General features: G+C 63.9%; 54 protein-coding genes and 1 pseudogene (1 of these 55 running past the window's edge). 16 read left to right on the top strand and 39 right to left on the bottom strand.

Features of this window, described 5'->3' with window-relative positions; all coding sequences use genetic code 11:
- Positions 1–277 carry the 5' end (the start) of a LysR family transcriptional regulator gene (locus OSH05_RS17480; RefSeq protein WP_266352677.1) on the bottom strand. It extends 599 nt beyond the left edge of the window, so 277 of the gene's 876 nt are visible here — the first part of the coding sequence; its start codon is at positions 275–277; the stop codon falls past the left edge of the window.
- A gap of 16 nt (positions 278–293) precedes the next feature.
- Here OSH05_RS17480 and OSH05_RS17485 point away from each other — a divergent pair, with 16 nt between their 5' ends.
- Entirely contained in the window at positions 294–1,043 is a 750-nt protein-coding gene (locus OSH05_RS17485; RefSeq protein ID WP_266352678.1) for an NADPH-dependent F420 reductase, read from the top strand.
- 67 nt (positions 1,044–1,110) lie between these two features.
- Here OSH05_RS17485 and OSH05_RS17490 read toward each other — a convergent pair whose 3' ends face one another.
- Positions 1,111–1,404 carry a hypothetical protein gene (locus tag OSH05_RS17490; protein WP_104221001.1) on the bottom strand — a complete coding sequence of 98 codons (294 nt, stop codon included), beginning with the start codon at positions 1,402–1,404 and terminating at the stop codon, positions 1,111–1,113.
- Positions 1,405–1,537: 133 nt separating this feature from the next.
- On the opposite strand from OSH05_RS17490, the gene OSH05_RS17495 reads away from it, so the two are divergent.
- From OSH05_RS17495 to OSH05_RS17505, 3 genes are read left to right on the top strand one after another with little or no spacing between them, the layout of a single operon-like run.
- The gene (locus tag OSH05_RS17495; RefSeq protein WP_266352679.1) at positions 1,538–1,867 is read left to right on the top strand and encodes a PepSY domain-containing protein; all 330 of its coding nucleotides are present in this window, start codon (positions 1,538–1,540) and stop codon (positions 1,865–1,867) included.
- Positions 1,867–2,532 (top strand): response regulator transcription factor, encoded by a 666-nt coding sequence (locus tag OSH05_RS17500; RefSeq protein ID WP_104220999.1) that lies wholly within the window; start codon positions 1,867–1,869, stop codon positions 2,530–2,532. The genes OSH05_RS17495 and OSH05_RS17500 overlap by 1 nt, the downstream gene beginning before the upstream one ends.
- Positions 2,529–3,872, top strand: coding sequence for a sensor histidine kinase (locus OSH05_RS17505; RefSeq protein WP_104220998.1), 1,344 nt, complete (start codon positions 2,529–2,531; stop codon positions 3,870–3,872). The genes OSH05_RS17500 and OSH05_RS17505 overlap by 4 nt, the downstream gene beginning before the upstream one ends.
- Before the next feature lie 11 nt (positions 3,873–3,883).
- Here OSH05_RS17505 and OSH05_RS17510 read toward each other — a convergent pair whose 3' ends face one another.
- The 29 genes and pseudogenes from OSH05_RS17510 to OSH05_RS17650 all read right to left on the bottom strand — a co-directional run bounded on the left by OSH05_RS17510 (position 3,884) and on the right by OSH05_RS17650 (position 36,030).
- A complete protein-coding gene (locus tag OSH05_RS17510) occupies positions 3,884–5,395 on the bottom strand; it encodes an RnfABCDGE type electron transport complex subunit D (RefSeq protein WP_104220997.1) in 1,512 nt (503 codons plus the stop codon).
- Positions 5,392–6,117, bottom strand: a complete 726-nt coding sequence (locus OSH05_RS17515) for an FAD:protein FMN transferase (protein ID WP_266352682.1) — start codon at positions 6,115–6,117, stop codon at positions 5,392–5,394. Before OSH05_RS17515 ends, OSH05_RS17510 begins: the two co-directional genes overlap by 4 nt.
- Before the next feature lie 21 nt (positions 6,118–6,138).
- Positions 6,139–6,912 carry an FMN-binding protein gene (locus OSH05_RS17520; RefSeq protein WP_104221020.1) on the bottom strand — a complete coding sequence of 258 codons (774 nt, stop codon included), beginning with the start codon at positions 6,910–6,912 and terminating at the stop codon, positions 6,139–6,141.
- A 256-nt stretch (positions 6,913–7,168) separates the two neighbouring features.
- Positions 7,169–8,797, bottom strand: coding sequence for a GMC family oxidoreductase (locus tag OSH05_RS17525; protein ID WP_104220995.1), 1,629 nt, complete (start codon positions 8,795–8,797; stop codon positions 7,169–7,171).
- An 8-nt stretch (positions 8,798–8,805) separates the two neighbouring features.
- On the bottom strand, positions 8,806–10,233 hold the full coding sequence (locus OSH05_RS17530; protein WP_104220994.1) for an aldehyde dehydrogenase family protein: 1,428 nt from the start codon (positions 10,231–10,233) through the stop codon (positions 8,806–8,808).
- A 1-nt stretch (position 10,234) separates the two neighbouring features.
- The gene (locus OSH05_RS17535; RefSeq protein WP_104220993.1) at positions 10,235–11,458 is read right to left on the bottom strand and encodes a mandelate racemase/muconate lactonizing enzyme family protein; all 1,224 of its coding nucleotides are present in this window, start codon (positions 11,456–11,458) and stop codon (positions 10,235–10,237) included.
- A 2-nt stretch (positions 11,459–11,460) separates the two neighbouring features.
- Positions 11,461–12,579: a glycerol dehydrogenase gene (locus OSH05_RS17540; protein WP_165801711.1), complete on the bottom strand. Its 1,119-nt coding sequence runs from the start codon at positions 12,577–12,579 to the stop codon at positions 11,461–11,463.
- Positions 12,580–12,590: 11 nt separating this feature from the next.
- A complete protein-coding gene (locus OSH05_RS17545) occupies positions 12,591–13,301 on the bottom strand; it encodes an ABC transporter ATP-binding protein (protein WP_104220991.1) in 711 nt (236 codons plus the stop codon).
- On the bottom strand, positions 13,264–14,043 hold the full coding sequence (locus tag OSH05_RS17550) for an ABC transporter ATP-binding protein (RefSeq protein WP_104220990.1): 780 nt from the start codon (positions 14,041–14,043) through the stop codon (positions 13,264–13,266). The genes OSH05_RS17545 and OSH05_RS17550 overlap by 38 nt, the downstream gene beginning before the upstream one ends.
- Positions 14,040–14,996: a branched-chain amino acid ABC transporter permease gene (locus OSH05_RS17555; RefSeq protein WP_104220989.1), complete on the bottom strand. Its 957-nt coding sequence runs from the start codon at positions 14,994–14,996 to the stop codon at positions 14,040–14,042. Before OSH05_RS17555 ends, OSH05_RS17550 begins: the two co-directional genes overlap by 4 nt.
- Positions 14,997–15,008: 12 nt before the next feature.
- Positions 15,009–15,866, bottom strand: coding sequence for a branched-chain amino acid ABC transporter permease (locus OSH05_RS17560; protein ID WP_104220988.1), 858 nt, complete (start codon positions 15,864–15,866; stop codon positions 15,009–15,011).
- A 69-nt stretch (positions 15,867–15,935) separates the two neighbouring features.
- Positions 15,936–17,150, bottom strand: a complete 1,215-nt coding sequence (locus tag OSH05_RS17565; protein WP_104220987.1) for an ABC transporter substrate-binding protein — start codon at positions 17,148–17,150, stop codon at positions 15,936–15,938.
- 65 nt (positions 17,151–17,215) lie between these two features.
- Positions 17,216–18,700 (bottom strand): xylulokinase, encoded by a 1,485-nt coding sequence (locus OSH05_RS17570; RefSeq protein ID WP_104220986.1) that lies wholly within the window; start codon positions 18,698–18,700, stop codon positions 17,216–17,218.
- Positions 18,701–18,907: 207 nt separating this feature from the next.
- On the bottom strand, positions 18,908–19,927 hold the full coding sequence (locus OSH05_RS17575; RefSeq protein ID WP_266352755.1) for a LacI family DNA-binding transcriptional regulator: 1,020 nt from the start codon (positions 19,925–19,927) through the stop codon (positions 18,908–18,910).
- Between the two features lie 101 nt (positions 19,928–20,028).
- Positions 20,029–20,343, bottom strand: a pseudogene (locus tag OSH05_RS17580) (integrase core domain-containing protein); the annotation flags it as partial.
- 166 nt (positions 20,344–20,509) lie between these two features.
- Entirely contained in the window at positions 20,510–22,195 is a 1,686-nt protein-coding gene (gene dld / locus OSH05_RS17585; protein ID WP_323181464.1) for a D-lactate dehydrogenase, read from the bottom strand.
- Positions 22,196–22,206: 11 nt separating this feature from the next.
- Positions 22,207–23,100 (bottom strand): amidohydrolase family protein, encoded by an 894-nt coding sequence (locus OSH05_RS17590; protein ID WP_104220983.1) that lies wholly within the window; start codon positions 23,098–23,100, stop codon positions 22,207–22,209.
- Entirely contained in the window at positions 23,097–24,137 is a 1,041-nt protein-coding gene (locus OSH05_RS17595) for a LacI family DNA-binding transcriptional regulator (protein ID WP_104220982.1), read from the bottom strand. The genes OSH05_RS17590 and OSH05_RS17595 overlap by 4 nt, the downstream gene beginning before the upstream one ends.
- Complete coding sequence (locus OSH05_RS17600) at positions 24,134–25,102, bottom strand: ABC transporter permease (RefSeq protein WP_104220981.1); 969 nt, start codon at positions 25,100–25,102, stop codon at positions 24,134–24,136. The genes OSH05_RS17595 and OSH05_RS17600 overlap by 4 nt, the downstream gene beginning before the upstream one ends.
- The gene (locus OSH05_RS17605) at positions 25,089–26,621 is read right to left on the bottom strand and encodes a sugar ABC transporter ATP-binding protein (RefSeq protein WP_104220980.1); all 1,533 of its coding nucleotides are present in this window, start codon (positions 26,619–26,621) and stop codon (positions 25,089–25,091) included. The genes OSH05_RS17600 and OSH05_RS17605 overlap by 14 nt, the downstream gene beginning before the upstream one ends.
- A 5-nt stretch (positions 26,622–26,626) precedes the next feature.
- Entirely contained in the window at positions 26,627–27,691 is a 1,065-nt protein-coding gene (locus tag OSH05_RS17610; RefSeq protein WP_165801709.1) for a sugar ABC transporter substrate-binding protein, read from the bottom strand.
- A 47-nt stretch (positions 27,692–27,738) separates the two neighbouring features.
- Positions 27,739–28,557: an NAD-dependent epimerase/dehydratase family protein gene (locus OSH05_RS17615; protein WP_104220978.1), complete on the bottom strand. Its 819-nt coding sequence runs from the start codon at positions 28,555–28,557 to the stop codon at positions 27,739–27,741.
- Positions 28,558–29,009: 452 nt separating this feature from the next.
- Positions 29,010–30,245, bottom strand: coding sequence for an ROK family transcriptional regulator (locus tag OSH05_RS17620; RefSeq protein WP_104220977.1), 1,236 nt, complete (start codon positions 30,243–30,245; stop codon positions 29,010–29,012).
- 14 nt (positions 30,246–30,259) lie between these two features.
- Positions 30,260–31,027 (bottom strand): SDR family NAD(P)-dependent oxidoreductase, encoded by a 768-nt coding sequence (locus tag OSH05_RS17625; protein WP_104220976.1) that lies wholly within the window; start codon positions 31,025–31,027, stop codon positions 30,260–30,262.
- Positions 31,028–31,037: 10 nt separating this feature from the next.
- Positions 31,038–31,874, bottom strand: a complete 837-nt coding sequence (locus OSH05_RS17630; RefSeq protein WP_104220975.1) for an ATP-binding cassette domain-containing protein — start codon at positions 31,872–31,874, stop codon at positions 31,038–31,040.
- Entirely contained in the window at positions 31,871–32,926 is a 1,056-nt protein-coding gene (locus OSH05_RS17635) for an ABC transporter permease (protein WP_104220974.1), read from the bottom strand. Before OSH05_RS17635 ends, OSH05_RS17630 begins: the two co-directional genes overlap by 4 nt.
- A 3-nt stretch (positions 32,927–32,929) precedes the next feature.
- A complete protein-coding gene (locus tag OSH05_RS17640; protein WP_104220973.1) occupies positions 32,930–33,913 on the bottom strand; it encodes a substrate-binding domain-containing protein in 984 nt (327 codons plus the stop codon).
- Positions 33,914–34,007: 94 nt separating this feature from the next.
- On the bottom strand, positions 34,008–35,645 hold the full coding sequence (locus OSH05_RS17645; protein WP_104220972.1) for an FGGY-family carbohydrate kinase: 1,638 nt from the start codon (positions 35,643–35,645) through the stop codon (positions 34,008–34,010).
- A gap of 175 nt (positions 35,646–35,820) precedes the next feature.
- On the bottom strand, positions 35,821–36,030 hold the full coding sequence (locus OSH05_RS17650) for a hypothetical protein (RefSeq protein ID WP_104220971.1): 210 nt from the start codon (positions 36,028–36,030) through the stop codon (positions 35,821–35,823).
- Between the two features lie 651 nt (positions 36,031–36,681).
- Here OSH05_RS17650 and OSH05_RS17655 point away from each other — a divergent pair.
- Positions 36,682–36,807 (top strand): hypothetical protein, encoded by a 126-nt coding sequence (locus OSH05_RS17655; protein WP_266352689.1) that lies wholly within the window; start codon positions 36,682–36,684, stop codon positions 36,805–36,807.
- Between the two features lie 152 nt (positions 36,808–36,959).
- Positions 36,960–37,712, top strand: a complete 753-nt coding sequence (locus OSH05_RS17660) for a hypothetical protein (protein ID WP_207778818.1) — start codon at positions 36,960–36,962, stop codon at positions 37,710–37,712.
- Positions 37,713–38,014: 302 nt separating this feature from the next.
- Here OSH05_RS17660 and OSH05_RS17665 read toward each other — a convergent pair whose 3' ends face one another.
- From OSH05_RS17665 to OSH05_RS17675, 3 genes are all read right to left on the bottom strand, one after another.
- Positions 38,015–38,194, bottom strand: a complete 180-nt coding sequence (locus tag OSH05_RS17665) for a hypothetical protein (protein WP_266352691.1) — start codon at positions 38,192–38,194, stop codon at positions 38,015–38,017.
- A gap of 153 nt (positions 38,195–38,347) precedes the next feature.
- Positions 38,348–38,560: a hypothetical protein gene (locus OSH05_RS17670; protein WP_266352693.1), complete on the bottom strand. Its 213-nt coding sequence runs from the start codon at positions 38,558–38,560 to the stop codon at positions 38,348–38,350.
- On the bottom strand, positions 38,557–38,982 hold the full coding sequence (locus OSH05_RS17675) for an autotransporter-associated beta strand repeat-containing protein (protein WP_165801708.1): 426 nt from the start codon (positions 38,980–38,982) through the stop codon (positions 38,557–38,559). The genes OSH05_RS17670 and OSH05_RS17675 overlap by 4 nt, the downstream gene beginning before the upstream one ends.
- Positions 38,983–39,350: 368 nt before the next feature.
- Here OSH05_RS17675 and OSH05_RS17680 point away from each other — a divergent pair, with 368 nt between their 5' ends.
- From OSH05_RS17680 to OSH05_RS17720, 9 genes are all read left to right on the top strand, one after another.
- Complete coding sequence (locus OSH05_RS17680; protein WP_266352756.1) at positions 39,351–40,262, top strand: substrate-binding domain-containing protein; 912 nt, start codon at positions 39,351–39,353, stop codon at positions 40,260–40,262.
- 81 nt (positions 40,263–40,343) lie between these two features.
- Positions 40,344–41,855, top strand: a complete 1,512-nt coding sequence (locus tag OSH05_RS17685; protein WP_104220965.1) for a sugar ABC transporter ATP-binding protein — start codon at positions 40,344–40,346, stop codon at positions 41,853–41,855.
- Complete coding sequence (locus tag OSH05_RS17690; protein WP_104220964.1) at positions 41,852–42,823, top strand: ABC transporter permease; 972 nt, start codon at positions 41,852–41,854, stop codon at positions 42,821–42,823. The genes OSH05_RS17685 and OSH05_RS17690 overlap by 4 nt, the downstream gene beginning before the upstream one ends.
- A gap of 6 nt (positions 42,824–42,829) precedes the next feature.
- A complete protein-coding gene (locus OSH05_RS17695) occupies positions 42,830–43,813 on the top strand; it encodes a sugar-binding transcriptional regulator (protein ID WP_104220963.1) in 984 nt (327 codons plus the stop codon).
- Positions 43,797–44,789 carry an aldo/keto reductase gene (locus tag OSH05_RS17700; protein WP_104220962.1) on the top strand — a complete coding sequence of 331 codons (993 nt, stop codon included), beginning with the start codon at positions 43,797–43,799 and terminating at the stop codon, positions 44,787–44,789. The genes OSH05_RS17695 and OSH05_RS17700 overlap by 17 nt, the downstream gene beginning before the upstream one ends.
- Positions 44,790–44,792: 3 nt before the next feature.
- Entirely contained in the window at positions 44,793–46,478 is a 1,686-nt protein-coding gene (locus OSH05_RS17705) for a glycerol-3-phosphate dehydrogenase/oxidase (RefSeq protein ID WP_104220961.1), read from the top strand.
- 12 nt (positions 46,479–46,490) lie between these two features.
- A complete protein-coding gene (locus OSH05_RS17710; protein WP_266352699.1) occupies positions 46,491–47,339 on the top strand; it encodes a class I fructose-bisphosphate aldolase in 849 nt (282 codons plus the stop codon).
- On the top strand, positions 47,336–48,838 hold the full coding sequence (locus tag OSH05_RS17715) for an FGGY-family carbohydrate kinase (protein ID WP_104221655.1): 1,503 nt from the start codon (positions 47,336–47,338) through the stop codon (positions 48,836–48,838). Before OSH05_RS17710 ends, OSH05_RS17715 begins: the two co-directional genes overlap by 4 nt.
- A complete protein-coding gene (locus OSH05_RS17720) occupies positions 48,831–50,435 on the top strand; it encodes a GMC family oxidoreductase (protein ID WP_104221654.1) in 1,605 nt (534 codons plus the stop codon). Before OSH05_RS17715 ends, OSH05_RS17720 begins: the two co-directional genes overlap by 8 nt.
- 478 nt (positions 50,436–50,913) lie before the next feature.
- Here the strand turns inward: OSH05_RS17720 and dacB are convergent, their stop codons facing one another.
- Complete coding sequence (gene dacB / locus OSH05_RS17725; protein WP_266352700.1) at positions 50,914–52,800, bottom strand: D-alanyl-D-alanine carboxypeptidase/D-alanyl-D-alanine endopeptidase; 1,887 nt, start codon at positions 52,798–52,800, stop codon at positions 50,914–50,916.
- Between dacB and OSH05_RS17730 the strand changes: the two genes are divergently transcribed.
- On the top strand, positions 52,799–53,569 hold the full coding sequence (locus OSH05_RS17730) for an alpha/beta fold hydrolase (RefSeq protein WP_266352701.1): 771 nt from the start codon (positions 52,799–52,801) through the stop codon (positions 53,567–53,569). The two genes, dacB and OSH05_RS17730, sit on opposite strands and share 2 nt — an antisense overlap.
- Positions 53,570–53,964: 395 nt before the next feature.
- On the opposite strand, the gene OSH05_RS17735 is transcribed toward OSH05_RS17730, so the two are convergent.
- The 4 genes from OSH05_RS17735 to OSH05_RS17750 all read right to left on the bottom strand — a co-directional run bounded on the left by OSH05_RS17735 (position 53,965) and on the right by OSH05_RS17750 (position 56,864).
- A complete protein-coding gene (locus OSH05_RS17735) occupies positions 53,965–54,297 on the bottom strand; it encodes a hypothetical protein (RefSeq protein WP_133163181.1) in 333 nt (110 codons plus the stop codon).
- A gap of 241 nt (positions 54,298–54,538) precedes the next feature.
- Positions 54,539–55,051 carry an RHS repeat domain-containing protein gene (locus tag OSH05_RS17740; RefSeq protein WP_266352702.1) on the bottom strand — a complete coding sequence of 171 codons (513 nt, stop codon included), beginning with the start codon at positions 55,049–55,051 and terminating at the stop codon, positions 54,539–54,541.
- Between the two features lie 32 nt (positions 55,052–55,083).
- Positions 55,084–55,578, bottom strand: coding sequence for a hypothetical protein (locus OSH05_RS17745; protein WP_104222023.1), 495 nt, complete (start codon positions 55,576–55,578; stop codon positions 55,084–55,086).
- Positions 55,575–56,864, bottom strand: coding sequence for an RHS repeat-associated core domain-containing protein (locus tag OSH05_RS17750; RefSeq protein WP_266352703.1), 1,290 nt, complete (start codon positions 56,862–56,864; stop codon positions 55,575–55,577). The genes OSH05_RS17745 and OSH05_RS17750 overlap by 4 nt, the downstream gene beginning before the upstream one ends.
- Positions 56,865–57,274 lie beyond the last annotated feature (410 nt).

Genomic DNA, 57,274 nt, shown 5'->3' on the forward strand with positions numbered 1-57,274 from the left:
GCGCGTTGACGCGGATAACGCCCTTCGGCCGGGTGCGCATCTCCTGCGCCAGTTGTTCCGCGGCCTCAGCATCCATGAGGATCGACTTGCAGCGATCATAATAGGCGCGGCCAACATCGGTCAGGCTCTGGCGGCGCGTCGTGCGGTTGAGCAGGGCCGTGCCGAGGCGGTCCTCGAGAAACACGACATGCTTGGCGACCATCTGCGGCGAGATCCGCAACGCTTCCGCGGCGGCGGCGAAAGAACCGAGATCGGCCGCCTTCACGAAGACGCCCATGCTGGCGAGCCGGTCGATGATTACCTCCTTTTGGTTGGGAGTATGCGGTCTCCATGAGAATTTATCGCCAAATCATGACGAATTAAACCCTCCCTCGACGACAATAATCTGGAGACGAGACATGAAAATCGGAATCATCGGTGCGGGCTTCGTCGGGCGCGCCATCGCCAAACTGGCAACGGAGGCCGGCCATACGGTCATGCTCAGCAATTCGCGCGGGCCGCAGACTTTGTTCACCCAGCGCTACGGCATCGGTACCGAGGTCGGGACGGTGGAAGAGGCGGCGGCGTTCGGCGACATCGTGGTGATCGCCATTCCGCTTGCCGCCTATCGTACGGTTCCGGCGACGCCGCTCGCCGGCAAGGTGGTGCTCGATGCCAACAATTACTATCCGGACCGCGATGGCCGCATCGCCGAGCTGGACAGCAACGAGGCCACGACCAGCGAATTGCTCGCCCGCCACCTGCCGGCCTCGCGCATCGTGAAGGCGTTCAATGCCATCACCATGGGCGATCTGGAAAAGGATGGCCGCCCTGCCGGTTCGCCCGGCCGGCGCGCGCTGCCGCTAGCCGGCGACGACGCCGAGGGCAAGGCGATTGCCGCAGCCCTCTACGATGCCTTCGGCTTCGACACGGTCGATGCCGGCGGTCTATCCGAGGGCTGGCGCTTCGAGCGTGGCACACCGGCCTATTGCGTCGCCTTCGACAAGGCGGAACTCGCGCGGGAACTCGCCCGCGCGCCGCGCATCGACCAGCTCGCGACATAGGCTTCGCTATCCCGCACGCGCTCACGGCCTTCAGGGCGAGGTCGTGAGCTGCCTGCCGAATGCGCCGCTAGTCGTCCTGATCGGCACTGTCGTGCGATCCGGCCTCGTCATCGGCCTCGATCTCGCCATGCTTCCGATGCTCCGCCGACCGGGCGCCGGCGTGCCCATCATCATCGTCATCGCCGGCAACGCCCTGCACGGCAAGCGGACCGGCAACCGGCTGTACCGGGATCGCGTCGAGATCGATCGCCAAGGGATCGGCCGGCGCGGTGGTGCCGATGGAGGCTGCGATCGCCGGCAGAGCGAGCCCGCCGAAGACCAGCGGAACGATGGCGGCCAGCCAGAGCAGTGATTTGCGCATGGTTCTGATATCCTTGGAAAGGCACCCGGAGTTGGGGTGCGACGATCCACGCTAGGCGAAGGCGGCTTGCGGCCGGCTGACCGGGATTGTCAGCCAGTTGACAGCTTGCGCGTGGCAGGAACGAGCGATGGGAATGAGCCTGAGACGCGCGGTCGTGATGGGGCTGGGTGTTCTGGCGCTCGCCATGCCGCTTGCCGTCCAGGCCGGAAGCCAGGACAGCGACGGAGATGATGACCACGACGTGGCGCGCGATCTGCACGAGGGCGGCGAAATCCGGGCGCTCTCACAGATCCTCAGCGATTTGAGGCAGCAAGTTCCCGGCGACATCGTTGCCGTCGATCTCGTCCGCGCCCATGACAAATGGGTGTATCGAATCCAGATCGTCGCAGCTGACGGAAAGCGCAGCCTCGTCGAGGTCGATGCGGGTGCGGGCACGATCTTCCACGACCAGGGGCGAGATTGATGAGGATACTGGTCGTCGAGGACGAACGCCGCATCGCGGACGACATCGCCGCCGCGCTCAAGGCTTCCGGCATGGCGGTCGATATCGCGACCGATGGCGAGGATGCCTGGTTCCAGGGCGACGTCGAAACCTATGACGCGGTGGTCCTTGATCTCGGCCTCCCGAAGCTCGACGGACTGACCGTCCTGCGGCGCTGGCGCGCCAGCGGCCGGCGCTTTCCGGTGCTGGTGCTCACGGCGCGCGGCGTCTGGACCGAGCGGGTCGAGGGCATCAATGCCGGCGCCGATGACTATCTGCCGAAGCCGTTCGAGATGGAGGAATTGATCGCGCGCCTCCGCGCGTTGCTGCGGCGGGCCGCGGGCCAGCCGGCGCCGGTGCTGCGCGCCGGCGAGCTTTCCCTCGATACGCGGCAGATGCGCTTTTCGCTGCGCGGCGTCCCGATGGCGCTTTCGCCGCTTGAATATCGCCTGCTCGCCTATTTGATGCATCAGGCCGGCCGCGTCGTTCCACCGACGGAGCTGGCCGAACATCTGTATGATTCCGGCCATGACCGCGATCCCAATGCGATCGAGGTCATCGTCGCCAGACTTCGCCGCAAGCTCGGCAGCGACGTGATCGAGACCCGCCGCGGCTTCGGCTATCTCATACCGGAGCCGGCGGCATGAAGAGCGGCTCGATCCGCTTCCGCCTCTGGTCGGCGGCCGCCATCTCGGTGCTCATCGCGCTCGCCATTGCCGGAATCGGCCTGAGGATGCTGTTCGAGCGGCATGTCGAGAGACGGGTGGTAAGCGAACTCACCGTCGATTTAAACCAGCTGATCGGCGCGACGCAGTTCGGGCCCGATACCCGCATCGTCGTGGCCCCAGTCCTGACGGATCCGCGCTTCCAGTCGCCGCTCTCCGGCTACTACTGGCAGGTCCGCGACGGCACAAACGGCATGCTGGTCCGCTCGCGCTCGCTCTGGGATCAGGCGCTCGACTTGCCACCGGCCGAGCCAGGCGATGGCGCGCTGCATGTCCATGAAGCCGCCGGCCCGGAGGGCGCACAACTGATCGCCGTGGAGCGCACCATCACCGATGCGGGCGGACGCAGTTTTCACGCCGTGGTGGCCGAGGACCATGGCGCTGTCACGCTGGCGGTCTCCGAATATGTGCGCGAGCTGACGCCGGAACTCGCTTTGCTCGGCGGCGTGCTGATCGCGGCGATCTTCGTTCAGATCTCGGTCGGCCTCGCGCCGCTCCAGGCGCTGCGCGGCGCCGTGCACGATGTCGTCGCCCGGCGGAAAACGCGCCTCGACGTCGCCGTGCCCAGCGAGGTGACGCCACTTGCCGACGAGATCAACCGCCTGCTGGAGGCGCAGGATAAGGCGCTTGCCAGAGCCCGCACGCGCGCCACCGACCTTGCCCATGGCCTCAAGACGCCGCTTCAGGTGCTCGCCGCCGATATCCGCGCGCTGCGCGCCAAGGGCGAGAGCGAGTTGGCCGACGAGATCGGCAAGAGCACCGCCGCGATCCGCCGCCATGTCGAGCGCGAGCTGGCCCGCGCCCGCATCGCACCGGGCGATTCCGGCCCCGCTCAGTGCCGCTTCGCCGATGTCGCCGGCCGCGTCGTCGCCGTGGTGGAGCGCATGCCTGGCGGCGAGCGGCTGACCTTCGATATCGATGCTGCGGGCGATCTGATGGCGCCGATCGACGAGGGCGATCTCTCCGAGATTCTCGGCAATCTGATCGAGAACGCGGCCCGCTTCGCCGCCACCTCGATCCGCATCGTGGCGACTCTTACGACCGAGGGCGTCCGGATTGAGATCGCTGATGATGGGCCGGGCATCGCCGACAAGGACAAGGAAGACGTGCTGCTGCGCGGGGTCCGCCTCGACGAGAGCAGCGGGACGGGACTGGGCCTTGCCATCGTTTCCGACATCGTCGGTGCCTATGGCGGGAGGCTGACGATGGGCGATGCCACGCCGGGGCTGAAGGTGAGCATCGTCCTGCCCCGCCACAGCTGAGACCTGTTCCCTCACGCCAAACCGGGGAAGAAGTCCGTCTTGATCCGCATCCGGTGGATGCCCATGCCGATCAGCGCCTTGCGCACCGATTGCACCATCGCCTGCGATCCCGAGATGTAGAAGATCCGCTCTCGATAGTCCGGAATCGCCTCGCGGATCAGTTGCTCGTCGATCCGCCCCGGATATTGGCCGGGCTCGGCGCCGCGCGCCACGGCGTAGACGGTCGAAATCCCGAGCCTTGCCTGGGCCTCGTCGAGCACATCGCGATAGGCGATATGGTCCGGCTGGCCGACGCCATAGAGCACCGTGATCGAGCGCGCCTCGTCCCGGTCGATCAGCTCGCGCAGCATGGAACGGAACGGCGTTATGCCGATGCCACCGGCGATGAAGGCAAGCTTCGCGCGTGGATCGGCCGGCAGGGTGAAATTGCCGGCGACCTGGGCAGCGTGGATGGTATCGCCCGGGGACATCAAGGCCAATGCCCGCTTGAACGCGCTCGACTGGCGATAGAACTTGACCCCCAGCCGGACGGAACTTTCGCCGGGCGCCGAGGCCACCGTGAAATAGCGGCGATTGCCACGGTTGTCGGGATGGTCGAGACCGAGCGTCCATTCGAGATATTGCCCGGCCTGGAAGGCGAGCCTCCTCGGCGAGCGGAAGATGAAATCATAGCTGTCGGCGGCCGAGCGTTCGATGCGCTCCAGCGTCAGCACGAAACGGCCGCGCGGACCTGCCGCATAGGCGAAGAGATTGCCGACCAGCAGCGCCAGTTCGGGCGTGAAATAGAACGAGCCGATATGGACGTTCGGCGCGAACAGGAAGCCGACCAGCGCGGCAAAGACAAGACGCGGCAACGGCCGGGTCGGCGCCGTCAGCGGCTCCGTCAGCATGACGAAGGCGAAGAACAGTATCGGCGAAGACTTCAGCGCCTCGCTCAGCACCATACCATAGTCGGCGGGCGCCGCCGTCGCCAGCGAGGTCGCCACCGCCGTGAGCATGAAAACCGCCACGAGATCGAACCGGCGCAGTTTGCGCACAACCAGCAGCCCGCCGATTAGCACAACGGGGAGCAGCGGCAGGTTGCCGCCGACCCACCAGCTAGCCGGATGATCGAGCAGCAGCGCCGTGAGCGCGACGGCGACCGCCGCCGGATTGAACAGATGCTGGCCACGAACGGCGAAGATATATTTCGACGCCATCGCCCAGACCGAGGCTGCGATCAGCACGCCGACGCCCTTGGCGTCCGCGGCCGTCACAGGATTGAGAATCAGCATCAGGATCAAAGCCGTGATGTAGATCGACTCGCTATTGGCCGGTACCTTGAAGACCCGGGCGAAGATCTCGTTCGAGATCCAGCAGACGGCGGTGATGAGAACGGCCGAAAAAGCGATCGCGGTCGGATCATGCGGCACGATCTTGAAGAAGCCGAGCATGAAGGCCGCCGCCAGCATGGCGACCAGATAATAGAGCACCAGCCGGTACATGGTGATGGGGTCGAGGAAACGATCGATCCAGCGGGTCATGATGCGCAATAGTCTCCAAAGCCGGTCGTGAGTATCGCCCTGCCGGAGCGATCGACGAGATAACCCTCCAGGCCGGAGCGTGCTTCGATGAAATAGATGCCGTCCCTGCCCATGGCGAAGGCAGCCGTCGCGAAGCGATCGGCCTCCAGCACGTCGGGCCCGATCACGGTCAGGCTGACGATCTCGGCCAGCGGATCGGCCGGATCGTGCGGGTTGCGGATATGATGGCCGCGGACATAGGAGCCCGAGGTCGCGATACCCTGCCCGCGCGGTTGCACGACCTTGATGATCTCGTCGGCGCTGAACGGATTGCGGATACCGACGCTCCACGCGTCTCCCGACGCATTCCGCCCGCAGGACTGGATGTCGCCGCCGGCATCGACAAAGAAATCAGCCGCGCCTGTGGCCGCGATCCGGCGCGCCGCGTTGCGGATCGCCCAGCCCTTGACGATGCCGGAGGGATCGAGCGCCCCGTTCGGCGTGCGGATGTCGAAAAAGCCGTCGCTCTCGATCCGTGTCCGTTCGCCGAGCTCCAGCACCTCGCGCATCTCGGCGCTGTAATCGCTTGGTGGGAGATAGCCGCGATTGATCGCCTCGATTTCGCTGTCGGCTTTGTAGGTGCTGAAGCGCCGGTCGACTTCATCGAAATAGGCGAAGGCATCGTCGAGGACGCCGCGATCCGCCGCGCCGACCACCTCGATCGTGATCGGCATCCCCATCATGATCCTTGTCTCGCGCATGGCTCAGGCCATGGCTCGCTGCAGCGCGCCCTTGAGCGATCGGGCGAAGGCCTCGCTGGTCAGCGTGGCGCCCGAGACGATGTCGACATTGGCGCTCTGGGCGGCGATCGCCTCGTCGCGCAGCATCGGCAGCGCCTGGCGGTTGATCGCTACCGAGGTGCGGCGGTCGGAGGGATATTGCAGCACCTTGATGGAGGCCAGACGGCCGCCCCGCACGATGGCCTGGATCTGCACCATGCCGTAATAGGCGTCGACCGTCGGCCCGGTGAAAGTGCCGTCCGTATAGCCGCCGCTGGCGGCAACCGTCATTGACGCCTTCATCACCAGTGGCTGCACCTCGCGCAGCAGGCGTGGCCTCGGACGTGGCCGGGGCGCAGCCGGGGCGATGACGGATGCCAAATCGGCGACCGGAGCCGATGGAGCCGGAACCGCCTCCACCGACATCGGCGCGGGTTGAGATTCTGGCAAGGGCGCAGGCGTGGAAGCCGCCGGCGCCGACGGTACGGCGATCGATGCCGTCACCAGCGGAGGGTTGGCCGGCTCGCGGCTCGGCGCATAGGGGCCTGATGGCTGGATGACGGCCGGCGACGGCTGGCTCGCCGCTGCGGCCGGTCCGTCCGCTTCCGCCGGCAATGCCGGATCGGCGGCAAGGGACTCCGTGTCCGCCTTGGCTGGCGAAAGGCCGATAAGCGCCTCGCTGGGATCGGCTCCCCCCTGATTCCAGACATAGGCACCGGATGCCGCAAGGACGGCGAGCGAGAGGGCGATCTTCTTCATGGCGTCACGGATCCTGAACTTGAACGAATGGCGACAGCCCAAATCGGCCATCGTCGATCGCAGGATCGCAAACGGAAGCTGACAACGCGCTGACAGCGCAGAGCAGCGTCAATGCCGCAGTCGTCTCAACGCGCTCGGCATCGACGCGCGCCCCTGGGACTTTCCGTGCCGGTGGCAGAACCCCTGCTTGGCGATGCCTGACGCGATTGGCCAGGGATTAGGTCCCAACGCGGATCGAAGCCTTGCGACGACGTCGCTATGCGTTCCTTCTGATCGCGTCCGCCAGGATCAGATCAGCGCCCTTTTCGGCGATCATGATCGTGGGGGCGTTCGTGTTGCCGGATATCATGTCGGGCATCACGGACGCGTCGACAACCCGCAGACCGGCTAAGCCATGAACGCGAAGCCTGGCATCGACGACCGATGTGCGGGGATCTGTGCCCATGGTGCAGGTGCTGATCGGATGGAAGGTCGTATTGGCGCGGTCGCGGCAATCTCTCAGCACGTCCTCCCGCGACGTGACGCGCCGACCCGGCGTCACTTCCTCGACGATGGCCGTGGCGAGCGATGGGGCTTTGGCAAGGCTGCGGAGGAAGGCGACGCCCTCCAGCATCTCGTCCACATCCGCTTCGGTCGAGAGATAGTTCGGCATGATGCTCGGCGGCGCGAAGGGATCGGCGCTGCGTATTTCCAGCTTCCCTCGGCTGGTCGGCCGGCATGGACTCGCCGACATGATGAAGCCCGGGAAGTCGTGGAAATTGAGCAGTTCGGCATCGGCGCTGCTGTCGGCGCCGAAGCTCATCGGGACGAAATAGAGCTGCATGTTGGGCCGGTCGAGGCCGGGCCTCGTGCGCACGAAGGCGCCACCCTGATTGATGCTGATCGAAAGCGGGCCACGACGCGTCGTCAGATACCGAAGCCCCGCCATCGCCTTGAACGCGTTGGAGCGGAAACTGTCGTTCAGCGTCTTCTGGTTCGCCCGCCAGATATAGGAAACATAGAGATGGTCCATCAGGTTCTGCCCCACCGCCGGCAGATCGGCTTGAACGGCAATTCCGTGACGGCCGAGCAGGCCGGCGGGGCCGATGCCTGACAGCTGCAATAATTGCGGCGAGTTGATCGAGCCGGCGGCGAGGATCACTTCCCGGCGGGCGCGCGCCTCGTGAAGCTCGCCCTTTTTGTACGCGACGCCTACCGCTCGGCCGTCTTGGAGCAGGATACGGGTCATATGTGCACCGGTGATGAGGCGCAGGTTCGGCCGTCGTAGCGCCGGCCGCAGGAAGGCATTCGCGGTATTGCTGCGGATGCCCTTGCGGATATTAAGCTGGTAGAGGCCGATACCCTCCTGCGACGGGCCGTTGAAATCGTCGTTCCTCGGTACGCCCGCCTCGACGCCGGCCTTCACGAAGGCGCGGGTCAGGGGATGGACTTCTGCCCCGATGTCGCTGACCGCCAGAGGTCCGCCCCTGCCGTGATACGCGTCGGCGCCGCGAATATTGTCCTCCGACTTCTTGAAATAGGGCAGGACGTCGTCGAAGCCCCAGCCGGTTAGACCCTTCGCGGCCCAGCCATCATAGTCCTCTCGCTGCCCGCGGATATAGACCATGGCATTGATCGAACTCGACCCGCCAAGCACCTTGCCCCGCGGCCAATAGACGGTCTTGCCATTGAGGCCGGGATCGGCCTCGGTCGTATACTTCCAGTTCACGGCAGCATCGAAGAACGTCTTGCTGTAGCCGATCGGGATCTGGACCCAGGGTCTGCGATCCGTGCCGCCCGCCTCCAGCAGCAGGATCGAATAGCGGCCGTTCTCGGTCAGCCGATTGGCCAGCACGCAGCCGGCGGAGCCCGCGCCAACGATGATGTAGTCATATTCTTCAGACATGGCCGGCTCTACGACTTGATGTAGACGGAGTGTTCGGTCGTGTAGAAATGGATCGAGGAACGCCCGATGGACGCCGCGCCCACGCCCGAATTCTTGACGCCGACAAAGGGCATGTTGGGATCGACGCCGGTCTGGTGGTTGACGTGCAGCATCCCCGCCTCGGCCTCGGCGATGAAGCGTTGCACGACATCGAGGCGGTTCGAGAACAGCGCGGCGGCGAGGCCGAATTCGACGCCGTTGAGGATCGCCAGCGCCTCGTCAACCGTATCGTAGGAGATCAGCGACAGCACGGGACCGAAGACCTCCTGCTGCGCGAGGAACATCTCCGGACGCACGTCGGCGAAGAGCGTCGGGCGCAGGAAGAACCCCCCGCCCTGGTGCTGTCCTTCGCCGGTCGCCCGCCTCGCGCCCTCGCCTGCCCCGCGCGCCATCATTGAATGGACCCGCTCGAAATGAGCGGCCGATGCCATCGGCCCCATGCCGACCGCCGGATCGCGGCCATCGCCGACGACGATCGCGTCCATCCGCTCCGTGATCGCCCGCTCCAGATCGGCCGCGATCTCGCGCCGAACGATGAGACGGCTGATCGAAGTACAGCGCTGCCCGCCATTCTCCAGCGTGCCGGCAACGATCTCGTCCGCGCAGGCCTCGAGATCCTCGGTATCATGCACGACGATGCCGTTCTTGCCGCCAAGCTCAAGCTGAACCTCGGCGAGATTGGCCGCTGCCGCCACATAGATGCGTCGTCCGGTTTCCACCGAGCCCGTGAAGGTGACCGCATCGGCTTCAGCATGGGAGACCAGCGCCGCGCCGACGGCCGCGCCGCCGAGCACGATCTGGAACAGGCCGCGCGGCAGATAGGCGTCGGCGATTTCCGCCATCAGGCAAGCCGAGGCCGGCGCCGTCTCGGATGGCTTCAGGATTACGGCATTGCCATGCGCGAAGGCCGGCGCCAGCTTGCGGAGCGGCGTCAGCACCGGATAGTTCCACGGCGTGGCCGCGACGACGACGCCGCGCGGACGGCGCAGCGTCATGTTCCGCAGGCCCGGGCGTGCGGAGGGCATTACCTCGCCGATAGCGCGGCTGGCCTCGCCAATGGTGAAGCGGGCCTCCTTCAACGCATAGAGAATCTCGCCGCGTGCGTCGGCCAGCGTCTTGCCCATCTCCAAGGTGATGGCGAGGGCGATGTCTTCGCACCGCGCCTCGACGGCGTTCAGCCAGTCCTCCAGGATCGCCTGGCGGCGGATGCCGGGAACATCGCGCCATTCTGCCTGGGCGCGACGAGCGCTGGCGAAAACGGCATCGAGAGCGACGGCGTCGGTGGCGTCATAAACGCCGACGATCTCTCCCGGACTTGCGGGATTGACGGTGACGAAGTCGCTTCCGCCACGGCGCTGCCAGCTTCCCGCCACGTAGGTCCCGAAATGATAGGTCATGTCAGCTCTTCTTCTGTTCGCGCGTGCCGATCACGCCCATCAGCGCCTCGGGCATCCAGTGGCTCTCGCGCCGCCTGGCACGGAAGAAGCAGACACCGAACTGCGCCAGCGCTTTGGGGTCGATTTCAAAACCGAGGCCGGGCGCCGTCGGCATGTGGAAGGAGCCGCGGTCGTGCCGCCAGGGTTCCTGAAGCAAGGCGTCGCGCGCCTCGATCGTCCAGCCCGGCGGGCAATAGGGGAATTCAAACGGCATCTCGCCGGCAAAGCCGCTCGCCGCCATGATATGGGCGTTGACGATGAAGCCGATACCGTTGCCCCAGCTATGCGGGCTGAATTTCAATCCGTGCTGGCGGCAGAGTTTTGCGACCTGCATGCACTGCCTGACGCCGCCGGCCCACATCGCGTCGGGCTGGAACACGGCGTAGCACCGCTTCTCCACCATGTATTTCAGCTCGGGATAGCCGGCCGTATGCAGTTCCGCGCCAGCGATCGGAACTCGGGAATAGGCCGTAAGCTCAGCCATCTCCTCGTACCATTCCATGAATAGCGGCTCTTCGACCCAAACGAGCCCCGCATCGGCGGCCGCGTCGGCAAAGCGCTTGGCGCGAGGAAGATCCCAGAGCGGGGCATCGCCATGCTGCGTCAGGCGGAACGCCTGATTGCAGTCGACCGCAATGCTCATGCGGCCCTGCATATACTGCGCAATGTCCTGGATCTGTTCGATGTCGACCCGTTCGTCCCAATCATGAACGCGGACCTTCATGGTATCGAAGCCTTCTTCGAGCCGGGCTTCGGCCTCTTCGCGGCGCCCCGACAAGCTTCGAACCTCGCCGGAGGAGAGGTAGAGGCGAATGGTATCGTCCGTCCCGCCAAGCAGCCGGTAGAGCGGCAGGCCGGCGATCTTGGCCTTGATGTCCCAGAATGCCGGCTCGATCCACCAATTGCGGATGCCGCCGACCGCCATGATCTTGATGCGCTCCTGCACCATGTCGATGTCGGTCGGATCCTGCCCCAGGAACAGACCGGCCAGGTTGTCGCCAATACCGGCCCGCTCCCGGCCGGAAGCGGAGAAGGCGCTCCAGCCTTCGACACCGTCCTCGGTGACAAGGTGAATGAGATAGAAGCTTGTCTTGGTCCGCGCGCCGCCAGGAACCCAGGCCGGCTCGAAGGGAGCCGGCAACGGCGCGGTGACGTGGAAGAGTTCGATCTGGTCGAGGACCGGCATGATTATCTCTCGGATGGGACGGAATCGGCCAGCCTCTCGAGACGGCGCATCGCGTCCGCGAGGTCTGCCGCCGTGATCGGCGTTGGAAAGTTGCGCAGGAACGGGGATGTCAGAGTGCCGGCTGCGATCGTTTCGATGGCCTGCTCCAGCTGAGCACCGGAGAGGGCAAAGTCGGCGAGCGCGACCGGCAGGCCGATCGCACGGTTGAAGGCGATCGAACGGTGGAGGAGGTCCTCGTCCCCTTCCACCAGCAACTGGACGAGCACGCTATAGGCGACCTGCTCGCCATGGAGATAGGCGGAGAGCTCGGGAACGCGCGTCAATCCGCGGACCATGGCATGAGCAATCGAGAGCCCGCCACTCTCGAAGGTGAGGCCGCTCAGGAGGATCAGCGCCTCGATCAGCTCCTCGAAATCGGCATGACGCTCCCCGCGTGCCAGCGCGTCGAGGCAGGGCGCGCCGGAACGCAGGATCGTCTCGAAGCAGATCTCGCCGAGACGCACCGCGACGAAGGGAGGCCTCGCAGAGAAGCTGTTGCCGCCCTTGCCCGCGGCGACCGATCGCGCCTCGAACATCTTGGTCAGCGCGTCGCCGATCCCCGCGCGAAGGAAGCGTGGCGGCGCGGCGGCGATGATGTCCGTGTCGGCGAGGACGACATCGGGGTTGAAGGGAAGGAACCGTGTTCCGGAGACCGCATGCGCCTCGTCATAAAGCACGATCAGCCGGCTGGTCGGCGCATCATTCGACGCGATGGTCGGCACCGAGAAGACGGCCTTGCCGGAACGAAGCCCCGCATATTTGCCGGCGTCGATGCACTTGCCCCCGCCGATGCCGGCCACGACATCGCAAGCCTTAGCGGCCGCGGCAAGACGCTCGCCCTCTGCTTCTGTGCACTCGCCGCCGAACACCTCCCATTGGACGGTTCGGCCTGCCTCGGCAAAACCGCGCTCCAAACTGTCGCGGATGGAGCCGACGACAAAGGGATCAACGACCGCCAGCAGGCGGCCCGATCCGTAGCGACCGGAAAGATGCGGCAATTCGTGGATCGCGCCAGGCCCCTGAATATATTCGCGCGGCGCGCCGAGCACGCGCAGGGCTGGATTAGAAACGGTTCCGTACAAGATGGTATTCCCTAGAGCCCGAGATAGGTTTTCTGGACGTTTTCGTCGTTGAGAAGATCGCTCGCGGCGCCCTGCATCGCGATCCGGCCGTTGTCCAGGACATAGCCATAGTCAGCGATCCGTAGCGCTTGCTTCACGTTCTGCTCGACAAGATAGATGCTCATGCCCTGTCTATTCAGAACAACGATCTTCTCCAGGATCTCGCTGATCACCTTGGGCGCCAGGCCGAGCGACAATTCGTCGATCATCAACAATTTCGGGCTGCTCATAAGGCCGCGCCCGAGGGTAATCATCTGTTGCTGGCCGCCGCTGAACGTCTTGGCCTTGCGGCCGCGATGTTCCTTCAGGACCGGAAAGAGCTCATAGACGCGGTCGAGATTGGCCCTGACCTTGGCCTTGTCGTTCCGGCAGAGATAGGCGCCCATCTCAAGATTCTCGGCGACCGTCATCTCCGAGAACAGTCGCCGCCCTTCCGGAACCAGCGAGATGCCGCGCGCCGCGATCTCATAGGCGGGGCGGTTGCTGATCTCCTCGCCATTGAAGAGAATGCTGCCGCCGCTCGCCGGATTGAGCCCCACGATGGTTCGCAGCAATGTCGATTTTCCGGATCCGTTCGCCCCGACAATGACGGTGATCCGGCCTTCCTCGACCTCCAGGCTGACCCCCTTCAAAACCGGGAGGCGCTTAACCCGGGCGTCTAAATTGTTGATGCTCATCAACATTGTAGTCTTCTCCGAGATACGCCTTCAGCACGGCGGGGGACGTCGAGACCTGCTCGGGCGTTCCGGTTTCGATGATGCGTCCGCTTTCCAGCACGATGACCTGATCGCTCATGCTCATGATCACGTGCAGGACATGCTCCACGATGATCAGCGTGATGCCGTCCCGCTGGTTCAGCCGGCCGAGAATGTCGATCAGTTCCGAGATCTCGCCGAGCGAGCAGCCAGCAAAGAGCTCGTCGAGCAGCAGCAGCTTCGGCCCTGTCGCAAGCGCCGTGGCGAGTTCCGCCTTCTTGCGTTCAAAGGCATTGAGTTCCGAGTTGCGGCGATCAGCGCGGGCCGCGAGGCCCAGTTCTCGCAAGATTCCATCGGCCAGGACCTTCGCCTCGCTTCGCCGCGAAGTCCGGCTGTAGGCGGCGACCATCGCGGATTCGCGGACGTCCATCTCCGTGAAACTCTCGGAGATCTGAAATGTGCAGCAAAGGCCGCTACGGCATCGGCTCTGCTGGCTCGCCTTCGTGATGTCCTGGCCGCCCAGCAGGATCCGGCCGGTATCCGGCCGGTGAATACCGAGGATCGTCTTGAACAGGGTGGACTTGCCAGCGCCGTTCGGCCCGATGAGACCGGAAACACTGCCCTGGGCCACGCTGAACGATATGTCGGTATTGGCCGCGAGGCCGCCGAATGTCTTGCCGAGCCCGACGACTTCGAGCATGGGCTGGGCTTTCGCCATCTTGACCGTCACGACGATGCCTCCCTGCTAGCGGGACGCAGCCGCTCCATGATCCCCTTCGGCAGGAACAAGACGCACACCACGAGAATGGTGCCGTAGGCGATGAGCGAAATGCCGCCGAACGAACTTCCGAGCCAGGCGCGGACCAGTTCGTCGAACACGATCAGAACCGCGCCGGCCAGCGGTCCGAAGACCGTGCCCATGCCGCCGATCATCGTGACGATGAGCATCTTGATCGATATCGAGAAGGAGAAGACCATCGTCGGCGCGACGATGCCCTGGTACATCGCGAAGAACCCGCCTCCGATCGACACCATCGCAGCGCTGATCAGCAGAATGACAATCTTCCACAGGCCCGTATTCACGCCGATGGCGCGCGAAAAGCCTTCATTTTCCTTGATCGCGACGCAGAGCGTTCCGAGCTTCGAATAGCGGACGAACGCCATCAGGACGAAGGCTGCGATGCAGAGGCCGAAGAAGACCCAATAGGCCGTCGTGAAGCTGATCGTGAACTGCTTCCGCAGATAGGTGCCGGCGTCGCCCTTGGTCAGCCAGGTCAGTTGGGACGCAAGGTTCAGCAGGATTTCATTCAGCCCCAGCGTCACCATCGCGAAGAACATGCCCGACAGGCGCGTGCTGATCAGCCCGGTCAAAATGGCAAGGATCGCGCTGAGAAAGAGGCCGATCGCAAAGCAGGCAACCGGGTTCAAACCGTATTTGGCGACGCCGATCGCATAGGCGTAGGCGCCGATGCCGAAATAGGCGCTGTGACCGAGGCTGAAGAGCCCGGCGAGGCCGCCGGCGAGGTTCCAGGCCTGCGCCAGATAGACGAACAGCATGACCTGCAGGATCAGGCCCATGAGGTACGTGGTCGACGGCGACGGGAACAGCGGCAGCGTCAGCAGTCCGCCGATCAGGCCGACAATGAGCACAATTCCGATGGGCCTCGCCAGGTTGCGATGCATGGCTTGCGTTCCTCAGATATGTCGCATGCCGGCCGTCCTGCCCGAACGCAGGATCAGGACGACGACGAAGAGGCTGAAAATCACGACCGTGACGTAGGAGGCGGCGAAGTAGAGCAGGAAAGCGTTCAGGACGCCGATGGCGAGGCCGGCATAGAAGGCGCCGCGCATGTTCCCGAGCCCGGCGATCGTCGCGATGAGAAAGCTCATCAGCTGATAGGTCGAGCCGGCCGAGGTCGTGACCGGGAAGAGATGGATCAGCATGATCCCCGAGATAGCGATGAGCACGAAGCTGATGCCGAAGGCGATGCCAATGATGCGCTCGGAATTGATACCCATCAGCATCGCCGTCTCCTTCTCGAGCACGACGGCGCGAATGACCTTTCCAAGGTGCGATCGCTGCAGGAAGAGCTGGAAGAGGATGAGCAGCACGGCGGCAAGAATGAAGACGGTGAGGCGGATGGCGCCGATCCGGATGCCCGGCGCGATCTCGATCAGCGGTTCGATGATGCCGAGCGTGCGAAGTGCAGGCGAATAGAACAGGATGATCAGACCGTCGACGATCATGGCGATGCCGATCGTGCACAGGATCTGGACGTTCAGCGACCCGCCGGCCAGCAGCCTGTTGCGGATGACATAGCCGACCGCGAAGTAGAGGATCGGCAGAATGAGCACGACAAACACAAGAGGGATGTTCCAGATCTTGAGCGCGAAGAATGTCGTGTACATCGCCAGGATCAGCCAGCTGCCATAGCCGAAATTGGCGATAGACAGCGAGCCCAGCTGGAAGGTCAGGCCGCTCGCGAACAGGCCGTAAATGGCGCCGGTGAACAGGCCGTTCAGCAGCAGCGTTAGGATGATCTGTGGCGTCATGATCTCTGCCGCACGTCCTGGCACACTGGGGCGACGGAGGCGCGGATGCGCCTCCGTCGGATTGGCGGCTCAGTGCTTCTTGAAGTAGGGGATGATGGGGTCGGCGACGGCCAGCTCGGCCGGATAGACGACCTTGTAGACGGGCTTGCCATCGGCACCGGGAATCCACTGGCCGATGATCAGCGGGTTGGCCAGCGTGTTGTTGTGCTTCTCGTCGAACTTGACGCCCCAGTAGTTCGGCAGCTGGCCGCGGGGGATCTCGATGGTCTCCATGGTCTGGCGGACCTTGTCGATGTCGAAGGATCCGGCCTTTTCGACCATTTCGAAGAAGGCCATGGCCGTCGCGAAGGTCTGCAGGCCATGCGTGACCGGCAGCTCGCCGTATTTCGCCTTGTAGCGCTCCTTGAACTCCTTGAGACCCGGCGCGGACGCCTCCTTCATCTCCGGAACCGTATAGGAGAGCGACATGGAACCGAGCGCGGCGTCGCCCATATTGGCGAATTCGGGCTGGTCATATCCAACGCCCGCGGCCAGCAGGATCGGCGGGGTTTCCTGGAGGCCGGCGGCCTGGCGGCGATACAGCTCCGCATCGGCACCGAGCTGGTAGGGAATGACGATGTCGATCCCGGCTTCCTTCATCTTGGTGATGAGGGGCGTGAAATCGGCAATGTCGTTGCCATAGGTCTCGTGGATGGCCGCAGGAATACCCTTCTCTTCCAGGATCCGGGCTGCTTCGTCGCCGACATAGCTCATGATCGGATTGCCGATCAGGGCGATCTTCAGATCCTTCGGATCCTTGCCGAGATTATCCTTGCCGAATTTCAACGAGTAATCGACGAGCGTCTTGGAGAAGTCCTTCCAGGACGGCATGAACATGAAGTAGTTCGGATAGCCGCCTTCCTCGGTGAGGTCGGGGAACCAGCTCGTTCCGTCCGCCATCAGGCCGCCATTGTCGACGACATAGCGCGCGAGCGGCACGGGAACGAGATTGTAGCCTTGAATGTAGTATTTGATGCCCTGGGCCATCAGCCGCTGGGCTTCCGCGACCTGGTTGTTCGGGTTCTGCGCGTCGACGATGACCGGCTCGATCTTCTTGCCGAGAACGGTGCCCTTCATCTCGGCCGCGATCTCGAACGAACGCTTGGTCGACGTGCCGGGATAGCCCCAGTCGCCCGTCAAATAGGTCACCATGCCCACCTTGAAGGTGTCGTCATCGGCCAGGGCTGGCCCGGCCAGCGCCGCCAGCGCTGTCGCGAGCGCGACGGATCGTATCCAGTTCTTCATGTTCTCTCCTCCCAAGTTTCATCGCTCTGCCGTCGCGGATACCAAGCGCCCAGCGACCGGCAAATTCAGGCGTCGGCACTGATCTCGTGGTTGAGCGCGGTCAGCAGTTGCTTGGATCTCTGATACCGGCCGAAGAGCCGGTCGTAGGCGGCGGCCACGTCCTCGCGGGGCCGGATCGCCGGACCGAAGACAACGGCGCGGCGGACGGCGTCAGTCTCATCGGCGAACGCCCCTGCTCCGACGGCCGCCAGCAGGGCGGCGGCATAGGACGCATCGCCATGCACCGGGCGTCGCACCTCAATAGCGAAGACGTCGGCAATGATCTGCGCCCAGACCTCGCTGACCGCGCCGCCGCCGACGAGGCTCGCGCTGCCGATCGCCAGGCCCGCTGCGCGGAAGCGGCTCGCCGCGTCGCGCAGCGCAAAGGCGACGCCCTCATAGAAGGCGCGCACGAGATGGCCGCGCTCGTGCGACATCGTCAAACCTAGGAAATCCGCGCGGAGCGCGGGGTCCCAGTAGGGCGCCCGTTCGCCCTGCAAATAGGGATGAAACAGAAGCCCGTCGGCCCCCGGGGCGGTTGCGCCCGCCTCGAGATCGAGCTCATCGAAGGAAGCCGAAGCGGCGCCGCGACCGGCGATGATGCCCCGCAGCCATTTATGGGCGGATGCGCAGGAATTGATGGCGGCCAGCACATAGCCGCTCTGCGGGACGACGAAGCTCTTATAAGCGATGTCCGTCTGCAGATAGGGCCGATCGACCATGACGCTGACGACGCCGGCGGTCGCCAGCTTGATGACCGCGCTGCCAACATCGACGGCACCGGCAGCCCACACTTCAGCGGCCGTGTCGCAGGTGCCGACATAGACCGCGGTGCCGGCTCGAAGGCCGAAACGCCCGGCAGCAGCCGAATTGACCACACCCGCCTTGTCGGTGGGGTTGCGGATCTCGGGCAAGGTGGCGCGGTTCCAGCCGATGGCATCGCAGAGCTCGTCGGACCAGGTGAAATCCGCGCCATCGAGCATCAGCGTACCCTGCGCATCGATGCGGTCGGTGAGGAAATCGCCCGTGAGCTGGTGACGCAGATAGTCCTTCACGAACAGGACCTGCGCCGTCCGCCGCACCGCGTTGGGGTCGTTCTTGACCAGCCAGTGCAGCGGCGCGATCGACCAGGTCGGCGCCGCCTTGTTGTAGGCAATCGCGATTAGCCGCTCCTGCATGCGCTCGTTGAGCGCCGCCGCTTCCGTACCGGCCCGCTGATCGCTCCAGAGAATGGTGGGGCGAACAGGCTCGCCATGGGCGTCGAGCAGGACGCAGCTATGCGTTCCACCGGTAAAGGCGATGCCGTCAAGCTCGTGCAGGTCTGTCCACTCACCCAGGGTGAACAGGGCGGCCGACATGGCGCGCAGCCAATCCGACGGCCGCTGCTCGGCCCAGCCCGGCCGAGGCCGCAGCGTCTCGACCGGAGCCGACGCCTCCGCCAGCAGCGCGCCGTCGCGGTTGATGATCGTTGCCTTGAGGCTGCCGGCGCCGAGATCGATTCCAAGGAACATGCCTAGCGCACCCTGGCCATGGAACGGGGGGTGCCGAGGCGACGCGCACGCATCACCCCATGGCGCACCGTCGGCACGTGCGGCATCCCAAGATCAATCATCGCAATCCCCTCCCCCCGCAAGACCCATCGAAATCGCAGAAAATCGATTAGTCCAACGTTTTACTAACTTCCAAATAGAGGGTTGTCAGAATCGAGTCAAGCCGTCTCACAAGCGGATTGGGGCGGTGCTCTCGCGCTCGACGACCCGCCCCTCGGCGAAGGTCGTCGTGATGGCGGTACGGCGCTTTTCGAGAATATCGATCATACCTTTGGCAGCCGCCTCCCCCATGTCGACGAGCGGATAGGCGATCGTCGTCAGCGTCGGCGAAATGGCGCGTGCCAGCAGACCGTCATGAAATGCCATGACCGACACGTCGCCTGGGACGGCTACACCGCGCTTGCGAAGGACGCTGATCGCGCCTGCCGCCGCCAGCAGCGTGACGACGAAGACCGCGGTAAATCTCCCCTGGCAGCGGTCGAGCAGGCGCTCCATGGCTGCGGCACCCTGCTCGAAGGAATAGCCGGCGGGCTCGACAAGGTCGGGATCATAGACGATCCCAGACTTCTCCAGCGCATCGCGATAGCCCTGAAAACGCTCGCCGGCGTTGAAGCGTCCGATCTCACCGCTGAGATGCGCGATGCGTCGATGACCGATATCGATCAGGTAGCTTGTCGCAAGTTCGCCGCCGGCCCGCTCCGCCACCACGACGAAGTTGCCGAAACCCTCCGAACGCCGGTTCACCATGACCACCGGCACGCCAAGCGCGGTCAGTTCCGGCAGCTCGACCGCTTCGTTCTGCAAGGTCAGCACAAGAAGCCCTTCGACGCGGTGCTTCTCGACCAGCTGGCGATAGAGTTCGCGCTGCGGGCGACCTGGCTCCGCATTCACGACCAGCAGGGAATAGCCGGCAGCAAGGCAGGCGCTCTGGGCGCCCTCGACGATCTGGGCGTGTATCTGGTTTTGCAGGGAGGGAACGACGGCGCCCAGCGCATAGCTGCGCGATGCCTTGAGGCTTCGTCCGGCCGGATCCGGTCGATAGCCGAGCTCCTCGGCGGTCCGCTTGATAAGGGCGAGGTTCTCCGCCCGGATCGAGAGCGTCGGATCGTTCCGCAAGGCGCGCGAGATCGTCGATTTGTCGAAGCCGGTCCGCTCCGCAAGAACCCCCAGCGTCACCTTCGGCCCCACCAAGCTCAGACTCCCTCGACAATCGATTTACTCGCTGGGTGTAACATCAAGCTCGCGTCTTTTGACCCTTCGTCTACGAGAATTTATGCCCTGTCTGCCGGCTAGTTGTTCAGCCCCGGCATTTGATGGATTGGATCGAGCGTGAATCGTTCAGGCACTGAAGTCCAGCGCTTGCAGATGAACTCGTAGGGAGCGAGGCCCCTCAGGGGCTTCTGTCTCCGGCCAAAGTTGTAAGCGCTGACGACGTCTTCGAAGTGGCATTTGAGCCCATCATGGCTGTCGTAGTGATAGCGCTTGACGGCGGCATCCTTGATTGTCCGGTTCATCCGTTCGACCTGCCTGTTGGTCCATGGATGGTTGATCTTGGTAAAGCGGTGCTTGATGCCGTTCTCGCGGCAGCACATCGCGAACATGTGGATGATGTAGCGAGCCGTCGGACCGCTGGCGTAGCGCGGCGGGAAGTGGAAATGGATGCCGATGCGGTTCACCGGGGAGCGCCACGACGACGGCGACGGTCCGGCCCATAGCGGATCCTTCCAACCCTGCGAAAAGACTGCACCATCCAAAGCCGGGATCCAACACTTAGGCCCAGTCCTTGTGACGTGAGGTGAGTCCTATGCCCGGATTCATCGTATTCGTTGGGTCCAGCGACTGATAAAAGCCGGCCAGGTTCGGTCCCGCCTTGTAGAGATGACCGACATTGTGTTCCGAAGGGAACTCGATGTGGCGGCTGGCCGCGTGGGCGATGATCCGGTGCTCGATGTCCAGCCAGTCGACACCCTTCCTTACGGCATAGTCGTAGTGGAAGACTTGGCAGAAGAAGTGCCCGCAGGGGATCTTCTGCACGATCGCCGATTTCACACCGTCCGGCAGATTCTCGCGCCAGTCGAGCGTGTTGCGTGGCAGCGCCAGGTCCAGGGCGACGATATTCTCCACCGTGTCGCGATGCACCGCGCGATAGCGTACCGAGCCGCCGCCCACGGCGTAACGGTGGCGGAAGGCATCGGCGGCCTCCCGCTCGTCGCACTCAAAGTAGTCGCCGGTCCCCGAAGGAAATACGCCCGCAAGATAGGCTTGCGTCTCTTCAATGCCCCCGCCATCGACCCGGAGCAGGAGATGGTGTTCGAACCGGCCGGCGAAATCGTTCATTCGCGCAGGAAGATGCTCGGGCAGCGATCGGGTCAGGACCTGCAACAAGCGATCGGAGAGATTATCGCCCAGGCCCAGCCGGCTGGTCAGGGTGTCGAAGCGGCTCTTGAGGGAGAAGGCGAGCGGAATCCGGCTGGTCCCGGCGTATTTGATAAGCAGGAAGAGGTCCTTGCCATATTCGGCAGCCAGCTCATAGGCATCACGGTGCAAGTACTCTCCAGCGACAGGAAGATGATCGAATCCGCCGAGAATATCGCGTCGAATCTGGGTCAACTCGGCGTAGTCATTTGAGCCGATGTAGAACACTCTTGACGGACCGGAACTCGGAAAAGTGTCCAATCGGACCGCGAAGACGCAGAGCTTTCCGGCACAGCCGGATGCTTCGAACAATAGTCGTGGATCATTATTGTATCGCGCCGGAGATGGGGCATCGATATCGCGGATCAGGTGGCCATAGTCGGGGTCGGAAGCCAGAGCCGTGCCGTCCCGCAGGATATCGGCCTCCTCATAAGCGCCGCGATCCAGGCGCGTGAGGATCTCTTCCGCCCCGACGCCGAGCGCGATGCCGAGATGATTGACGAGGTGGGGCCGCCCGTCCTCGTCGACCCCTGCGAACAGGGCCAACTGCGTGAAGGCAGGACCACGCCGGATGAGCGCGCCGCCTGAATTGTTGCAGACCCCGCCGACGACCGAGGCACCGATGGTCGTCGAGCCGATCACGGAATGCGGCTCTCGACCGAGCGGGCGAATCTTGCGCTCAAGCTGATGCAGCGTCGCGCCGGCAAGACAGAGAACCTGTTCCCCGCCGCCGAGGAGATCGATGCGGTCGATGCGCATCGTGTTGATGATGACCACCCTGCGATCATATTGGCCCGATGGTGTCGAGCCGCCATTGAGCCCAGTGTTGGCAGCCTGGACGATGACGATGCAGTCCGCTTCGACGCAGGCGACGAAGACCCGCCATTGTTCGAGCAGGCTGCCCGGCCGAACGACGGCGAACGCCGGTCCCTCACCGTAGCGGTACCCTTTCCGGTAACGTCCGGTCCTTCGATCGCCGGTCAGAACGTTTGACTTGCCGACGATGGCACGCAGGCGGCCGACCAGAGGATCATCCATCATGCAACTCCCGGTCAGATCCGATAAAAGCGTTCTGCATTGCCAACGAACAGACGATTTCTCTCGTCTTCTGACAGATCCTCCGTCAATGCATCGAACGCATCCCAAATTAAATCATAGCTGGAAAACAACCGATCGACGGGGAAATTGCTTGCAAACATCGAACGATCGGATCCGAATATAGTTAGGGCATCCAGTACGAAAGGACGAATGCTCTCGATCGTCCAGCGATGGTCGAGCATGCCGAGCCCACTGATCTTGCAAACGACATTGTCGCAGGCGGCCAGCTGGCGCATCCCCTTACGCCAGGCCTCTATCCCCTCCACGGTGCGGTCATGCGGCATTCCCGTGTGGTTCAGGATGATCTGCGTCGAGGGGTAGCGGTTCGCCAGCCTCGCCGCATCCGCCATCTGAGGTTCATAAAGCTGCAGGTCGAAGGAGAGGTCGAATCGCTGCAGCAGGGCGAAATTGTCCAGCCAGGCCGAATCCCTGAGGAAGTCGCGGTCGGTGAATGTCAGGACCGGATCGGGATGGTGGTTGAGGATGTGCCGGATTCCTCGCAGATTGGGATATTGGGCATGGCCTTCGAGGATTGCCTGCGCGTCCGGATCTGCGAGGTTGCAATAAGCGACGATACCGTTCGGCATCCCGCCGGATGCCGGGTCGTCGGCGACCGATTGCAGCCATGCCGTTTCCCCCACCGGGTTGCCAGGTTCGAAGTCGGTCTGGATATGCACCGACTTTATCAACTCGTACCGGCTGCTTTCCGCGCGCAAGTCGGCGATCCGGTAGTTCCGGCGGATCGCCTCATAGGGTCCGAACACCGCCTGAACCGGCTCGTCGACCAGCCACGGATAGTAGTGGAGCCCGAGGTCCCAAAGATGATGGTGCGGGTCGACGATGATCAATCAGTCCTCCGGATGTGTCGCAGCGGCGCGGTGCTGTTTCGCACTACGAGCCCGCACTCGAAAATCTCGGTCGCGGGCTCCGTGCCAGCCGGAAGCCGGCCCTCGATGCGCGCGATCAGCCGATCGACGGCCGCCGAGGCGAGGCCCTCGATGTCAAAGCGCACGGTCGTGAGGGAGATCGCGGCGAGCGAAGAAAAGGACGTGTCGTCGAAGCCGACCACCGACAGATCCGCCGGCGCGCTCAATCCTCGACTGGAAAGCTCGTCCAGCGCGCCATAGGCCATAAGGTCCGAGGCGCAGAACAGTGCGGTCATATCGGGATGCCTGTCGAGCAAGACCGCACAGGCCTCGCCGCCGCCGGCACGGCTGAATTGCCCCGCCTCCACCAAGGTTGGATCAAAGGCAAGACCAGCGCCGGTCAGGGCGTCACGATAGCCCCGCAGCCGCTCCTCTCCGACGAAAGATGCGAGGCCTCGCAAATGGCCGATCTTGCGATGCCCATGCGCGATCAGCCAGGCGACCGCGTCACGCGCGCCGAGCACGTTGTTTGCCCCGAAATATTCTCCCGTCCATACGGGGTCGCGGTTCAGTATCTGGATGCAGGGCACACCGACGGCGAGGGCCCGCCGGCCGGAACCGCCGGTCGGATCGATCGACGAAAGCAGGATGCCCGCCACGCGATGATCGAGCGCCGTTTCGACTAGTTGCGCCTCGACGCGGGGATCGCGCCCCGAATTGGCCAGGACGATGGAATAGCCCTGACGCATCGCGGCCCGGCTGACGACATCCGCCACTTCGGCGTAGATCGGGTTCGTCACCGACGGAAAGATCAGCGCAATCAGCGTGGATTGGCTGGTCTTGAGCGATCGGGCCAGCATGTTGACGCGGTAGTTCAGTGCGACCGCACCCTTCAGCACGCGCTCCCGCATCTCGGGGCGCACATTCGGGCGGTCGTTTAGAACATTGGAAACGGTCTGCTCTGACACGCCGACGAGACGCGCGACATCGCGCAAGGTCGGCTTACGACTCTCCGTCACGGACGCGACCTTCTGCTGGAATAGCGGTCAATGGCGACCGCGAGCAGGATAATCGCCCCGATCACGACTTGGTGCCAGAAGGTGTTGACCTGCAGCAGCGTGAGCCCATTGCGAACCACGCCCATGACCAGCGCACCGATGACCGTCCCGACAAGGATCGCCCTCCCCCCCGAAAGCCGTGTACCACCGATCACGACGGCCGCAATGACATCCAGCTCATTACCCATGGCGGCTTCGGGCATCGCGGCCTCGAGGCGCGAGGTGAGCAGGATACCCGCGATCGCCGAGAACAGTCCGCAGAGCGCATAGACCGTAATGCGGGTACGGCCGAGCGGTACGCCGACCAGTGCCGCGGCGCGGGCATTTGAGCCAATCGCAATGATTCGTCTGCCGAATTCGGTCCTGTAGAGCAGGATGGCGCAGACGCCGAATAGGGCGATACCGATCAACACCGGCACCGGCAACGGGCCTATATAGCCTTGCGCCAGATACTGGAAGGCAGGCACGCGCAGGCCGAAGATCGGCACACCCTGCGAATAGACCATAATGAGCCCGCGGAGCACGCTCATCGTACCGAGCGTCACGATGAAGTCCGCCATTCCGAGTCCGGCGATCAGCAGGCCGTTGGTCAGGCCGATCAGCAAGCCGAACCCGAGGGCGGCCGGCACGGCAATCCCGGTGGGGACCCCGCCATCCAGCAGCGCCGCCACCAGCATGCCGGCGGCCGCCATGGTGGAGCCGACGGAGAGGTCAATTCCCCCCATGGCGATCACGAAGGTCATCGCCAGCGCGACGATCATGATGAAGACGGACTGGCGGGCGACGAGGACGAGGTTATCGAACGTCAGAAAATAGGGCGTCGCGAAAGAGAGGACCGCGCAGAGCAAGATGAAGGCAATGAAGATCCCGCCACCACGCGAGAAATCGAAACGGGCTTGCGGCTTGGCGGATTCAGAGAGCGACATGGGCAAGTCCTTCGGAATAACTGTACCGCGCAATGGCGGCTTCGCTGATTTCAGTGCCATCCAGCTCGGCTGCGACACGGCCGCGATAAAGCACGAGGACGCGATCGGCGATCCCTACGAGCTCGGCATTGTCCGACGAGACCAAGATCGCCGCGCCGCCGCTGGAGACGAATTTCCCGATCAGGCGGTAGACTTCCGCTCGGGCTCGCACGTCGATGCCTCGCGTCGGCTCCTCGAACAGGAGGATCTCCGGCGCGCGGCCAAACCAGCGCGCCAGCATGACCTTCTGCTGATTGCCGCCCGACAGTTCGCCGGCTTCCTGATCGGGACCGTTGTAGCGCAGGTCGAGACGCCCCAGTTCGGCGACCACGCTTCCGCGCTCCGCGCCTGGGCTTATGAGCCCTCCCCGCCGAAAGCGACCAAGCGCGGCGATCGAGGCGTTGAAGGCGATCGACTGATCGAGAAACAGCCCCTCGCTCTTGCGATCCGCCGGCAGGAATCCGAGTCCCGCCGTCATCGCCTCCCGCGGCTGGCGGGGAAGATTGGCCCTGCGGCCCCCGATCTCGATACGATCCGCCACAGCCGGAACCAGGCCAAAGAGCGCCCGCGCCACCTCGGCACGACCGGACCCCTCGAGGCCGGCCAGACCGAGAATTTCGCCGCGCGCGAGTCGCAGATCGAATGGCGGCCGCTGACCGACGCGCAGTCCGTCGATGACCAGGGCAGGATCCGTGCGCCGGGCCCCCGCGACCTTCGGATAATGTTCCTTGAGCTTGCCGCCAATCATAGCCTGGATGATGGCCTCCGGCCGCATGGCGTCCCGCGGCAGATCGTCGACGAGAACCCCGTCGCGCAGCACGATCGTGCGGTGCGCGACCGCGGCGATCTCGTCGAGATGATGCGAGCAGAAGATGATGGTCACGCCGGAGGCCGCCAGCTCGCGCATGACCTGGAAAAGCGTCTCGCGCTCGCGCCGCTCGAGCGCTGCGGTAGGCTCGTCGAGGATGACAAGGCGGGCCTCGTCGACCAGCGAGCGCGCGATCTCGACGATCTGCGCGTCCGCCAGTGACAATTCGCCGACGGGCCGGCGCACATCTATTGTTACGCCGAGCCGATCGATGACACGGCGCGCGGCCTGCGCCATCGCCTCGACATCGAGGAGGCCTGAAGGCCGCCGCAACGGCCGACCGAGGAAGAGGTTTTCCGCGACGCTCATGTCATGCAGAAGCGCGTGCTCCTGATAGACGATCGAGATGCCCGCCCGGCGCGCCGCTTCAGGCGATCCGAAGTGCCGCTCGTCGCCCTCGAAAGCAAGCAGGCCCGCGGTCGGCATTTCCGCGCCCGCAATGATCTTCATCAGGGTGCTCTTGCCGGCACCGTTCTCACCGATAAGGGCTAGAATCTGGCCTTTCGGGATGTCGAGGTCCACCGCATGGAGGACCTCGACCCGACCATAGCTCTTGGAAATGCCCCGGAGCGACAGGCACGGCCTCTCCGCTGCGGCGACGGTCCGGGACATGACACTCACTTCTTCACGAAGGTGTAGTTGGACGTATTGAACTTGCCGATCGTCGACTGGTCCCAGATGACAATCTCGGAGTTGATCACCTTCGGGACCATCTTGCCTTTGCCCAGATAGTCGTAGACGGCCATGACGAGGTTGTAGCCCATCTCCTTGGATGCCGTGTCGACGGTAGCCGCCATTTCGCCGCGCTTGATCGCTTCATAGGCATCGGGCGTGTTGTCGTAGCCGAGCACGGCGATCTTGTCCTGCAGCCCGCGTCCACGGATCGCAGCGAGCGCACCGAGCGCCATCTCGTCATACATGCCCCAGACGACGTCGATGCCGCCTGGATGGGCGGTCAGGAGGTTTTCCATGACCGACTGCGCACGGTCGCGGACCCAATCGCCCGGCTGGCTGGCAACGATCTTGATGTTCTGGTTGCCGCCGAGCCCATCCATGAAGCCAGCGAGGCGCTGCTGATTGTGGACGCCCGGCAGCCCCTCGATGATAACGAGATTGGTCGGCTTGCCGCCGAACTTCTCGGCAACATAGAGGCCCATGAGGCGGCCGGCCTCATACTGGTCATAGCCCACATTGGCGACATAGTACGGGTTCTCCGAGAGCGCGACCGGCATGTTGAACATGAAGATCGGGATGCCGGCCTGTGCGGCCTTCTCGTAGATGGGCACCATTGCCTTGTCGTTGGCCGTCGCGAGTGCGATCGCGTCGTAATGCTGGTTCACCCAGGTCTCGACGATGTTCATCTGCTCCGCGATGCCCGACTGGCCGGACGGGGCCTGGACGACGAGTTCGATCTTGTCCTCGCCGATGTCCTGGATGGCCTGCTTCGCCCCGGCAATCACGATATCGTATTGCGTGTTCATCGCCGTCGGGCTGAAGCCCAGCCGGATCTTGTGATCGAGCGTCTTCGGCGGCGGCTCCTGGCCGGTGCGGGGGAGCTCGGCGGCCTTCCCTCTCGAAGCCAGCATGCCATTGTCCGTCCGGTATTCCTGCGCCGCGAGCGGTGCCGCGGCCATCGCCAGCGCCGTCGCAAGGACGACTAATTTGGAACGATAAAAATTCACAGCGTTTCTCCCTCCATCCCGAACGCGGAGAACCCGCGCACGGCAATTCACCAATTGTCGCTGAACAGACGGCGCAGGCGCGCCCCTCCCTGGTCCCGCAGGCGGGCCAGCCCCTGCGTGAGCGTCACGCCGAGCGGCGAACGGATCCGATATTCGTCCTGCGGAACATAACCGAGCACGCGTTCCGTTTCGGAGATGTCCCAGCGCGAGCCGATCGTCCGGGACGTCACGTTCAGCGTCGCATAGCGCACGCCCGGAACCGTGATCGCCTTCTCCATGGCCTGACAGAAATCCCTGTCGCTTAGCCAGAGCATCTGGCCCCAGGTGCCGAGCTCCATTTCCGGGGACGGCCGGTTGCCACGCAGCCATTGATTATAGCCGATGCGCAGATTGATCACCGAAATCCCGGCGAGATCGGCCAGTTTCTTGCCATATCGCTCGCCGAACAGCTTGGCTGCGCCATAGGGATTGACCGGCAGCGGGGCAGTCTCGGACGTCAACCTGACGCCGTCGTCGAAGCGATATCCGCCGAGCACCCAATTCGAAGAGGCGAATACGATTCGCCCGACGCGATGATGGCGCGCGGCTTCATAGACGTTCAGCAGCAGGTCGACATTGAGGGGCAGGATCTTCGACCAGCCGGAATTCGGCAAGCGCTCCGCCGCGAGATGCACCACCACGTCGGCGCCCGCGAAGGTCTCGACCCATGCCTCGTCCCAGACACTCAGATCATAGGATCTTGCCGAATAGGGAGGCGCAGCCACCACATCCAGGCCCGTGACATCGAAGCGATCCACCTGCCGGGACAGATGGTCAAAGAGCTTGCGGCCGGTATTTCCGCCAGCGCCAGTGATTACGACACGCATGGTTCCTCCACGTTTTTAACGATAAAATGGCGAGCGCCCATCTGTCAATATCGATTGGGGTGGCCGCTATGTCGGATCTGCCGGGATGGCGCGGCCGATATCCATCTCGGCCATGGCCTGAGCCAACTATGCGGGCCACAATGCTTCATGCGGCCCGGCAAGGCGCCTTCCCGTTCGTGTCCCATAGCGTGGTGCAGCTTGGGGTGGCCATCGGCGATTGCCGGTCAGGGTTTGGGATGCGAACACAATCCTGACCGGAGATTCCCGATGCCCGACGAGGGCGACTGGCCCTGTCTCCGGATTGACCCGATCTATGCGAAGGTCCGCACGGCCGGACGGATCGTCTCCGTCGCGGTGATCGTCACAGCCCGCGGCAAGGGCGATGGCCGGAGCAATGTGGTGGGCATGGACATCCGCCGCTCGCAGCCACGCTCAATTCGCTGCGTTGCCGATCAGCGTTCCATGACCTCGGCCGTTCGGGCGTGTCGCATAATCGTTGCCTCGATCCGATCCGGGTGGAGACATGCATCGGTCACGAGTTGTGCCGCACCGAGCAAGCCACCGTCGTCGCCGGACCGGGCACGAACGATCGTGAGGGCCCGCGTCGCCAGCGGCAGGGAGCGCTCGAAGACCAGTTGCCTGACGCCGCCGAGCAGATGTTCATCGGCTCCGGACAGCGTGCCGCCGACCACGATGACGCTGGGATTGAGCACGCTGACCACATCCGCTGTCACTTCGCCGAGCACGCGGCCGGCGTCGCGGACGCGGCGTATCGCTTCGGGTTCGTTCTGATTGACGAGTCGGATGATATCGCGCGCATCTTCCGCCTCATATCCCAGCGCCCGGAGGTCTCGCGCCAAGGCCCAGCCGGCCGCGCGCGCCTCGACGCAGCCAAGCTTGCCGCATCGGCAAAGGGGCGGGTCGGCGGAATTGAGCTGGATATGGCCGATATCGCCGGCAGCGCCCTGGGCGCCGCGATAGATGTGGCCGTCGGTGATGATGCCGCTGCCGATGCCGGTACCCGCCTTGATGAAAAGCAGTTGCTGGACATCCGGCCAATAGCGCCGTGACTCCGCCAGCGTCATGAGATTGACGTCGTTCTCGACAAAGACCGGGGCGCCGATCTCCGCACCGAGCCAGGAACGAATGTCGAAATCGTCCCAGCCTATGAGGATCGATGGACCGAAGACCCGGCCGGCATGAAAATCAACCGGTGCGGGCAAACAAAGCCCGGCGCCGAGAACATCTCGCTTCGCTCGTCCTATCTTTTGAAGCAGTTCGGTAAACTGCGCTGCGATGAGTCGCAAAGCCGGAAGAGGCCCTTGGCGAAGGTCGATCGGCGTTGTCGTCTCGGCCAGGATGGTCGGATCCAGCGTCGTGACGGCGGTTCGAACCATTCTCTCGCCAACATCAGCGACGAGAACGAGAGCGAAGTCTGTCCTGAGCGTGAGCACGCGCGTCGGCCTGCCTCCACTCGGCATCGTATCTGACGTTTCATCGACGAATTGCGCCGCGATCAGCGATGCGAGACGTTGCGACACCGTCGTGCGCGACAGGCCGGACCGTTCGATGAGCGCCGTGCGCGACTGCGCCCGGCCGGCGGCGATCAGATGGAGCAGCGATCCGGCGCCGGCGGCGCCAACGCCATATTCCTTCCGACCAGTCCCGACCGTGTCCACGCGTTCCATCGTCACAAATTAGCCTACCAGAGGGTGTAGCCTCCATCGACGACGAAGACTGATCCCGTGACAAAGGAAGACGCGTCGCTCGCAAGAAGCAAGGCGATGGGCGCAATTTCTTCCGGCGTTGCATAGCGCTGCATCGGTACTTCGTCACGCCAATAATGACGATAGTCCTCGTACTCCGAACTCGCGATCTCCGTCTTCACATAGCCTGGCGCGATGGCGTTGACCCGGACACCCGAAGTTGCCCATTCCGCGGCGAGGGACCGGGTCAGGTGATGCACGGCCGCCTTGGAGATGCCGTAGGGCGAGTGCCATTGCGGGCGATTGATGATCAAGCCTGAGATCGACCCGATATTGATGATCGAGCCGATGCCTCGCTTCACCATCTGGTTGCCGACGACCTGACTGGCCTTCCAGACGCCGTCGAGATTGACGGCGAACAGGCGCTGCCAGTCTTCATCGCTCAGGGTCAGCGCGTCGGCGTGAAACCCAATGCCGGCATTGTTGACCAGAACATCGATCGGCCCAAGCTCGCGCGCCACCGTCTCGACCATGGCTTCGAGATCATCCCGGTTGGCGACATCGGCGTGAACTGCGATCGCCGGAACGCCGATGCGCTTCAACTCGGCGAGCGTCTCCTCGCTCTTAGCTTCGTCGCGCGCTGCAATCACCACCGACGACCCCGCCTCGGCAAGACCGATCGCGATGGCCCGGCCGATGCCGCGATTTCCGCCCGTCACGACCGAGATTTTGCCTCGCATCGAGAATCTGTCCAAGATCGTCATTGCTGTCTCCCTAGGCGTTCTGCTGCGGCGCCGCGTGGCGCCGTTCCGGCAAGATAAGTGCCGACTCGACGGCATCCGGTTCGAGGGCTCCGGTCATCACGGCCACCACATTGCTGCGCGATGTGGTTTTGGGACTGACGACGGCGGCGCGCCGGCCCAGCCGGTGAATGTGGATCCGATCGGCGATTTGGAACACGTCGGGCATGCTGTGGCTGATCAGGACGACGGACAGCCCCTGGTCGCGCACCCGCGTAATCAGATCCAGCACCTGGCCGGTCTCGCGCACGCCCAGCGCCGCCGTCGGCTCGTCGAGGATGACAACCTTCCGGCCCCAGGCGGCGGAGCGGGCGACGGCAACCGCCTGGCGCTGGCCGCCGGAAAGCGTCTCGACCTTCTGGTTGATGGACTGGACGTGGATCCCAAGGCTCTTCATCTGGTCGGTCGCCTGCTGGCGCATGCGGGGCTTGTCCAACTGGCGAAATAGAAGACCGCGGATACCCGGTCGGCGAAGCTCGCGGCCGAGAAACAGGTTCTGCGCAATGTTGAGCTGGGTGGCGACCGCGAGTTCCTGATAGACGGTCTCGATGCCAGCCAGGCGCGCGCTGAGCGGGTTGGTGAAGTGGACCTGCTCCCCGTCGAGATAAACCGCGCCGCTATCGGGCACGATCGCGCCAGTAAGCGCCTTGATCAGGCTCGATTTACCGGCGCCATTGTCGCCGACGACGGCGAGGATTTCGCCTTGTGCGAGCTCGAAATCGGCGTCGTCCAGCGCGATGACATGGCCATAGTGCTTGGTCAGGCCCTCCGCCCGCATCACGAGGTTCGCGGCTGCCAGATCGGTCGTCATGTCCGCTGCCCCCGGCGCAGATATTGATCGGCGCCCACCGCGAGGATCACGAGAAAGCCGGTTGCGATCTGCTGGTAGAGAGAATCGATGCCCGCCTGTGTCAGGCCGTTCTTGAGCACCACGACGATCAGCGCGCCGATGAAGGTGCCGAACACGCCGCCCCGGCCGCCAAAGAGGCTGGTGCCGCCAATCACCACCGCCGTTATCGAATCGAGATTGGCGATCTGGTAGCCGCTGGGATCGGCGATCGGCGTGCGACCCAGCGCCTGCCAGGCAGCGAAGGCGTAGAACACGCCCGCAACTGCGTAGACGCTGAAGACGATGCCGTTGACATTCACGCCATTGAGCCGCGCGGCCGATGGCGAATTGCCGATGGCGTAGAGACGCACGCCCCACGCCGTCTGATGCAGCGCATAGGCAAGAAGCAGCGTCAGCACCACCCAGAGAAGGCTGCCATAGGTGATGTCCAGATTGCCGATGGATGGACCCGAGCCGAGGATCGTCACCAGATCTGAATTGATCGGGAAGCTGCGCGACTGACTGTAGAGCCGCGCGCCAGCCGTGAGGATCGTGAACATGCCGAGCGTCGCGATGAAAGGCGGCAGGCGGAAGCGGGTGACGATCAGCCCGTTCACGGAGGCCGCGGCAACGCAGACAACCAAGCCCAGCAGCATCGCAACCAGGGGGTCGCCGCCGCCTGCCAGATAGCTGCCGGCGACGACGGTGCCGAGGACCATGATCGCCCCATTGGCGAGATCGATGCCCGACACGAGAATGATGAGGGTCTGGCCGAGCGCCAGCGTTCCCACGACGACGGATTGCTGAACGATCAGCGATAGATTGCCGGGGTTGAGAAAGGTCGAGGTGGTCACCGAGAAGACGATGAGGATCACGACCAGCGCCAGCAGCGGACCTGCGATCGGGAAGGCGGCAAGGGCGGCGATCCAGCGTCCGGAACTCGGCTTTGGTTTGTCGGCGGGGGATATCCCCGCCGACGCGCCGGCCAAACCCGCCTGGCCGGGGTCGCTGCGCGTCCGGTCAGACGTGGTCATGTCCTACTCTCCCCAGCAGTTGGCCAGGCCCCACTTCGAGTCCTTCGACTCGATCCCATCGACCGGCTTGTCGGTGATGAGCACGGTGCCCGAATTATTGACGCCGCTTGGCTTCGCCCCGCCATTGACGGCAGTGACGATCGCATCGACCGCCAGTTGGCCCATATTGGACGGGAATTGCATCACCGTCGCGCCGATCGTGCCGTCGGCGACGCTACGCACGCCCGAACAGCTGCCATCGATCGAAGTCAGAATGATGGGGGTCTTCGATTTTTTGGTAGCCAGGAAGGCGCCCTGGGCCGCCGGTTCGTTGATCGTGTAGACGGCATTGATATCCGGATGGGCGGAAAGCAGGTTCTCCATCGAGGACTGGCCCGTCTCGACATTGGCCTGAGTAAGCGCCGAGCCGGCGATCTCGGGCGAGCTTTCGGTCAGGCCGAAGCCTTTCAGGAAGCCGTCATGCCGGGCCTTGGCGGTCTTGTCTGAGAGGTCGTAGTCCAGCAGCGCGACACGCGCGGGCGTTGCACCGAGACTGGCCTTGGCCCATTTGCCGATCAATTCGCCGGCGGCGAGATTGTCGGTTTCGAACGAGGCGTCGGCGGCATCGGCCGGCTCGAGCGAGGTGTTCGTCGTGACGACGATGATGCCAGCATCCCGCGCCTTCTTCACGACCTTCAGCAGCGCCGACGCATTGGCCGGGTCGAGCACGATGCCCTTGACGCCGCGGTTGATCATGTTCTCGATCGCGGCGACCTGGGTCGCCGAGTCGCCGGCAACGCTGGACTCAGCCGTCATCGTTTCGAGGCCGTGCTTCTTGGCCGCGTCGACGCCGGCTTGCTGCAGCTTGCCGAAGAATGGATTGGAGAGCTGCTGCTCCACAATGCCGATGAGGAATTTCGTGTCTTCGGCATGCACCATGGTGGCGGATGCCATCAGGACTGCGCCAATGGCGAGGGACCGTGCGGTCCCATTCTTGAATTTAGACATTCTGTCTCCTCCTGGACGGTCGTCCTTCGAACGACCTGCTGGTTGGCTTCACGGCACTCGGCACGCGCCTTGGCGTTGCCTGTTGCTCCCTTGCTCAGTTGCGACCGATGGCGGTCCGTGCGGTCTCGGCCCTCCCGGCCGCCGCAGTTCCTGAAATGGTTGTGGGTTCGACGACCCCGGCGCCAAGCTGGCTCAGCGTCTGGCGAACGGTCCGGCTGGCAGCGAGATCACGATATTGCCGGTACAAGACCTCATAGATTGCCGCGCGCCGGGCATCGGGTTCGAAGCGGTCATAGGCTCGCGCGCCGAAGCGCGCCGATCCCTCTGGGAAATCGGCGACGACGCCGGCCGCAACTGCGCCATGGATGGCGGCACCGACTGCGGTCGGATTCAGAATATCGGGCACGAGGATTTCAGTGGCCTGCACGTCGGCCATGATCTGCAGGAGCAGAGGGTTACGCCGTGTCAGTCCGCTCGTCAGCACGACCCGGTCCACGGCGAGGTTACCAGCTCGAAAATGATCGACGATCGAGCGGGCTCCAAAGCACAGTGCTTCCAGAAGCGCCCGGTAGATGTGTGTCGACGTCGTATGAAGACCGAAGCCCGCAATGAGTCCTGAAAGTGCCGAATCTGCGTAGGGAACGCGGTTTCCACTCCACCAGTCGAGAGCCAGCAGCCGGCTGTCGCCGGGTTGCAGCATGGCAGCGGCGGCGTCATAGAGGCGGAAACTTTCGCTGCGCTCCTCCGCGCGCGGAAAGGCACTGACGAACCAGGCCAGCACGTCGCCAAAGCCGGCCTGCCCCGCCTCATAGCACCACAGATCCGGCAGGGCCGCGCCATGGGCGACGCCCTCGATGCCAAATGGCAGCGGGCGATCCGTATCCGCGAGGAGCAGATAGGCCGCGGATGTGCCCAGAGCCCCGACCAGGGTTCCCGGGCTGACGCCGCCGACCGCCGGCAGCACGACGTGGGAATCAATCACCGCGACGGCGACGGCGGGTTCGCCCAGTATTCCTGTGCGGGCCTGCCAGGCTGCGTTCAGCCGGCCCGCAGAGGATCCCACCGGCAGCGGCGCCGACAGACGTTCCAAAAGGCCGGGGACGGTGTCGGACGGATACCCGCTACCTGCCGAGAACTGGGCCTTGTAGGCCGCGAAATCGAGGCTACGCGCCTCGACGCCCGTCAATTGCCAAACGAGCCAATCACCCGCCTCGATGAATCGATCGGCTTCACGCCAGATAATCGGTGCCTCGGCCTGGATCTGCGCTGCCTTGGCGAGCAGCCACTCGCCGGACACCTTGCCGCCGAAATTGTCCAGGAACGCGCCACCGCCGCGATTGATGGATGCGGCATAAGGCTGGGCCGCCGCGTGCTTCCAGAGTTTGACATAGGAATGCGGATCGCTCGGATAGAGGGCCGAAAGCGCCGTCCCATCGGCACGTGCCGGCAACGGCGAACTGGCCGTAAAGCCAAGACCGATCCCGGCGATTCTCCGGCCGGAACCAAGGGCCGCAAGGATGACCTCCGCAGCCTCGACATAGTCAGCAGCGTCCTGGAGCGCGAACCCTCTGGGTAGGCCTGTGCCATCTGGAAGCGCGGCGGTCATGACGCCGTGGCGATAGGGGAATGCGTGACTGGCGATCTGACTGCCATCGGCGACATCGAGCAGCACGCCGCGCGCTGACTCCGTGCCGAAATCCAGCCCTATCAGAAAGCTCTCCGCCCCAACCATGCCGCTTCCATGCCCTTCGGTGCGACGCCTTTAAGGCTCTTTGAGCCCGGCGCGCATTGTTGCTGGCATTAGTAACCTCACATATGAGCATAAGTAAACTTAGTTATGCGTGATTTCTGACTTAATTCGTCTTGCCGAGGAAACAGCGTCGCCAAGGCCCGTGACACCCTCGCTTTCACGCCAGATTGCCGGAGCGATTTCGAGCGAAGGGAACGACGGATCGCGCGAGGGAAGCGCTGCAGCGGGCATCGAGCGTCTTGTGCTCGACCGGCCGCTCCAGTTCCTGGCGTCGCCGTCCGAGGCTTGCGATCGGGAAGCCCGATGTCGCTTCCGCCACCGATCCGGACTGCTGCAGCCCCTGCGCGGTGGCGATCCGCCCAGTCACGTCGCCTTCGACGCTGATCGCGCAGGACGCGGCAACGACGCTATCGGAACGAGCCGCTCAGACGAGCTCGCTTTCCGCCGTAGATCCTCCGCTCCTGCGGGACGGGACGCAGTGTCCGGAAGACGTTCGCTTTGCGGACGCCGGTTCAACGTGGCAGCAATTGGACCTTCTCGTTCGGCAACCCGTCGTCGTCGATGTCGAAATCTGGATCCAGGATGGTCCTGCCCTGTTCGCCGACGAAGGCCGGCTGCGCCTGATCGATTCGCTCGGCTTTTGCTGCTTGGCATAGGCCAGCAGTGGGCGCTCGAGGTCGGCGAGAATGTCGGGATGCTCTGCCGCGCCGTTAGCCGTCTCTCCGGGATCCTTGGCGAGATCGTACAACTCGGTCTTGCCTGGCAGGAGCGCGACCTGGTCAGCTTCCAGTCGCCCTTTCGGATCGCCCCCCCGGAAAGGCCTCGACATTGAACGCGCCCCTGCCGAAAGCGTCCGCGCCGGCGAGCCCTCCGGGGTGATTCCAACATCGGCCTGCCGCTCGGCCACGCGACTGACCGGGCGATGGCCGCTATGTCGGCGGCGGCCTACAGATGCAGACCGACATCGCCATCAGCCCGGCAAGCGATGTCTGAGCGATTGACAACTGGCGAGACATTCATGGCTGCTTCGGCGATCCCGATGTGGCTCTATCGACGCGCTGCGGCGGCCAGGGGGGCGGTATTCTTCGGTATGGCCAAGTCGGTCCAAGCGCCGCAGATTGGTCCGGCGCAGTCCTACCAGTGATTCTGGTCTGTTTCTGCCGCGCCGCCTTGGGAGCTATGCTCCGAGGCCGGATTCCGGGAGGGAGTCAAATGATCGCACGGTCCTTTTACTTGCCGCGTCGCCTCGCAGGCGCTTGCATCGCTCTGGCAGTCCTGAGTTTCGCGAGCGCTCCGGTGCAGGCAGCCGATGATACGGAAGCGCTTGCCAAGGCGGCACAGAATCCTGTCGCCGACATGATCAGCCTGCCGTTCCAGTTCAACACCAATTTCGGCACGGGGCCCTATGACGGCACGCAGGAGATCCTCAACGTCCAGCCCGTGATCCCGTTCAACCTGTCGCCGGACTGGAACCTCATCACGCGCATTATCGCCCCGCTCGTCGAGCAACCAAAGCTCTATCCGGGTGACAACGTCACCTATGGCCTTGGCGACATTACGCCGACGCTCTTCCTTTCCCCGGCCACCAGCGGCAAATTCATCTGGGGCGCGGGGCCCGTCTTCATGTTGCCGACAGCGACGTCACCAGAACTCGGTTCCGGCAAATGGGGCATAGGACCGTCTGCGGTTGGCCTCGTCATGGACGGGCATTGGGTCTATGGCGCACTGGTCAACAATATCTGGTCCTTCGCCGGCGATTCGAGCCGGGAGAACGTGAACCAGATGACGTTGCAGCCCTTCGTGAACTACAATTTCAGCGAAGGCTGGTATCTGACCTCCTCCCCGCTCGTGACCGCGAACTGGGAGGCGGACAACGACAATCGCTGGACGCTACCGATCGGCGGCGGCTTCGGCAGGGTCTTCCAGATCGGCAAGCAGCCGATCAATGCCCAGCTCAGCGCCTACTACAACGCTATAGCACCCGATAGCTTCGGATCGGAATGGCAGCTCCGATTCAACGTCCAGTTCCTGTTTCCGGACAAGAAATAGGTCCTTGGGCCAGGCGACGGCCGGGAGCCTGGCCGGAGCGCCTCGTGCTTGGCCGGCCGGATCGAGCCCAACGCCTTCCGCGCCGTTGCGACCCGCGGGCCGACATGTCGCCGCGCTCGGCCGAGCCATCATGCTCGAACATTGATGTCAACGCCTCGAACAGGAGGTCGAGATCGGCCTGCCCGAAGCTGTCGACTGGGCTGCGATCGCCGACCCATCCGGTGACGACCATCTTCTGCATGGTCGGTCGGACGGCCTCAGAAATCATGGCGAAACCAATGGGTCTTGGCATCCCGACCGAATTACATGTGGCCGTCGCGGCGTCGATCGGCGGCCTGATCGAAGGTCAAAATGGCGCCGGACAGGATCGCCGCATCGCCGGCGAAGCGCTCCGCAGCCGTCATGAGCCCTCCGGCTGCGATCGTCCAGCCGAGCGCGGAGGTGCCGCCCAGCGTCAGATCGTCGGTGCCGCACTTGACCATCACGCCGTTCGTGCCGCCAAGGCCAGCGATATCGCCCGCGAAGCTCGCATCGGCCGCCTGGTCGAACTCGACCGTCCCCGGATTGGCGATGTTGCCAAGGACAAGATCGGTGTTTCCGATCAGCGTTCCGGTCTCGACCTGCGTGCCGCCGGATTAGCTGTCGGTACCCGTCAGGATCAGCGTGCCGAGGCCGTTCTTCACGAGGGTCGACGCCCCGGTGAGTTCAAACGCGATGGTCGCAGTCATGCTGGCGCCCGCCGCCGAGCCGGCACCGACGCGGATTATAGTCGTCCCGCCGGCATCCTGCAGCGCAACGGAATCGCCTTCGACACGGTAGCCGTCGGCGGCAAACTGCATCCCGGTCACGCCGATCGCGCCGGCGCCGTGCCGCCGATGTAGCCGTCGACCCCGGACAAGGTGAGCGTGCCGGCGCCCTGCTTCGCCAGCTCGCCGCCGCTGACGACGCCGGTCAGGCCGAGCGTGGTGCTGAAGGCGACATCGAAGACGCGCATGGCCGTCAAGGTGACGCCGCGCACCGAGGCGATGTCGCCGGTCGTGGACAGCGCTCCGCCATTGAAGATCAAGCCGCCCGCCACCGCGCCGAGATTGGCGTCGGACGACACCTGAAGCGTGCCGCCGTCGATCCGCGCGCCGCCGGAATAGGTGTTGGTGCCGGACAGCACCAGAGGGCCGCTTCCGGTCTTGGCAAGCCGCGCCGACGCGCTACCGTCGGCGATCACCGAGCTGATGCTGGCGCTGACACCGCTGTCCGTCGAAACGACGGCCACAGTGCCCTCGCCGCTCCTCTTTGGAATCTCGGCCCGCCACCGAGTTATCTCCGTCGCCACGATATGGGATGGCGTGAGCGACGTTCTCCGAGAACTGCCTCGCCCCCATTCCTCCAAGAAGCATCTTGACTCGGACCGCGAACGGCTGTTTCTAGAACGGAAGATATTTCATGTGTTGAAAGATCTTCCATAACGATTGCAGCTGGGAGGATCCACTGCGCAATCCAAGGGGAGGAAATCCAATGACCAGAATAGCCGCAAAGCTTCTGGGCAGTGTCGCGGGCCTCGGTCTCGCGGTATTTGGCTCGGTAGTGCCCCATGCCCAGGCGGCGGAGCCGTTCCGCTGCGACCCTGGAGAGCTCTATGCAATGAACGTCATGGTGTCCGGGGTCGAATACTGGTTCCCGGTCTATGAGATGTTCAAACAGGCGGCCCATCAGATGGGTTGCGACACGATCTATACCGGCACTCCCGACTATGACGTTACCAAGCAGATCGCGAGCTTCGAGCAGGTTCTAGCGCGCCAGCCGAAGGGGATCCTGGTTCATCCGATGAACGCCGATCCCTTCATCGAGCCGATCAACCGCGCGATCGAACAGGGTACGGCGATCGTCACCTTCGCGGCGGATTCGCCGAACTCGAACCGCACGGCGTTCATCACGTCGAACAACGATCTGGAGGGGACCGGCGCGGCTGATGCTGTGGCCAAGGCCATGGATGGCAAGGGCGAATATGCGGTCCTCGAGAATCCGGGCCAAGACAATCACGACCGCCGGATCGCAGCCTTCATCGCCCGGATGGAAGCGAAGTGGCCCAACATGAAGCTCGTGGCCCGCGCCGCATCGAACCAGGACGCCAACAAGGCCTATCAGGCGGTGCTGTCCATGGCGCAGGCCAATCCGAACCTCGGCGCGATCTTCATGCCCGAGGCGAACTCGGCCCTTGGTGCGGCGCAGGCGAGCGTCGAGCTTGGTGGCAAGATCAAGATCATGACGGCTGACGTGAACGCCAAGATCCTCGACATGATCAAGGCCGGCGAGGTCTTCGGCTCGATCAATCCGAACCAGGGCATGCAGGGCTATCTCGGGTTTCTCACGCTCTACCTGGCGGCTCATCCAGACATGATCGACCCAATGAACGATGCCAAGCGGAACGGCAAGAATGCCATGACGATCCCCTATATCGACAATGGCTACGCCGTCGTCACGGCCCAGAACGCCGACGACTTCTATTGGGACGCCTATCTGAAGCGTCGCGGCACGAAGGGCATCGAGGAATAAGACCTCCCGCCATCGCCGGCCGGAACTCTCCGGCCGGCCCCATCCCCGCTTGAACGGCGCGCTCGCGCCGCAGGGTCGTCCATGTCCGCATCGCTCCTTTCCGTCAAAGACATCTCCAAGAGCTTCGGTCCCGTGCGGGCGCTTGCCGGCATGCACTTCGAGCTGGAGGCTGGCGAGGTCCATGCGCTGATGGGAGAAAACGGTGCCGGCAAGTCGACGCTGATGAACATCCTCGGCGGAGTGCTGAAGGCGGATGCCGGCGAGATCGTGATGAAGGGCAAGGTGCTGCAGATCGCGAGCCCCGCCGCGGCCCAGGCGCTCGGCATCGGCCTCGTTCATCAGGAGATCGCGCTCTGTCCGGACGTCAGCGTCGCCGAGAACATCTTCATGGCCGAGACGAATGGACGGCGCAGGCTGTGGATGGACGCGACGAGCCTGAGACGCCGGGCCGAGGCGGTGCTTGCCGACCTCCATCCGGTGCCGGTGACCGCGCTCGCCGGCGAACTGCCGATAGCCAGCCAGCAGATCGTCGAGATCGCCAAGGCGCTGACGCTCAACTGCGAGGTGCTGATTTTCGACGAGCCGACCGCCGCCCTTACCGAGACCGAAGCGTCGGCCCTGTTTGCCATTATCGGCGACTTGAAGGCCCGCGGCATCGGCATCGTCTATATCAGCCACCGCATGGCGGAGATCTTTGCCATCGCCGACCGCATCACGGTCGTTCGCGACGGGGCCTATGTCGCGACTTTCGACACCGGCGCGACGACGCCTGAAGAGATCGCCTCGACCATGGTCGGCCGGCCCATCCTCGATCTGTATCCGCCTCAGCGGGCCGCATCGCACGCACCGCCGATGCTGCGCATCGAGGGTTTGAGCGATGGCGGCATCGTGCGCGATGTCAGCTTCGAGGTCCGTCCTGGCGAGATCGTCGGCCTTGGCGGACTGATCGGCTCCGGCCGCACTGAAATCGCGCAGGCCCTATGCGGGCTCGCGCCGCGGACCGCCGGCAGGATCTTCCTTGACGGCGCCGAATTGGCGCAGACGGATTACCGCGCCTCCATCCGGGCCGGGATCGTCTATCTGAGCGAGGACCGGAAGGGCGACGGCATCTTTCTCGACCTCTCCATCGCGCAGAACATCTCCGCCCTCGATCTGAAGCGCGTATCCGGCGCCGTGATGGTCCGCCGGAGCGCCGAGGTCGCGCTGGCCGAACAATTGCGGCAGCGGCTCGACATACGGTGCGCCTCGGTCCACCAGCCGGTCGGCACGCTGAGCGGCGGCAACCAGCAGAAGGTTGCACTGGCCAAGCTGCTCGCGGTGGGCCCACGCGTGCTGTTCGTCGACGAGCCGACCCGCGGCGTCGATATCGGCGCGAAGGCGCAGATCTACGCCATCCTGCGCGAGCTTGCCGATCTCGGCGCCGGCATCGTGGCGATCTCCTCGGAACTGCCGGAACTGATCGGCATCAGCGACCGCATCCTCGTGCTGCATGAGGGACGATTGGCGGGGGAAGTCACGGGAGACGAGATGACGGAGGATCGCATCATCCAGCTGGCATCTGGGCTTGGCGGGCCAATGGGGACGTTGCAATGAGCACCAGCGAAACCTCCACCCTCGTTCGCATCGTGCGGGTGCGCGAATTCGGCCTCCTCGCCATCATCGCCGTCCTTTTCGTCGTGATGAGCCTGGCATCGCCCTATTTCCTGACCTGGACGAACATGCGGGCGATCCTGCTGTCGTTCTCGATCGAGGGCATCGTCGTCATCGGCATGACGATCCTGCTGATCGTCGGCGGCATTGACCTATCCGTGGGCTCCGTGGTGTGTCTGGCCATGGTAATCGGCGGGACGCTGTTCCTCGCCGGGCTCGACCCCTGGACGGCCAGCCTCATCGCCGTCGCTGTCTGCGGCTTCATCGGCTTTCTGATGGGGCTATGCGTCACCCGGATCGGGCTGCACTTCTTCATCGTCTCGCTGGCCTTCATGGTCATCACGCGCGGCCTCAGCCTGCTGTTGACCCAGGGGACGCCGCAGTCGCTCTTCTCCTTGCCGCCCGCCTTCAAGTTCGTGGGTCAGGGCAACCTCAGCGGCGTCCCGTTCGTGATCGTGATCTTCCTCGTCCTGATCGCGCTGTTCGACATATTGCTGCGCCGGTCGATCCTGTTCCGCCGGGTTTACTACACCGGCTCCAACGAGAAGGCCGCCCGCTTTTCCGGTATCGATACCAAGCGCGCCAAGGTCCTCTGCGCCACCATCTGCAGCCTCCTGGCTGGGGTTGCCGGCGTCGTCTATATGGCGCGCTTCGGCGCCGCGACGCCCCAGTTCGGCATTGGCATGGAACTGAGCGTGATCGCGGCCGCCGTGATCGGCGGGGCGAGCCTCAACGGCGGGTCCGGAACGATCGCCGGCGCCGTGCTGGGCGCCGCATTGCTCTCGCTGGTGACGTCGTCACTCATCCTGCTGAACGTGCCGGTCTACTGGCAGGATATAATCCGGGGGACGATTCTCCTGGTGGCCGTGACGATCGACCACTTCCTCAATGCCAGCAAGACCCGAGGCTGAAGTACCATGCCGGCTGCCCTGTTCAGCGAGACCGAAAGGCTGCGACGCATCCACCGGGTGCTCGTCATGCTCTACCAGGAGCACAAGTCCCAGGCCGAAATTGCGGCGGATATGGGCCTGTCGCCGGCGACGATCAACCGGATGATTCGCGAGGGGCATGAGCGCGGTCTGATCGAGATTCGCGTCCGCTCGCCCTTTGGCGGGACGGAGGGGCTGGCTTCGGCGCTGAAGCGGGTCGGGAAGCTGGATGGTGCCGTCACCGTGTCGTCGCCGTCGAGCGATCCGGCCATCGTGCTGAATGCCGTCGCCGATGCGGCCGCCGCCTCGCTGCTCGAGGGTCTCGCCGACGGCATGACCATCGCCGTCTCGGGCGGCGTGGCGCTGTGCGCGGTGATCGAGGCGCTGTCGCCGGGCCGGAAATACGACGTTCGCGTGGTACCCGCCACGGGAGGGGTGCAGGGCAAGTTCCGCACCGACGTCAACCATGTCGCCGTGGCGCTGGCCGAGAAGCTCGGGGGAACGGCCTACCAGCTTCACGCCCCGGTCTTCGCGGCGAACGAGGCCGAGCGGGCGGCGCTGATGTCGGTCTCGACGATCCACGGCGTTCTGGAGATGGCTCGGACCGCCGATGTGGCGCTATTCGGCATCGGCTCGGTGCGCGAAGCCGATAGCACCTACCTGACCTTCACCGCGACCGTGGACCGCGCTGCGATCGAGCGAGCCGGCGCGGAGGGCGAACTGCTGGCCCATCTCGTCGACGCCGACGGCAGGCCCAGCGCCTACCCCTCCAACCAGCGCCTCGTCGCGCTGACGCTTGACGAGCTTGCGCGCATCCCGCGGCGCATCGCGGTCGCCTCGGGCGAGCGGAAGGTCGAGCCGATCGCGGCGGTGCTGCGCGGGGGAACGGTCGGTCATCTGATCACTGACGACGCGACGGCCCGGGACGTGATCCGGAAAATGGAGGGAGCGACAAATGCAGATCCAGCGTGAGATCGGATCGAGCGGCGTCTCGGCCAGTGCCGTCGGGCTGGGCACATGGGCGATGGGCGGCTGGATGTGGGGCGGCGGCGACGACGCGGCATCCATCGCAGCGATCCGGGCAGCGCTTGATTGCGGCATCACGCTGATCGATACGGCACCGGCCTATGGGCTCGGCCGCGCCGAGGAGATTGTCGGCCGGGCAATCGAAGGCCGGCGCGATGAGGTCGTGCTGATCACCAAATGCGGCCTCGTCTGGGACACGGACGAGGGTCGGCCCTTTGTCGGGCAGGACGGCAAGATGATCCATCGCTTCCTCGGTCCGGACTCCGTGCGCCTTGAGCTGGAGGCCAGCCTTCGCCGCCTTCGCACCGATCATGTCGACGTGCTGATCACGCACTGGCAGGACCCGACGACCCCGATTGCCGAAACCATGGGCGCGCTGGAGGCGCTGAAGACCGAGGGCAAGATCCGCGCGATCGGCATCAGCAATGCGAGCGTCGAGGATCTGGAGGCCTATCGGCTTGCGGGCTCCGTCGATTGTGTGCAGGAGGCCTACAACATGCTCGATCGCGGGCTGGAGCAAACGCTTCTTCCGGTCTGCCGCGCTGCCGGCATCTCGGTCATCGGCTATTCGAGCCTGGCGCTCGGCCTGCTGACCGGACGCATCGGTCCGGACCGGATTTTCGAGGGCGATGACCTCAGGCGGACTCATCCGCGCTTCTCGGTGCAGAACCGCGCGCGGGTTGCTGAATTCGCAACGGCGATCGCCGGCATAGCGAGACGCCATGGCGCGGAGATCGGTGACATCGTCATCGCCTGGACGCTGGCGCAGCCCGGTATCACCTTCTCTCTCTGCGGGGCCAGGAATGCCGGTCAGTCGATCCAGAATGCCCGCGCCGGCGAACTGACCCTGACGGCGGACGACCTCGCGACGATCGACGCCGCCATCGCCGCGCATCTGGGCCCGGTCGCCGCGGCAGCCTGATCCATGTCGCATCCCGCCCCGCCAGTTCCCGAATCCGTCGACGTGCTGGTCATTGGCGGCGGCATCAATGGCATCAGCACGTTTCGCGAACTCGCTCTCCAGGGCGTCGACGTAGCCCTGATGGAGCGCGACGATTTCTGCTCCGGCGCCAGCGCGGCGCTGTCGCGCATGGTGCATGGCGGCCTGCGCTATATGGAGAACGGCGAGTTCCGGCTGGTGCACCAGTCGCTGCTCGAACGTGACCGGCTGTTGCGCAATGCCCCGCATTGCGTCTCGCCTCTGCCGACGCTGATCCCGATCAATGTCTGGTTCAAGGGCATGTCGGCGACCCTCGCCGCCTTTTTCGGCCGCGGCGGCGGACCGCGGCGGCGGCCTGGCGTCATGGTTCGCCTCGGACTGACGCTCTACGATCTGCTCTCCTGGCGCAGCCGGACCATGCCGCGCCATCGCGGTCTCGGCCGACGCGAAGCCCGGCGGATGGCTCCCGGACTTACCGGGGACGCGATCGGCGCCGTGCTCTACTACGACGCCCGCGTCACCATGCCGGAACGGCTGGGTGTCGAAATGGTGCTCGACACGGAGGCGCAGACCGAGGCTCGCACCTTCTCCTATACCGAGATCGTCGGCGGGAACCGCGACGGCCTCGTGTGGCGCGACCGGCTGACCGGCGCCAGCGGGCGCATCGCGGCAAAGGTCGTCGTCAACGCGACGGGAGCGTGGGTCGACCATGTCGACGGCGCGATCCGACAGGCTGAAAATCGCAGGCGCGTCCAGGGCACCAAGGGTTCGCATCTGATGATCCGCAACGAGGCGCTTCGGGCCGCGCTCGGCGATCACATGATCTACTACGAGAATTCCGACGGCCGCATCTGCATTGCGTTCAACCATGCCGGCGCGTCGATGGTCGGCTCCACCGACATTCGCGTCGACGATCCGGACGATGCCGTCTGCCTGGCCGAGGAGCGCGACTATATGCTCGGCGCGCTCGCCGGCGTTTTTCCGAAACTCGAAATCGTCGATGACGAGATCGTCCACGTCTTCACCGGCGTCCGGCCGCTGCCCGTCAGCGGCGACGGTCCGACAGGACGGATCAGCCGCGACCATTCGGTCGAGGTGGAACCCTCCGGCCCCCTGCCCTATGCGCTCTTGACGCTGATCGGCGGCAAGTGGACCACCTTTCGCGCTTTCGGCGAGGAAGTGGCGGATCTCGCGCTGAAGCAGCTTGGCCGGCACCGCACGCTGAGCACGCAGGATATGCCGATCGGTGGCGGTCGCGACCTGCCGCTAAAGCCACAGGCGCGGGATCGCTGGGTCCGCGAGCAGGCGGAGGTAGCGGGCCTCTCCGAAACGGAATTCGGCCGGCTCGCGCGGCGTTATGGCAGCCGGGCCACCCAGGTGGCGCGGTTCATCGGCGAGGGGCCGGACGCGCCGCTCCACCATGCCGGCGATCATTCGAGGCGAGAGCTGCTGTTCCTGATCTTGCACGAACGGGTGCGCGAGATCGGAGACCTGCTGCTCCGGCGCACCGCGCTCGGCATCGAGGGCCGGATCAGCCCGTCGCTGGTCGAGGAAGTCGCCGGCATCATGGCCGATCCGCTCGGCTGGTCGGAGGCCGAAAGAGCCGGTGCCGTCGGCCGCTTCGAGACCATCATGTCCCGCCGCCACCGCGTGCAGGGCGACGATCGCTGAAGGGAGGAAATGATGTACCTGACGAAGAAGGTTCGCCTGAACCGGCTGATGCGCGGCGGTCGCTGTCTCGATGTCGCGATCGATCATGGCGTCTGCAATGAGCCCTCATTCATGGCGGGCATCGAGGACATGGCCGGCGTCGTGAAGATGCTCGCCGCCGCCGCGCCTGACGCCATCCAGATGAATTACGGCCAGTCGGACCTGCTGCAATCGCTCCCCGGTCCGCATCGCCCCGCCCTCGTCATGCGGGTCGATATGGGCAATCCCTATAACCGGCAGCGCCACCGTGAGATGTGGGCGGTGCTGCAGAACGAGTCCGACCCCATCCTGCCGGCACTGCGCATGGATGCCGCCTGCGTTGTCGTGAACCTGTTCATGCTCCCGGATGAGCCCGGGCTGTTCCGGCAATGCGTCCAGAACATCAGCCGCCTCGGCAATGATTGCGAGAAATACGGCATGCCGTTGATGATCGAGCCGCTGGTGATGCAACCGAACGAGAAGGGCGGCTATCTCGTTGATGGTGACACCGAGAAGATCGTGACGCTGGTTCGCCTTGCGCGCGAAATGGGGGCGGACATCGTCAAGGCGGATCCCACCGACGACCCGTCCGAATTCCATCACGTGGTCCAGGCGGCACGATGCCCGGTGCTGGTGCGCGGCGGCGGCAAGGCGGATCTCCGCCGGGTGCTGGAGAATTCGGCCCTGCTGATGGGGCAAGGTGCACACGGCATGGTCTATGGCCGCAACATCTACCAGCACGACAATCCCCGCGCCGTGGTCGCCGCGCTGATGGCGATCATCCATGACGGCGCGGACGCCGACGCGGCTTGGTCGATCTATGGCGGCAGTGCATCGCCATGACCGCCTTCCTGGGCATCGACGCGGGCAATACGGGCGTCAAGGCTGTGCTGTTCGACGCCGACGGTACCGAGCTTGCCCGCGCGCATCGCGACACCGGCGGAACCAGCCCGGCGCCCGGCATGGTCGAGCGCGATATCGGCCGCTTCCGCACCGACCTCGACGAACTCATCCGCGAGGTCATCGCCAGGAGCGGGCGGAGCAGTTCGGATATCGCCGGAATCGGAACGTCGGGGCACGGCAACGGCCTCTATCTGCTGGGCGCCGGGGGCGAGCCGGTGATCGCGATCCAGTCGCTCGATACCCGCGCCGCCGGGCTCGTGGATGAATGGAGCGCCAGCGGCGTCGCGGAGGCGGCGGCCGCGATCTGCCTGCAGCGGCCCTGGCCGTCGCAGACGCCGACGCTTCTCGCCTGGATGAAGCGCCACCGGCCGGAGGCGCTCGCCGGCGCTCGCCATCTCGTCTTCTGCAAGGACATCGTCACCCACGCGCTGACAGGAGAGTTCGCGAGCGACGTCTCCGACATGGGCGGCGCCGGCCTGCTGCGGCTGCCGGGCAACGGCTACGACGCCGAGTTGCTGGCACTGTACGGCATCGACGACCTTGAGCCGTTGCTGCCACCGCTTTTCTGGCCGACCGATGTCGTCGGCGTCGTCACGACGGCGGCGAGCGAGCGTACCGGCCTCGCGCCAGGCACGCCGGTGGTTGCCGGCTTCTTTGACGTGGTCGCGAGTGCCGTCGGGGCGGGTGTGACGCGGCCGGGCCAGGCCTCCGTCATCCTGGGGACATGGAGCATCAACCAGGCGATCGTCGGGACCCCGGTGCCCGGTGTATTCATGTCGGCTGCCATCGAGCCCGGCCGCTACATGTCGATGGACAATTCCGCGACCTCGGCCGCCAATCTCGAATGGATCGCCCATCACCTGCTCTCCCATGACGAGCGGCGGACCCACGGGGCCTTCGCGCTCGCTGACGCCCTCGCGCTCGCCGCGCCTCCGCGCGCCGACGGTCCGCTGTATCACCCCTATATCTATGGCGCGGGCCATGATCCGAGCGCCCGCGCGGGCTTCTTCGGGCTGGCCGGCTGGCATGATGCCGGCGATCTGATGCGCTCATTGTTCGAGGGGGTGGCCTTTGCCCATCTCGCTCATATCGAACGCCTGCGCGCCTCAGGCGTCGATCTCGGCTTGATCACGCTCTCAGGTGGCGGCTCCAAGAGTCCGGTCTGGCCGCAGATGATGTCTGACATGCTCGGAGCGCCGGTGCGCGTCGCGGTTCAGACAGAGACGGGAGCGCTTGGCGCCGCCATGGCCGCCGCAGTCGGGACCGGCTGCTACGCCAGCCTGGATGCGGCTTCGATCGCCATGGTCGCGCCGGCACGCGATGTGTCGCCGGATCAACGACTCGGTTTGCACTATCGCCGCCGCTACGCGCTCTGGCAGGCCCTGGAGAAGAGCCTGAAGCCACACTGGGATGCGTTGAGGAAGCTTGGGGATGCGTGAGGGGAGCGACAGCTACGACTACATCGTCGTGGGCGCCGGGTCGGCAGGATGCGTATTGGCCAATCGGCTGTCGGAGCCGTCCGGCACGCGCGTATTGCTGATCGAGGCCGGCGGCTCCGACCGCTATCCCTGGATCCATATCCCGGTCGGCTACCTCTACTGCATTGGCAATCCGCGCACGGACTGGATGTATCGGACGGTACCGGAGCCGGGACTGGGCGGCCGCTCGATCGCCTATCCGCGCGGCAAGGTCATGGGTGGCAGTTCGTCGATCAATGGCATGATCTACATGCGCGGCCAGGCAGCCGACTATGACGGCTGGGCACAAATGGGGCTCAAGGGATGGAGTTGGGACGAAGTCCTGCCAATTTTCGTGAAATCGGAGCGGTACCATCGGACTGCCCTTGGCCATGGCACGGAGGGTGAAATGCGCGTCGAGCGCCAGCGCTTGCGCTGGCCCGTGCTCGACGCGGTGCGGGAGGCCGCGGTGGAGATCGGCATTCGGCCGACGGATGATTTCAATCGCGGCGACAATGAGGGGTCAGGCTATTTCGAAGTCACGCAGCGCGGCGGCATCCGCTGGAGTTCGGCGCGGGCCTTTCTCGGCGCAGAAATCAAGCGCCGGCCGAACCTCACGATCCTGAGCCACGCTCAAGTCGTCGAACTGGCATTTGAAGGCACACGCGTGGCCGGCGTGGTGTTCGAGCGCGACGGCGTCCGTCAGAAGGCAGCGGCCCGGCGGCAGGTAGTGCTCGCCGCCGGCGCCATCGGTACGCCGCAAATATTGATGCTCTCCGGCCTCGGTCCGGCGGAGCATCTGAAGGATCACGGCATCGAGGTCCGGCGCGATCTGAGAGGTGTTGGTGCGAACCTGCAGGACCATCTGCAGATCCGTACGGCATTTCGGATCAGCGGTGCCCGAACGCTCAACGACATGCAGGCGACCTTCCTCGGCAAGGCGCGGATCGCGGCCGAATTCGCCCTTTCCCGCTCGGGTCCGATGGCCATGGCGCCGAGCCAGCTCGGCCTCTTCACCCGTTCGCACCCGCGCTACGCGACCCCGAACGTCGAGTTTCATGTCCAGCCCCTGTCTCTCGATGCGTTCGGCCAGCCGCTGCACACCTACCCGGCCATCACGGTTTCGGTCTGCAACCTCCGGCCCAACAGCGCCGGCTCGGTCCGCCTGGCTTCGGCCGACCACAAGGACGCGCCGACCATCGCGCCGAACTATCTTTCCGACGCCGAGGACCGGGAAGTCGCGATCGAGTCGATCCGCCTTGCGAGACGCCTCATGGCGACGCGGCGGATGGCGGACTTGAAGCCGCAGGAGACGGCGCCTGGCGCACAGATCGATACGGATGCCGATCTGCTCGTTGCCGCGAGCCGGATTGCGACGACGATATTTCACCCCGTGGGAACCGCTCGCATGGGGATGGCCGACGACCCGATGGCGGTCCTCGACGCCAGCCTCCAGGTCCGCGGCGTCGAGGGCCTGACGGTTGCCGACGCTTCGGCCATGCCGCGGATCGTTTCGGGCAACACCCACGCGCCAGTGGTGATGATCGCCGAGCGCGCAGCGACGTTTCTAAAGGCCTGACGATCAACGACCACTGGACGGGTAGTATCCGCAACGGTCTGGTGAACAATGGGCATCAGGCTCCGTCACGTGGCCGACCATCCGCCGTCAGACAGCTGGATCCGGATTGGAGCGTGATCGCTGCCACGCTCCCATGCCCGAACACGACGATCGACACAGTCCGGGATCAGGCTCTTCGCGACACTTGGGTTGAGGAACGGTGGATCGATCTGGAGATCAGCACCGGGGCATAGGCGTTGGGCCAATATCGCCGGAATGTGCCGATGGAGCCGTTGGGGTGTAGACGGCATGGCGTCATCCAGAGAGCGCCTGCCGCGTCGGCAGAGTTAGCCGAGGGTCACCTCGGGAAAATAGATAGTTAGGCGATCCAAGCCGAGGCCTGCATTGCGCGCCTGTTCACAGCTCGGCCGCACGTAGGCGAACGCCGCCCCACATCGAACACTGCTCTTCAGGGTGAGACGGGTGCCGCGAACGAGGCCTAATAACCCTGTTGAATGGCGACAGCGACCGCGGCGACATCCGCCCGGGCGGCGCTGTAGTCTTCCAGCGACGGGAACGGGACGTTGTTGACCATCACGCTGTAGGCGAGCCGGCGCCCGCTCCTGGCGTCGATATAGCCGGTCTGGGTGGTGGCCAGCGCGACGAGTTTCCCCGCGGGGCTCCCCGCCACGATGTCGCCGTCCTTGATCCGGACATGGCCCGCCGCCGGCGTTCCGACGCCGTTTGGCGCCTGCGAGCCGTCAACGCCGAGCACGGCCATGCCGTCATGAATGGCGGCACCCCAGCGGGTCGGTGCTATCTCGCGAAGGAATGTAGCAAGGTCCGACGGCGTCGTCCTGTTGTTGTTGCTGGTCCCCGCACCGTCAAAGATATAGGTGCTGGTCGGCGAGATGCCGTGCTCGGCGAGGAGCTTCGAGACTTCATCCAGCCCCTTGCCGCAATCGCGGCTTCCGGCCCTAACCGCGGCGAGACAGACCATGAGGTCGGCGCCGCGGTTGTAGCTTACCTTCAGGATAACCTTGACGAATTCCGACAGCGGCGGCGAGACATATTCCGCCACCCGATTGGCATCGCCATAGTCGGCTGCGTTTGGAAGTGCGCCGGGCACCCCGAGCGGCGCTGCCGCGACCTTGATGCCGGCCCGGACCAGCGCCTCGATGAAGGCGGTACGTGCGAAGGCAGTGGGATCGGCGATTTGGGAAATCGTCAGAATCGGCGGGCTGCCCAAAGCGATCTTGCCGTTGACTTGGATCACGCCTGGCCGGGGCGTTGTGACTTCGAGCGGCCCGGCCGGGCTGGCGACCGTGGTGACATCGTTCTCCACGCTTATCGCCGCGCTCTTCGGACGCCAGTCGATCTCGGCTTTCTCACCGGCCTTGGTCGGCGTCACCAGGATATCGATGTTGTTCTCATTGACCCAGATGGGCGCAATGGCTCCTGCGGAAAACCCTCGGTAAGTCTCGAAGAGCCGGTCGTCGATGGCGACGTCGCCGGCGACTTCATCGATGCCCGCCGCCTTCACCTGGGCCGCCAATGCATCGAGCGCCGCGAGCGGATCGCTGTTCTTGACATAGGCCCCGCCGGGGAACCCGGTATAGGTAGTGTTGTGATCGACCTCCGGCAGGCTGTTGAAGCCAAGGGTGCCGTCTGGCTGGGTTCGGAGCCCGAAGTTGAAATCGCCCGAAGCGAGGAGCACGAGGTCTCCGGCAAGAACGTGATCCTTGACCTCTCCAAGCCTGTACACCGGCGTGCGGAAGCGATAGTCCGCGCCATAGTCGTGAAGAGCGGTCGCGATGCTGTAGATCTTCATGACGGAAGCCGGCAACAGAGACTTATCTCCCGCCTCGTCGATCAGCACGTCTCCCGTGGCGAGATCCACCAGGTGAATGCCCCAACTGCTATGGGCGAACGCCGGCTTGGCCTGAATATTCCGTATGGCGTCGGCAACGGAGACGGGAATCGCCGCGGGCCCCGCCGCCCCGCCGGCCGCGGTCGCTGCACCTCCAAACCCCAGCAGGAGGGTGAGTACCAGCCCGGCGCTTCCGATCTTTGTCGATGCAGGGATGTTCACGCGATGCCCTTCCTTGCGGTATAGGCGTAATCTTCGCATGCTTATTGCTGCAAGTCGAAGGCGTCCGACGTTCCTTCCGAACACCGGATCTTGCTGTTGCACCGGGGAGGTACGGCCTATGTTGCGTCGCCATTCTCTGTTTGTCGCAATTGTTCTCGCCGCGTGCTCCGCAATGTTCCCGGCTCGGGCAAAGAGCAGCGATACTGCCGGCCGCTTCGATATTGGCGGCGGGCGCCAAATGTATCTCGAATGCCGGGGCGCGGGGGCGCCGGTTGTCGTCATCGTGGCGGGCATGCGGGCTTCCGCCGAGGACTGGACCCATGCCGAGCCCGGCAAGTTGGATGTCTTCTCGGAGCTAGCCCGATTCACGCGGGTCTGCGCCTATGACCGGCCGGGAACGCCGGCGGGCGACGCGCCCAGCCGCAGCGACCCGGTTCCGCAGCCGGTCACCGCGGGCGACGCGGTGGCAGACCTCCATGCGCTGCTGGCCGCTGGCGGCATCACGGCGCCCTTCGTTATGGTCGCGCACTCCTATGGCGGACTGATCGCCCGACTATACGCGATGACCTATCCGGATCAGGTGAAAGGGATGGTTCTTGTCGATACTCTATCCGAGGGTCTTCAGGATGCGGAGACGCCTGAGGAGTGGGCGATCCAGCGCGTCCTGCTAAATGGTGATCTGACGGAGGCGTTGAGGCTCTATCCGCCGATCGAGCGGGCGGATGCGGAGCGAAGTTTCGATCAAATACGCGCCGCTGCGCCGCTCAAGCAGATGCCGCTGATCGTCCTTAGCGCCGACCGGCCCTGGGGACCGCTGATCCCCAAGCTCATCGCCGACGGCGTACTGCCGGCGAATACGCCTTCCGACTTTGGCTACGTGACCGACAGGGCACAAAAGGAAGCCCAGGCACAGCTCGCCGCACTGGTTGCCGGAGCGCGGCATGTGACGAACACCGATAGCGGTCATGAGATTCATAAGGACCAGCCGCAACTGGTTGTGGATTCGATCCGTGAGGTCGTCGTGGCAGTTCGAAATGGCAAGGCGAGCCTGGATAGCCAATAGGATGAATCCAGGATTTTACGTCGGCTAAGTGGTCCGGTGGGGACAGGATCTGTCGCACCATTGCCGGCATGGGGCCAAATTCGGCCTAGATCTGACTTCGGCTCGCACCTCGAAAGAATGCCTCTGCAGGCAATTCCCGGACCAGGATAACAACGCTGAGCGCGTCCAGGTCATTCGGTTGTCTCGTTCGATCGGCGCAGGGCGTTGATACTCGCCGCAATTGATCTCGGCCAAATTACCGGCGGGGCTGTGACAAGCCCCGAGCACAATCAAATTGATTCAACCCAACGCCTCATAGATCCACCGATGAGCCCCTCGGATCGTTCCCGTCGCCCGCTAGATTGAAGGAGGCCCGTAGCGCCTCCTGCTACGAGCCGTTGCCGGGCAATCTCCCGCTATTTATACCATCCACGCGACACACCGATTGCTGAAACGACAAATACAAAAAGCGTCAGTGCCGCAGCTGTTCCAAATTGGTGCGCACCTGCCGCCACCTGGAACGCACCGATCAACGCGGCACCGGCAATGAAATTTATCGCAAACATCGGCCAAGGACGCTCTGCGAATGGGACTTTCCACAATCCTTTTTCTCGAGAAAAGCTCATGCCAAATGAAATCAGGAAACCCAACAGCGCCGCAACAATCAACCTCCAGAATTCTTCGTTAGTAGAAAAACACAAAGCAAGAACTATTAAAATGCATCCAATTGAGACAACCTTACCCGTCACGATATCGCTCTCCAATTACACTATTTATTCTATATCTCCTGTCATATCCCAGCGCCTTTCCGCTTTCGGCGTCGGGCTGGAGAATGCATGACGGAGATCCAAACTGTATAATCGAGACGGATGCAATGTATCTAACGTAACCGGTGCCCAACAGCATAGCCGACCGACGCTCCAGCCGAAAATTCAAGTGTGATGTTGAACGGCGTCGGATCTTCTACCGTTCCGAAGTCAACATGAACATTCAAACCTCCCTGACCACCTGCGCCGCGGACATAGGTCGGAACAAAACCAAAAGACACCCTCTCATGCCCATTGGAACTGCCTTATTCACCGGATCATTCCCGGCATAGGCATAGCGGTTCGTGCCGACGGCATTGGCGAGCCAGCCGATGGCGCCGCCGCCGACGGCGGTTTTCGCATCGATCGGGTCGAAATCGTCCGGGTTGACGAAGAGGCCAATGGCCGGGTCGTACCAGCGGGCGTTCAGATCCAGCAGGCCGGTGTCGGCGTCGTGGCGCTGGCCGACGAAGCCGCGGGTCTCACCGCCGCAGGAGAGGGTTGAGACCGGGATCTTCGAACCGAACGCGGTGAAGCGCTGGCGCATGGCGATGTTGCCGGAAGAGTCTGTCTCCAACTTGACCGAGGCGAGGTGGTCGCGGTGGACGAAGCACGTCGTCGTGCCGACCTTGCGGATGTCAGGATTGGGGATCTTGGTCAGGACGCCGGCATCGTCGATGTTTGCCGGGTCCACCACTGCACCGTCTCTAGTTCGGCAATAACAGAAGATTATACCACCTCGATCTGCGTCAGGAGCCGGGCCGATCTAGAAGTCCGCGAATAGAATATCGCACTGCAATTTGGCGACAACCGATAAGAATATACGTTAGACGCAACCGTGTAGGCCCCACGCAGGCCCATATTCATTCCAGAAAAGACTCGCTTTGCTTCATTGAGTTTCATGTCACGGTAGACGCCGACAGACGAGAAGTTGAAGACACCTCGGCCAGCGAATGCTTGTCCTGGTTTTCCAGGCCGGACAACAATGAGAAATATCTGTAACACGTTCAGTCCATTGGCCTGGAAATGGAATTCTACGTCGTCAAACTCAAAATAGCCGCGCGCAGGTTCATCATTACCCAGACGCACTGGGTTCCATCGCTTTTTGAGCGATGTATATCTGTTCACTAGAGCGGTGAACTCCTGACTGGACATTCCGACGCCAATCGGGCCAAATCTCCGCTCCTCAGCGAGCTCTTCAATACTTCCGTCAATGGTTATCATTTTGGCTGTCGTTTATTATTATCATCTTTTCCATTGCCTGAGTTTCCAGGACGTCCTTTTTCTTTGCTCTCATCATTTATATTGGAGGACACGGAGGGCTTAACACCCTTCTCAAGCCGTTTCGCAATTTCTTCCATTTCATCAGCGCGGCTCTTGCTCTTGGTCTTCATCTTTTCGATGCGTCCTCTGATTTGATCGATCGCCTTCTGCAGTCCCTTAGGAGTGTCCAGTGATCCTGCGAATTCCTTGACTTTAGCTTTCCAACCACTTTTCTTTCGATCGCCATCGTCGACTGGACCGATTTCGACACCGCCATCCGGCCCCAATCTTATTCCGACGTGAACGCCGCCGTGGTTGACATGAGGTCCCTTGTTCAACCAGTCTCCGTCGCCGCCCCAAACCCAAGGTCCATTCCACGAGGCCCTCGACTCTGCGGGTTGTTCAAATGTCCCAATCGCCGGCGGCGCAGTCAGTGCGTTCAGCATAGACTGCTGGGCAGCTTTGCCGCTGTCAGTATTGTTCCAAAGATAGGTGGCAACTGCGCCAACCACGATCACCCCAGCCGTCCACGCTAGATAGCCCTCGCCAATACACCCGTCCCATAAGCAGTGCCCGTTCGGATCGGCCTTGTTGACCGGATCATTCCCGGAATAGGCATAGCGGTTCGTCCCGACGGCATTGGCCAACCATCCGGTGGCGCCGCCCTTGACGGCTGTTCCCGCATCGATCGGATCGAAATCGTCCGGGTTGACGAACAACCCAATGGCCGGGTCGTACCAGCGGGCGTTCAGATCCAGCAGGCCGGTGTCGACGTCGTGACGCTGGCCGACGAAGCCGCGGGTCTCACCGCCGCAGGAGAGGGTTGAGACCGGGATCTTCGAACCGAACGCGGTGAAGCGCTGGCGCATGGCGATGTTGCCGGAAGAGTCTGTCTCCAACTTGACCGAGGCGAGGTGGTCGCGGTGGACGAAGCACGTCGTCGTGCCGACCTTGCGGATGTCAGGATTGGGGATCTTGGTCAGGACACCGGCATCGTCGAGTTCGCTCGTGCCGAGGAGATAGCTGGTCTTGGCCGGGTTGGTGCCGACAGTCGCGACGGTCTTGATGCGACTGCCGTCGGGGCCATAGGCGTAAGCCGTCGTGGCAGCCACCTGTACAACGGAGACCAGACGATTGTCGCCATCATAGGCGAGCGTCTTCGGTGCCAGATTGCCGTCATAGCCGTTGGTCAGATTGCCATTGGCGTCGCAGGTCCGCGTCAGCGCATCTTGCGGGCAAGTCTGCAACTGAAAATGTTGATCTTAGATTGCAAATCTGGTCGAGCAGGCTAAAATTGACCCAACTCTTCAGTCTTGATCAAGATAGTCATTGTTGAAATAACAATCCAACTATCTACGACCCAGTGCGCGCGGTCGTTCCGCTGTTTACCGGTGCGTCTCTCGTCGTGGCGCCTCCACAATCGCCAGCGCCAGCACTGGACACTAGGCTGTCTCAGTCCCATCGGGTTGGACGACGAGGTAAACCAGCTTATCCTAGCATCCAAAAGAACCGGCAGCAGGCCAGAGTGCCATTTCATTCATCGCCTTTCCGGCCATCGTCGCCGCAAAGCTATGGCTTCCGTCCTATGTCAACAGGGTCTGGATCACGATCCAATTGGCGGCTCTGCCGAGGTGGCGGCATCGCCCCCTGCCGACCC

Source organism: Kaistia algarum (assembly GCF_026343945.1).
Classification (GTDB): Bacteria; Pseudomonadota; Alphaproteobacteria; order Rhizobiales; family Kaistiaceae; genus Kaistia; species Kaistia algarum.

Bases quoted from the DNA above. Each gene is read 5' to 3' on its own strand.
- OSH05_RS17485 (WP_266352678.1), top strand. From the start codon at position 294: ATGATTACCTCCTTTTGGTTGGGAGTATGCGGTCTCCATGAGAATTTA.
- OSH05_RS17490 (WP_104221001.1), bottom strand. From the start codon at position 1,404: ATGCGCAAATCACTGCTCTGGCTGGCCGCCATCGTTCCGCTGGTCTTC.
- OSH05_RS17495 (WP_266352679.1), top strand. From the start codon at position 1,538: ATGAGCCTGAGACGCGCGGTCGTGATGGGGCTGGGTGTTCTGGCGCTC.
- OSH05_RS17500 (WP_104220999.1), top strand. From the start codon at position 1,867: ATGAGGATACTGGTCGTCGAGGACGAACGCCGCATCGCGGACGACATC.
- OSH05_RS17505 (WP_104220998.1), top strand. From the start codon at position 2,529: ATGAAGAGCGGCTCGATCCGCTTCCGCCTCTGGTCGGCGGCCGCCATC.
- OSH05_RS17510 (WP_104220997.1), bottom strand. From the start codon at position 5,395: ATGACCCGCTGGATCGATCGTTTCCTCGACCCCATCACCATGTACCGG.
- OSH05_RS17515 (WP_266352682.1), bottom strand. From the start codon at position 6,117: ATGATGGGGATGCCGATCACGATCGAGGTGGTCGGCGCGGCGGATCGC.
- OSH05_RS17520 (WP_104221020.1), bottom strand. From the start codon at position 6,912: ATGAAGAAGATCGCCCTCTCGCTCGCCGTCCTTGCGGCATCCGGTGCC.
- OSH05_RS17525 (WP_104220995.1), bottom strand. From the start codon at position 8,797: ATGTCTGAAGAATATGACTACATCATCGTTGGCGCGGGCTCCGCCGGC.
- OSH05_RS17530 (WP_104220994.1), bottom strand. From the start codon at position 10,233: ATGACCTATCATTTCGGGACCTACGTGGCGGGAAGCTGGCAGCGCCGT.
- OSH05_RS17535 (WP_104220993.1), bottom strand. From the start codon at position 11,458: ATGCCGGTCCTCGACCAGATCGAACTCTTCCACGTCACCGCGCCGTTG.
- OSH05_RS17545 (WP_104220991.1), bottom strand. From the start codon at position 13,301: ATGTTGATGAGCATCAACAATTTAGACGCCCGGGTTAAGCGCCTCCCG.
- OSH05_RS17555 (WP_104220989.1), bottom strand. From the start codon at position 14,996: ATGCATCGCAACCTGGCGAGGCCCATCGGAATTGTGCTCATTGTCGGC.
- OSH05_RS17560 (WP_104220988.1), bottom strand. From the start codon at position 15,866: ATGACGCCACAGATCATCCTAACGCTGCTGCTGAACGGCCTGTTCACC.
- OSH05_RS17565 (WP_104220987.1), bottom strand. From the start codon at position 17,150: ATGAAGAACTGGATACGATCCGTCGCGCTCGCGACAGCGCTGGCGGCG.
- OSH05_RS17570 (WP_104220986.1), bottom strand. From the start codon at position 18,700: ATGTTCCTTGGAATCGATCTCGGCGCCGGCAGCCTCAAGGCAACGATC.
- dld (WP_323181464.1), bottom strand. From the start codon at position 22,195: ATGATGGATGATCCTCTGGTCGGCCGCCTGCGTGCCATCGTCGGCAAG.
- OSH05_RS17600 (WP_104220981.1), bottom strand. From the start codon at position 25,102: ATGTCGCTCTCTGAATCCGCCAAGCCGCAAGCCCGTTTCGATTTCTCG.
- OSH05_RS17605 (WP_104220980.1), bottom strand. From the start codon at position 26,621: ATGTCCCGGACCGTCGCCGCAGCGGAGAGGCCGTGCCTGTCGCTCCGG.
- OSH05_RS17615 (WP_104220978.1), bottom strand. From the start codon at position 28,557: ATGCGTGTCGTAATCACTGGCGCTGGCGGAAATACCGGCCGCAAGCTC.
- OSH05_RS17620 (WP_104220977.1), bottom strand. From the start codon at position 30,245: ATGGAACGCGTGGACACGGTCGGGACTGGTCGGAAGGAATATGGCGTT.
- OSH05_RS17625 (WP_104220976.1), bottom strand. From the start codon at position 31,027: ATGACGATCTTGGACAGATTCTCGATGCGAGGCAAAATCTCGGTCGTG.
- OSH05_RS17630 (WP_104220975.1), bottom strand. From the start codon at position 31,874: ATGACGACCGATCTGGCAGCCGCGAACCTCGTGATGCGGGCGGAGGGC.
- OSH05_RS17635 (WP_104220974.1), bottom strand. From the start codon at position 32,926: ATGACCACGTCTGACCGGACGCGCAGCGACCCCGGCCAGGCGGGTTTG.
- OSH05_RS17640 (WP_104220973.1), bottom strand. From the start codon at position 33,913: ATGTCTAAATTCAAGAATGGGACCGCACGGTCCCTCGCCATTGGCGCA.
- OSH05_RS17645 (WP_104220972.1), bottom strand. From the start codon at position 35,645: ATGGTTGGGGCGGAGAGCTTTCTGATAGGGCTGGATTTCGGCACGGAG.
- OSH05_RS17655 (WP_266352689.1), top strand. From the start codon at position 36,682: ATGGCTGCTTCGGCGATCCCGATGTGGCTCTATCGACGCGCTGCGGCG.
- OSH05_RS17665 (WP_266352691.1), bottom strand. From the start codon at position 38,194: ATGGTCAAGTGCGGCACCGACGATCTGACGCTGGGCGGCACCTCCGCG.
- OSH05_RS17680 (WP_266352756.1), top strand. From the start codon at position 39,351: ATGAACGTCATGGTGTCCGGGGTCGAATACTGGTTCCCGGTCTATGAG.
- OSH05_RS17685 (WP_104220965.1), top strand. From the start codon at position 40,344: ATGTCCGCATCGCTCCTTTCCGTCAAAGACATCTCCAAGAGCTTCGGT.
- OSH05_RS17690 (WP_104220964.1), top strand. From the start codon at position 41,852: ATGAGCACCAGCGAAACCTCCACCCTCGTTCGCATCGTGCGGGTGCGC.
- OSH05_RS17695 (WP_104220963.1), top strand. From the start codon at position 42,830: ATGCCGGCTGCCCTGTTCAGCGAGACCGAAAGGCTGCGACGCATCCAC.
- OSH05_RS17700 (WP_104220962.1), top strand. From the start codon at position 43,797: ATGCAGATCCAGCGTGAGATCGGATCGAGCGGCGTCTCGGCCAGTGCC.
- OSH05_RS17705 (WP_104220961.1), top strand. From the start codon at position 44,793: ATGTCGCATCCCGCCCCGCCAGTTCCCGAATCCGTCGACGTGCTGGTC.
- OSH05_RS17710 (WP_266352699.1), top strand. From the start codon at position 46,491: ATGTACCTGACGAAGAAGGTTCGCCTGAACCGGCTGATGCGCGGCGGT.
- OSH05_RS17715 (WP_104221655.1), top strand. From the start codon at position 47,336: ATGACCGCCTTCCTGGGCATCGACGCGGGCAATACGGGCGTCAAGGCT.
- OSH05_RS17720 (WP_104221654.1), top strand. From the start codon at position 48,831: ATGCGTGAGGGGAGCGACAGCTACGACTACATCGTCGTGGGCGCCGGG.
- OSH05_RS17730 (WP_266352701.1), top strand. From the start codon at position 52,799: ATGCGGGCTTCCGCCGAGGACTGGACCCATGCCGAGCCCGGCAAGTTG.
- dacB (WP_266352700.1), bottom strand. From the start codon at position 52,800: ATGCCCGCCACGATGACGACAACCGGCGCCCCCGCGCCCCGGCATTCG.
- OSH05_RS17745 (WP_104222023.1), bottom strand. From the start codon at position 55,578: ATGATAACCATTGACGGAAGTATTGAAGAGCTCGCTGAGGAGCGGAGA.